The 56011-nt window shown below is 66.9% G+C and carries 50 protein-coding genes (2 of these 50 running past the window's edge); 25 read left to right on the forward strand and 25 right to left on the reverse strand.

Annotated features, from left to right (window positions below):
• The 4 genes from sufD to ACSYHF_RS05145 form a co-directional block, all read right to left on the reverse strand.
• Nucleotides 1–562: the 5' portion of a Fe-S cluster assembly protein SufD gene (gene sufD / locus ACSYHF_RS05130; protein WP_447576128.1), read on the reverse strand. 701 nt of this gene lie to the left of the window's left edge; 562 of the gene's 1263 nt are visible here — the first part of the coding sequence; it begins with the start codon at nt 560–562; the stop codon falls past the left edge of the window.
• Nucleotides 562–1326, reverse strand: a complete 765-nt coding sequence (sufC, locus tag ACSYHF_RS05135) for a Fe-S cluster assembly ATPase SufC (protein WP_447576129.1) — start codon at nt 1324–1326, stop codon at nt 562–564. Before sufC ends, sufD begins: the two co-directional genes overlap by 1 nt.
• A gap of 74 nt (nt 1327–1400) precedes the next feature.
• Nucleotides 1401–2876, reverse strand: coding sequence for a Fe-S cluster assembly protein SufB (sufB, locus tag ACSYHF_RS05140; protein ID WP_019659402.1), 1476 nt, complete (start codon nt 2874–2876; stop codon nt 1401–1403).
• A gap of 18 nt (nt 2877–2894) precedes the next feature.
• Complete coding sequence (locus tag ACSYHF_RS05145) at nt 2895–3350, reverse strand: SUF system Fe-S cluster assembly regulator (RefSeq protein WP_049414161.1); 456 nt, start codon at nt 3348–3350, stop codon at nt 2895–2897.
• A 211-nt stretch (nt 3351–3561) separates the two neighbouring features.
• On the opposite strand from ACSYHF_RS05145, the gene ACSYHF_RS05150 reads away from it, so the two are divergent.
• Nucleotides 3562–4029 carry an SET domain-containing protein gene (locus tag ACSYHF_RS05150; protein ID WP_005415601.1) on the forward strand — a complete coding sequence of 156 codons (468 nt, stop codon included), beginning with the start codon at nt 3562–3564 and terminating at the stop codon, nt 4027–4029.
• Between the two features lie 122 nt (nt 4030–4151).
• Nucleotides 4152–4694, forward strand: coding sequence for a type 1 glutamine amidotransferase domain-containing protein (locus tag ACSYHF_RS05155; RefSeq protein ID WP_447576130.1), 543 nt, complete (start codon nt 4152–4154; stop codon nt 4692–4694).
• Nucleotides 4695–4732: 38 nt separating this feature from the next.
• Here the strand turns inward: ACSYHF_RS05155 and ACSYHF_RS05160 are convergent, their stop codons facing one another.
• From ACSYHF_RS05160 to ACSYHF_RS05175, 4 genes are all read right to left on the reverse strand, one after another.
• Nucleotides 4733–5329, reverse strand: a complete 597-nt coding sequence (locus ACSYHF_RS05160) for a DUF1439 domain-containing protein (protein WP_005415603.1) — start codon at nt 5327–5329, stop codon at nt 4733–4735.
• A gap of 81 nt (nt 5330–5410) precedes the next feature.
• The gene (locus ACSYHF_RS05165) at nt 5411–5950 is read right to left on the reverse strand and encodes a hypothetical protein (protein ID WP_005415604.1); all 540 of its coding nucleotides are present in this window, start codon (nt 5948–5950) and stop codon (nt 5411–5413) included.
• Between the two features lie 56 nt (nt 5951–6006).
• Nucleotides 6007–6315 (reverse strand): DUF3861 family protein, encoded by a 309-nt coding sequence (locus tag ACSYHF_RS05170; RefSeq protein ID WP_005415605.1) that lies wholly within the window; start codon nt 6313–6315, stop codon nt 6007–6009.
• Nucleotides 6316–6608: 293 nt separating this feature from the next.
• On the reverse strand, nt 6609–7007 hold the full coding sequence (locus ACSYHF_RS05175) for an HU family DNA-binding protein (RefSeq protein ID WP_072168628.1): 399 nt from the start codon (nt 7005–7007) through the stop codon (nt 6609–6611).
• A 372-nt stretch (nt 7008–7379) separates the two neighbouring features.
• Here ACSYHF_RS05175 and ACSYHF_RS05180 point away from each other — a divergent pair, with 372 nt between their 5' ends.
• Nucleotides 7380–7811, forward strand: a complete 432-nt coding sequence (locus ACSYHF_RS05180) for an OsmC family protein (RefSeq protein ID WP_005415607.1) — start codon at nt 7380–7382, stop codon at nt 7809–7811.
• Between the two features lie 99 nt (nt 7812–7910).
• On the opposite strand, the gene ACSYHF_RS05185 is transcribed toward ACSYHF_RS05180, so the two are convergent.
• Both ACSYHF_RS05185 and ACSYHF_RS05190 read right to left on the reverse strand, forming a co-directional pair.
• Nucleotides 7911–8789 carry a PhzF family phenazine biosynthesis protein gene (locus ACSYHF_RS05185; RefSeq protein ID WP_053496865.1) on the reverse strand — a complete coding sequence of 293 codons (879 nt, stop codon included), beginning with the start codon at nt 8787–8789 and terminating at the stop codon, nt 7911–7913.
• Between the two features lie 113 nt (nt 8790–8902).
• Nucleotides 8903–9778, reverse strand: coding sequence for a PhzF family phenazine biosynthesis protein (locus ACSYHF_RS05190; protein WP_329889382.1), 876 nt, complete (start codon nt 9776–9778; stop codon nt 8903–8905).
• Nucleotides 9779–9853: 75 nt separating this feature from the next.
• On the opposite strand from ACSYHF_RS05190, the gene ACSYHF_RS05195 reads away from it, so the two are divergent.
• From ACSYHF_RS05195 to ACSYHF_RS05210, 4 genes are all read left to right on the forward strand, one after another.
• On the forward strand, nt 9854–12448 hold the full coding sequence (locus tag ACSYHF_RS05195; protein WP_072168632.1) for a bifunctional aspartate kinase/diaminopimelate decarboxylase: 2595 nt from the start codon (nt 9854–9856) through the stop codon (nt 12446–12448).
• Nucleotides 12449–12524: 76 nt separating this feature from the next.
• Nucleotides 12525–13877 carry a UDP-N-acetyl-alpha-D-muramoyl-L-alanyl-L-glutamate epimerase gene (gene murL / locus ACSYHF_RS05200; RefSeq protein WP_005415612.1) on the forward strand — a complete coding sequence of 451 codons (1353 nt, stop codon included), beginning with the start codon at nt 12525–12527 and terminating at the stop codon, nt 13875–13877.
• Complete coding sequence (murD, locus tag ACSYHF_RS05205) at nt 13858–15267, forward strand: UDP-N-acetylmuramoyl-L-alanine--D-glutamate ligase (protein ID WP_329915521.1); 1410 nt, start codon at nt 13858–13860, stop codon at nt 15265–15267. Before murL ends, murD begins: the two co-directional genes overlap by 20 nt.
• Before the next feature lie 142 nt (nt 15268–15409).
• On the forward strand, nt 15410–15661 hold the full coding sequence (locus ACSYHF_RS05210; RefSeq protein ID WP_447576131.1) for a hypothetical protein: 252 nt from the start codon (nt 15410–15412) through the stop codon (nt 15659–15661).
• Between the two features lie 53 nt (nt 15662–15714).
• Here ACSYHF_RS05210 and ACSYHF_RS05215 read toward each other — a convergent pair whose 3' ends face one another.
• Together ACSYHF_RS05215 and ACSYHF_RS05220 are read right to left on the reverse strand one after the other, a co-directional pair.
• Nucleotides 15715–16680, reverse strand: a complete 966-nt coding sequence (locus tag ACSYHF_RS05215; protein ID WP_253137552.1) for an IS110 family transposase — start codon at nt 16678–16680, stop codon at nt 15715–15717.
• Nucleotides 16681–16945: 265 nt separating this feature from the next.
• Nucleotides 16946–17542: an SMI1/KNR4 family protein gene (locus ACSYHF_RS05220; RefSeq protein ID WP_053496876.1), complete on the reverse strand. Its 597-nt coding sequence runs from the start codon at nt 17540–17542 to the stop codon at nt 16946–16948.
• A 134-nt stretch (nt 17543–17676) separates the two neighbouring features.
• Here ACSYHF_RS05220 and ACSYHF_RS05225 point away from each other — a divergent pair, with 134 nt between their 5' ends.
• On the forward strand, nt 17677–18468 hold the full coding sequence (locus tag ACSYHF_RS05225; protein ID WP_197598443.1) for a dienelactone hydrolase family protein: 792 nt from the start codon (nt 17677–17679) through the stop codon (nt 18466–18468).
• A 185-nt stretch (nt 18469–18653) separates the two neighbouring features.
• Here ACSYHF_RS05225 and ACSYHF_RS05230 read toward each other — a convergent pair whose 3' ends face one another.
• On the reverse strand, nt 18654–19652 hold the full coding sequence (locus ACSYHF_RS05230; protein ID WP_005415617.1) for a polyprenyl synthetase family protein: 999 nt from the start codon (nt 19650–19652) through the stop codon (nt 18654–18656).
• A 214-nt stretch (nt 19653–19866) separates the two neighbouring features.
• Here ACSYHF_RS05230 and ACSYHF_RS05235 point away from each other — a divergent pair, with 214 nt between their 5' ends.
• Entirely contained in the window at nt 19867–21480 is a 1614-nt protein-coding gene (locus ACSYHF_RS05235) for an alpha-glucosidase family protein (RefSeq protein ID WP_262221329.1), read from the forward strand.
• Nucleotides 21481–21760: 280 nt separating this feature from the next.
• Here ACSYHF_RS05235 and ACSYHF_RS05240 read toward each other — a convergent pair whose 3' ends face one another.
• Both ACSYHF_RS05240 and ACSYHF_RS05245 read right to left on the reverse strand, forming a co-directional pair.
• Nucleotides 21761–24517 carry a TonB-dependent receptor gene (locus tag ACSYHF_RS05240; protein ID WP_447576132.1) on the reverse strand — a complete coding sequence of 919 codons (2757 nt, stop codon included), beginning with the start codon at nt 24515–24517 and terminating at the stop codon, nt 21761–21763.
• Between the two features lie 251 nt (nt 24518–24768).
• Nucleotides 24769–26820 (reverse strand): glycoside hydrolase family 97 protein, encoded by a 2052-nt coding sequence (locus ACSYHF_RS05245; protein ID WP_447576133.1) that lies wholly within the window; start codon nt 26818–26820, stop codon nt 24769–24771.
• Between the two features lie 237 nt (nt 26821–27057).
• Here ACSYHF_RS05245 and ACSYHF_RS05250 point away from each other — a divergent pair, with 237 nt between their 5' ends.
• The 6 genes from ACSYHF_RS05250 (at nt 27058) to ACSYHF_RS05275 (ending at nt 33849) form a co-directional block, all read left to right on the forward strand.
• On the forward strand, nt 27058–29247 hold the full coding sequence (locus ACSYHF_RS05250) for a Six-hairpin glycosidase-like protein (protein WP_111127837.1): 2190 nt from the start codon (nt 27058–27060) through the stop codon (nt 29245–29247).
• A complete protein-coding gene (locus tag ACSYHF_RS05255) occupies nt 29244–30731 on the forward strand; it encodes an MFS transporter (protein ID WP_171957778.1) in 1488 nt (495 codons plus the stop codon). Before ACSYHF_RS05250 ends, ACSYHF_RS05255 begins: the two co-directional genes overlap by 4 nt.
• On the forward strand, nt 30731–32446 hold the full coding sequence (locus ACSYHF_RS05260) for an alpha-amylase family glycosyl hydrolase (protein WP_111127840.1): 1716 nt from the start codon (nt 30731–30733) through the stop codon (nt 32444–32446). Before ACSYHF_RS05255 ends, ACSYHF_RS05260 begins: the two co-directional genes overlap by 1 nt.
• Before the next feature lie 121 nt (nt 32447–32567).
• Complete coding sequence (locus ACSYHF_RS05265) at nt 32568–32954, forward strand: SseB family protein (RefSeq protein ID WP_005415624.1); 387 nt, start codon at nt 32568–32570, stop codon at nt 32952–32954.
• 140 nt (nt 32955–33094) lie between these two features.
• Nucleotides 33095–33559, forward strand: coding sequence for a GNAT family N-acetyltransferase (locus tag ACSYHF_RS05270; protein ID WP_032954000.1), 465 nt, complete (start codon nt 33095–33097; stop codon nt 33557–33559).
• Nucleotides 33556–33849, forward strand: coding sequence for a hypothetical protein (locus ACSYHF_RS05275; protein ID WP_065177907.1), 294 nt, complete (start codon nt 33556–33558; stop codon nt 33847–33849). The genes ACSYHF_RS05270 and ACSYHF_RS05275 overlap by 4 nt, the downstream gene beginning before the upstream one ends.
• A 115-nt stretch (nt 33850–33964) precedes the next feature.
• On the opposite strand, the gene ACSYHF_RS05280 is transcribed toward ACSYHF_RS05275, so the two are convergent.
• The 3 genes from ACSYHF_RS05280 to ACSYHF_RS05290 form a co-directional block, all read right to left on the reverse strand.
• A complete protein-coding gene (locus tag ACSYHF_RS05280) occupies nt 33965–37549 on the reverse strand; it encodes an ABC transporter permease/M1 family aminopeptidase (RefSeq protein ID WP_447576134.1) in 3585 nt (1194 codons plus the stop codon).
• 12 nt (nt 37550–37561) lie between these two features.
• Nucleotides 37562–38464: an ABC transporter ATP-binding protein gene (locus tag ACSYHF_RS05285; protein WP_005412555.1), complete on the reverse strand. Its 903-nt coding sequence runs from the start codon at nt 38462–38464 to the stop codon at nt 37562–37564.
• 129 nt (nt 38465–38593) lie between these two features.
• Complete coding sequence (locus ACSYHF_RS05290) at nt 38594–39625, reverse strand: LacI family DNA-binding transcriptional regulator (RefSeq protein WP_053496894.1); 1032 nt, start codon at nt 39623–39625, stop codon at nt 38594–38596.
• Nucleotides 39626–39916: 291 nt separating this feature from the next.
• Here ACSYHF_RS05290 and ACSYHF_RS05295 point away from each other — a divergent pair, with 291 nt between their 5' ends.
• From ACSYHF_RS05295 to ACSYHF_RS05315, 5 genes are all read left to right on the forward strand, one after another.
• Nucleotides 39917–40489 carry a single-stranded DNA-binding protein gene (locus tag ACSYHF_RS05295; RefSeq protein WP_043034165.1) on the forward strand — a complete coding sequence of 191 codons (573 nt, stop codon included), beginning with the start codon at nt 39917–39919 and terminating at the stop codon, nt 40487–40489.
• Between the two features lie 202 nt (nt 40490–40691).
• Nucleotides 40692–41597: a hydroxypyruvate isomerase family protein gene (locus ACSYHF_RS05300; RefSeq protein ID WP_111127844.1), complete on the forward strand. Its 906-nt coding sequence runs from the start codon at nt 40692–40694 to the stop codon at nt 41595–41597.
• 27 nt (nt 41598–41624) lie between these two features.
• Entirely contained in the window at nt 41625–43310 is a 1686-nt protein-coding gene (locus ACSYHF_RS05305; protein WP_447576135.1) for a GMC oxidoreductase, read from the forward strand.
• On the forward strand, nt 43310–43885 hold the full coding sequence (locus tag ACSYHF_RS05310) for a gluconate 2-dehydrogenase subunit 3 family protein (protein WP_005415638.1): 576 nt from the start codon (nt 43310–43312) through the stop codon (nt 43883–43885). The genes ACSYHF_RS05305 and ACSYHF_RS05310 overlap by 1 nt, the downstream gene beginning before the upstream one ends.
• Nucleotides 43885–44643, forward strand: a complete 759-nt coding sequence (locus ACSYHF_RS05315) for a 3-keto-disaccharide hydrolase (RefSeq protein ID WP_329846261.1) — start codon at nt 43885–43887, stop codon at nt 44641–44643. The genes ACSYHF_RS05310 and ACSYHF_RS05315 overlap by 1 nt, the downstream gene beginning before the upstream one ends.
• Before the next feature lie 10 nt (nt 44644–44653).
• Here the strand turns inward: ACSYHF_RS05315 and ACSYHF_RS05320 are convergent, their stop codons facing one another.
• The 5 genes from ACSYHF_RS05320 to ACSYHF_RS05340 are packed head-to-tail and all read right to left on the reverse strand — an operon-like array spanning nt 44654 to nt 49289.
• On the reverse strand, nt 44654–44950 hold the full coding sequence (locus ACSYHF_RS05320) for a c-type cytochrome (RefSeq protein ID WP_005415640.1): 297 nt from the start codon (nt 44948–44950) through the stop codon (nt 44654–44656).
• Between the two features lie 18 nt (nt 44951–44968).
• A complete protein-coding gene (locus ACSYHF_RS05325) occupies nt 44969–45835 on the reverse strand; it encodes a sugar phosphate isomerase/epimerase family protein (protein ID WP_447576136.1) in 867 nt (288 codons plus the stop codon).
• Between the two features lie 19 nt (nt 45836–45854).
• Nucleotides 45855–46979 (reverse strand): Gfo/Idh/MocA family protein, encoded by a 1125-nt coding sequence (locus ACSYHF_RS05330; RefSeq protein ID WP_447576137.1) that lies wholly within the window; start codon nt 46977–46979, stop codon nt 45855–45857.
• Nucleotides 46980–46991: 12 nt separating this feature from the next.
• A complete protein-coding gene (locus ACSYHF_RS05335; RefSeq protein ID WP_005415643.1) occupies nt 46992–48209 on the reverse strand; it encodes a nucleoside permease in 1218 nt (405 codons plus the stop codon).
• A gap of 27 nt (nt 48210–48236) precedes the next feature.
• Complete coding sequence (locus tag ACSYHF_RS05340) at nt 48237–49289, reverse strand: sugar phosphate isomerase/epimerase family protein (RefSeq protein WP_329845404.1); 1053 nt, start codon at nt 49287–49289, stop codon at nt 48237–48239.
• A gap of 95 nt (nt 49290–49384) precedes the next feature.
• Between ACSYHF_RS05340 and ACSYHF_RS05345 the strand changes: the two genes are divergently transcribed.
• The 4 genes from ACSYHF_RS05345 to ACSYHF_RS05360 all read left to right on the forward strand — a co-directional run bounded on the left by ACSYHF_RS05345 (nt 49385) and on the right by ACSYHF_RS05360 (nt 54639).
• Entirely contained in the window at nt 49385–50389 is a 1005-nt protein-coding gene (locus ACSYHF_RS05345; RefSeq protein WP_065178148.1) for a LacI family DNA-binding transcriptional regulator, read from the forward strand.
• Nucleotides 50390–50539: 150 nt separating this feature from the next.
• Nucleotides 50540–51592, forward strand: a complete 1053-nt coding sequence (locus ACSYHF_RS05350; RefSeq protein ID WP_111127856.1) for a sensor domain-containing diguanylate cyclase — start codon at nt 50540–50542, stop codon at nt 51590–51592.
• Nucleotides 51593–51708: 116 nt separating this feature from the next.
• Nucleotides 51709–52734: an AI-2E family transporter gene (locus ACSYHF_RS05355; RefSeq protein ID WP_095376960.1), complete on the forward strand. Its 1026-nt coding sequence runs from the start codon at nt 51709–51711 to the stop codon at nt 52732–52734.
• A gap of 162 nt (nt 52735–52896) precedes the next feature.
• Nucleotides 52897–54639, forward strand: a complete 1743-nt coding sequence (locus tag ACSYHF_RS05360) for a diguanylate cyclase (RefSeq protein ID WP_447576138.1) — start codon at nt 52897–52899, stop codon at nt 54637–54639.
• A 9-nt stretch (nt 54640–54648) separates the two neighbouring features.
• Here ACSYHF_RS05360 and ACSYHF_RS05365 read toward each other — a convergent pair whose 3' ends face one another.
• A complete protein-coding gene (locus ACSYHF_RS05365; RefSeq protein WP_005415649.1) occupies nt 54649–55155 on the reverse strand; it encodes a PaaI family thioesterase in 507 nt (168 codons plus the stop codon).
• Nucleotides 55156–55192: 37 nt separating this feature from the next.
• The gene (locus ACSYHF_RS05370) at nt 55193–55630 is read right to left on the reverse strand and encodes a hypothetical protein (protein ID WP_111127857.1); all 438 of its coding nucleotides are present in this window, start codon (nt 55628–55630) and stop codon (nt 55193–55195) included.
• Between the two features lie 285 nt (nt 55631–55915).
• Here ACSYHF_RS05370 and ACSYHF_RS05375 point away from each other — a divergent pair, with 285 nt between their 5' ends.
• A protein-coding gene (locus tag ACSYHF_RS05375) for a pyridoxamine 5'-phosphate oxidase family protein (RefSeq protein WP_032954005.1) crosses the window boundary here: on the forward strand, nt 55916–56011 show its beginning. It continues 336 nt past the right edge of the window; the window shows 96 of its 432 coding nt (coding positions 1–96); it begins with the start codon at nt 55916–55918; its stop codon lies off the right edge, out of view.

Here is a 56011-nt window from a genome sequence, read left to right on the forward strand (position 1 = left end):
TGAAGCGGTGCTCGACCACGCCGAGGCTGGCGCCGGCACGCAGTTCGATCAGGTGGCGGTGATGCCAGGCCAGGTCGGTCTCGCCGGCCACACTGGCGAACACCAGCTGCAGCGGCGCTTCGACCTGCACGCCTTCATCCACGCGCAGCACCACGCCTTCATCGGCCAGCGCGGCATTGAGGCGGGCGAAGATCTCCTCGCTGCGCTCGTAGCGGCGGCCAAGGAAACGCACGGCGTCTTCGCCGCAGGCCAGTGCGGCCGACAGCGGCTGCAGCTGCACGCCGGCCGACAGGGCCTGCACGTCGCTCAGCGTGGCATCGAGGCGGCCGTTGACGAACACCAGGCGCGGTGCCGGGATGTCGTCCAGCAGCGCGGCGTCCAGCGCCGGGCCCTGCAGCGGTGCCGCAGCAAACGCACGGCGTTCCAGCTGGCGCAGCGAGGTGTACTTCCAGGCTTCATTGCGGGCGGCCGGCAGGCCATCGCGCAGGGCCGCATCCAGCACTTCGCGGCGCGCATCGCTGCCGCAGAAGGCCTGGGCCATCGAGTCGAGCAGGGCGCTCATCAGACCGCCGCCTCGGGCACGACCCGGTCCTTCAGGAAATCATAGCCGTGCGCTTCCAGTTCCAGCGCCAGCTCGGGGCCGCCGCTCTTGACGATGCGGCCATCGGCCAGCACGTGCACCACGTCCGGCTTGATGTAGTCCAGCAGGCGCTGGTAATGGGTGATGACCAGGAACGAGCGGTCGGCGGCGCGCAGCGCATTGACGCCGTCGGCCACGCTCTTCAGCGCGTCGATGTCCAGGCCCGAGTCGGTCTCGTCGAGGATGGCCAGCTTCGGTTCCAGCACGGCCAGCTGGAAGATCTCGTTGCGCTTCTTCTCGCCGCCGGAGAAGCCTTCGTTGACGCCACGATGCAGCAGCTCGTCCTTCAGGTGCAGCACGGCAAGCTTCTGGCGCACCAGCTTGAGGAACTGCATGGAGTCGAGTTCGTCCTCGCCGCGTTCCTTGCGCTGGGCGTTCAGTGCCGCGCGCAGGAAGTAGGTGTTGTTCACGCCCGGGATCTCCACCGGGTACTGGAACGCCAGGAACAGGCCGGCAGCGGCACGCGCTTCCGGGTCCTGCTCCAGCAGGTCGACACCGTCGAACTGCACGCTGCCTTCGGTCACTTCGTAGCCGTCGCGGCCGGCCAGGACATTGCCCAGGGTGGACTTGCCTGCGCCGTTCGGGCCCATGATGGCGTGCACCTGGCCGGGCTTCACATCCAGCGACAGGCCCTTGAGGATTTCCTTGTCGCCGATGCGGGCGTGGAGATTGTCGATCTTCAGCATGGTGGGGGTTTCCGTGGGGCGGGCCTGGGCCCGCCGGTAAAGAGAATGCGTTTGCGAGGGGCAGGGGCGGGCGGTCAGCCCACCGAACCTTCCAGCGAGACTTCCAGCAGCTTCTTGGCTTCCACTGCGAACTCCATCGGCAGTTCGCGGAACACCTGCTTGCAGAAGCCGTCGACGATCATCGACACCGCGTCTTCCTGGCTGATGCCACGAGCGCGGCAGTAGAACAGCTGGTCGTCGGAAATCTTGGAGGTGGTGGCCTCGTGCTCGACGGTGGCGCCCGGGTTCTTCACCTCGATGTAGGGGAAGGTGTGGGCGCCGCACTGCTTGCCGATCAGCAGCGAATCGCACTGGGTGTAGTTGCGCGCGCCGTCGGCATTGCGGTCCACGCGCACCAGGCCGCGGTAGGTGTTCTGGCCGCGGCCGGCGCTGATGCCCTTGCTGACGATCTTGCTCTTGGTGCGCTTGCCGACGTGGATCATCTTGGTGCCGGTGTCGGCCTGCTGGCGGTGATGGGTCAGCGCGACCGAGTGGAACTCACCGACCGAATCGTCGCCCAGCAGCACGCACGAGGGGTACTTCCAGGTGATCGCCGAGCCGGTCTCGACCTGGGTCCAGGTGACCTTGCTGCGCGCGCCGCGGCATTCGGCACGCTTGGTGACGAAGTTGTAGATGCCGCCGACACCGTTCTCGTCGCCCGGGTACCAGTTCTGCACCGTGGAGTACTTGATCTCCGCATCTTCCAGTGCCACCAGTTCGACCACCGCAGCGTGCAGCTGGTTCTCATCGCGCATCGGTGCGGTGCAGCCTTCCAGGTAGGAGACGTAGGCCTTGTCCTCGCACACGATCAGGGTGCGCTCGAACTGGCCGGTGTGGCCGGCGTTGATGCGGAAGTAGGTGCTCAGTTCCATCGGGCAGCGCACGCCTTTGGGAATGAACACGAAGCTGCCATCGGAGAACACCGCCGAGTTGAGTGCGGCGAAGTAGTTGTCACCCACCGGCACCACGGTGCCCAGGTACTGGCGCACCAGCTCCGGGTGTTCCTTGATGGCCTCGGACATCGAGCAGAAGATGATGCCCTTCTCGGCCAGTTCCTTGCGGAAGGTGGTACCGACGGAGACCGAGTCGAACACCGCATCCACCGCCACGCCGGCCAGCTTGGCGCGCTCGTGCAGGGGCACGCCCAGCTTGTCGTAGGTGTCGAGCAGTTCCTTCGGCACGTCGTCCAGCGAGGCGTACTTCGGGCCCTTCGGCGCGGAGTAGTAGCTGAGCGCCTGCAGGTCGATCGGGGCGATCTCCAGCTTGGCCCAGTCCGGCATCGGCAGGGTCAGGAAGTGGCGATAGGCGTCCAGGCGCCACTGCGTCATCCACTCCGGCTCGTCCTTCTTGGCCGACAGGGCACGGATGGTGTCCTCGTCCAGGCCCGGCGGCAGGGAGTCCGACTCGATCTCGGTGATGAAGCCGGCCGAATACTTGCGGCCGAGCTGCTCGTGGATCTCGCGGTTGGGGGTGTCGTCGTGGGCGACGTTTTCGATGGTTTCGGTGGCCATGGGGGGGCTGCCTGTGGATCAGGAGACGACGTCGACAGCGATGGTGCGGCGCTGTTCGTCATCGGCAAGGGGAAGGGGGGGCAGGATCTGCGCAAGACTGACGTCGCGCAGGGCCTCGGAGACCACGTCGTTGATCAACCGCCAGCTGCTGCGCGCGCCGCACTTGGGTGCCATGCCGCACTGGTGGTGGTCGTGGCTGCATTCGGTCAGGGCAAGCGGCCCTTCCATCGCTTCGACCACTTCGAACAGCGAGATCTCGATGGCCGGGCGGGTCAGCCGGTAGCCGCCACGGACGCCGCGCAGGCCTTCGACCAGGCCGGCCTGGGCCAGCGGCTTGAGTACCTTGCTGACGGTGGGCGGCTCCAGGCCGGTGAATTCGGCCAGTTCGGTGGCACTGAGCACCTCGCCCGGACGGGCGGCGAGCACGGTCAGCACGACGGTGGCGTAATCGGTGAGCTTGGTGACGCGCAACATGGGGATGCGAGTGGTTCTTAAAGCGGACTGAAATTGTACGCTTTTATTCGCCACCATCCAACCCGGGCATTCAGCCGGCGCTGGGGCCGGGCCGGGAGGCTTTGCCAGCGGGCGCTGCCGGGGGCGCCATGCTGCGCCAACCGGGTGATTTTCGCAATCACCCGGAATGGGCGAGAATCCCTGTTCCATCCGCTGCAAACAGCCCGTGCCGATGCCGAAGAAGATCCAAGCCCGCAAGTCCGCCATCCATGGCAACGGCGTGTTCGCCGTCGCCCCGATCAAGCTGGGCGAGCGCGTGATCCAGTACAAGGGCCTGCTGCGCAGCCATGGCGACGTTGATGCCGATGACAGCGGCGACGTCGAAAGCGGCCATACCTTCCTGTTCACCCTCAATGACGACTGGGTGATCGATGCCAACTACAAGGGCAACGATGCGCGCTGGATCAACCACAGCTGCGACCCGAACTGCGAGGCGGTGATCGAGGAGGATGAGGATGGCGACAGCCGTGGCGACAAGGTGTTCATCGAGGCGCTGCGCGATATCAAGGCTGGCGAAGAGCTGACCTACAACTACGGCATCACGCTGGCCGAGCGCCACACCGCCAAGCTGAAGAAGATCTGGGAATGCCGCTGCGGCTCGCCCAAGTGCACCGGCACCATGCTGCAGCCCAAGCGCTGATCCTTCCGGTAGTGCCGGCCGCTGGCCGGCACGGGTCCTCTCCACCTGCCGTGCACGGCAGGGTCACCGCCGTGCAAGGGCCGTTCGTCCACGCTGTGCACTCCCCCAACTGGAGTGCACCCATGGCAGAGCGATTGAAGGGCAAACAGATCGCAATCCTCGCGACCCACGGCTTTGAACAGTCCGAATTGACCGAGCCCAAACGGCTGCTGGAAGCGGAAGGTGCGCAGGTCAGCGTGGTGTCGCCCGCAAAGGAGGCGACCATCAAGGGCTGGAAAGAGAAGAACTGGGGCGACGCCGTCGCGGTCGACATTCCGCTGGACGAGGCGGATCCGGCGGGCTTTGATGCCCTGGTGCTGCCAGGGGGCGTCATCAATCCGGACACACTGCGCACCGACGACGCGGTGCTCAGCTTCATCCGCTCAGTGGATGAAGCCGGCAAGCCCGTCGCGGCGATCTGCCATGGTCCGTGGCTGCTGATCAACAGCGGGCTGGCAGATGGCCGCGAGCTGACCTCCTGGCCCTCCCTTCAGCAGGACCTGGCCAACGCGGGCGCGAACTGGCGCGATGCCGAGGTCGTGGTCGACGGCAACGTGATCACCAGCCGCAAGCCGGATGACATTCCTGCTTTCAGCGAGGCGGTGGTCAAGGCACTCGCCGCGTGATGCCTTGCCGGTAGTGCCGGACGCCGGCCGGCACTACCTTATTTGCCCAGCAGGCCTGCCGGCACCAGGTTGCCCAGGTTCTGGTTGAAGGTGACCACCAGCTTGCCGTTCTTGACCTGTGCCGCCTGCACCTGCAGCGCGCCGAGCACCCCGGCCACGGCCGGGTCCAGCTTGTAGATCGGTTCGCGCTGGGCGTAGTCGCTCAGCCAGGCATTGAGCAGGCCGCGGGTGCGTGAGTCGAGGCGGCCGCCCTGGTTGGCCGGGGTGAAGTCGTCCACGCTGGGCTGCTGCAGGTGGAAGCCCTGGGTCTGCGCGTCGTAGCGCAGGCCGCTGCTGAGCTTCACCGTACCCAGTTTGGCCGGGTTGCCGCCGGCGGTGGCCAGTGCCACGTCCATGCCAAGGTTCAGGCGCTCGCCGGCAGGAAGGCTCAGCTGAGGGTGGCTCATGGTCAGGGAGATCAGGCCGCCAAGGGCGTCCTGGGTGCGCGGGAAGCTGCCATCGAGGTACTGCTGCACGTCGCTGGCACCCACCGACAGTTCGCGGCCGGAAATGGAGGGAGCCGCCTGCGCGCCGATCGCAGCGGCGATCAGTACGGTGGAGGCAGCGAGGCGGGTCATCAGGGAACGCAGGCGCATGGCGGTGACCGATGGCAGGGAATGGATGGATCAAAGAGTAGCCGTGCAGGCTGAATCGCACGTGCATGCGGCTGTAACGGTTCAGTCCAGCATCGGACGCAGTTGCGCCGACTGGATCTGCCAGGCGCTGCCATCGCTGCTGGGTTGCACGCGGTACCAGCCACCGAAGCGGAACGTACCGTTGGCGGTGACCGCGCGGATCTGCACCGGCACTTCAAGCAGCTGCGGTGGCTGCCGATCGTCGCGGGCGAGCGGGGGGGCGCTGTGCAGGCGCAGGGTGCGCAGGTCCTGCAGCTGCCGCAGCGCGGCGTCGTCCGCATGCCGCGGGTCGCTGGGCGGGATCGTCCAGGCGGCATCGCTGGCGGCGCGGTCGCGGTTGAGCAACGCCGCTACGTAGCGGTTGAGCATCGTCGATGGCGGCTCGGCACCGTCGGCGACAGCAGACAGCACCGGCATTTCACTTGCCTGCACTGCTGCGGGATCGGGGCCGGTGCGAGTGTCCGCGGCTGCGGTGGCAGCGACGGGAGCGGACGCTGCCGCGATGTCGCCGGTCGTCTGTGCTGCCGGGCGTGAACAGCCCAGCAGCACCAAGGGTGCGATCAGCAACAGGTTCCTGCGCATGTCTGCCTCCTCCGCGAGGCAACCTGGAGGGCGGCAGTGTAGCGATTGCGCCGGGATCAGCGGGAGGAGGGCAGCTGATCCAGAGCGTCCAGCGCTGGCAGGACCTGGCCGGCGATGGCCGCCAGTGCGTGGCCGCCGGTCTCGGCATGGCGCTGCACGATATCGCGCAGCAGCTGGGTGGCGATCACCAGGGTCGCACGCTCGTCGCCGCTGATACCGGCGGTACGCGGGGCCGCCTCCAGCAGGCGCATCAGGTCGCGGCTGGCGCGATGCTCCAGTTCGATGGTGCAGCGCCCTGTGCACTGCAGCCCGTCCTTTTCGATGGGGGTCACCGAGATCCGGTAGCGGGTGGAGGGGCTGGCCATGAGGGTGTGCTCGCCGTAGCTGTGGAGGATGTGCCCACCATAGGCAAGGCCACGGCCTGAGGCGACGGCCGGCGCTGCACGCAGTGTTCCACCCGGTACGTTCCAGCACCTGCCCAAGCCGCGCTCGGCCAGTGGCGACGGGCCTGTACGGGCATTGCCGGGGAGGCGGCAACGCTGTGTTGCGGATTGCCGCAGCGCGACGCATCCACGCATGGCGTGGATCTACCGCCGGGCACGCAAAAAAAACGGGACGGCCAGAGCCGTCCCGTCGGAATCCACGTTGGGGCGCGCGCTTACAGCGCGGCGTCCTTCAGCTTCTTCAGCGGACGCACCTTCAGCTTGGTGGTGGCCGGCTTGGCGGCGAACCACTGCTCTTCCTTGGTGAACGGGTTGATGCCCTTGCGCTTCGGCTTGGCCGGCACATTGACGGTGGTGATCTTCAGCAGGCCCGGCAGGGTGAAGGAGCCAGCGCCCTTCTTGTGCACCGAGGAGGCGACGGCGCTTTCCAGCGAGGCCAGCACAGCGCGGACGTCCTTGGCGACGACGCCGGAGGCTTCAGCGATGTGTGCAACCAGGCCGGACTTGGTCAGCACTTCCTTGATCGGCTTCGGAGCGGCCGGCTTGGCGGCTGCCTTCGTCGCGACTTTCTTCGCTGCCTTCTTCGGGGCAGCCTTCTTAGCGGTCTTTGCCATGGTTTCCTGTTCCGTGAACGGTTGGTTGTTTGGTCGGCGCCGAACCCCGTCGGCAAGCGCAATGTAGGGCAACTCTTGGGCGCCGCCAATAGCCCGAAGCGCGGAAAGTGCATGTTTTTTCATATCCAGGCCGATTCAGTACATGGTCGGCGGTGGGGGATGGGGGCACGCCAGCGTGTTCGATCGCCGGCGCCCGCCGATCGGTGGGGTGCGCGAAACCACTGAAAACAAGAGGAAAATGCGTTCCGGGCTGGCGAGGAAGTGTCCACGCGCCGGGCTCGGGGACGACGTCCGGCGTGCGGCGGAGCGACGCAGGGCTAACGCGTGGCGTGCGAGGGTAGCCGTTCATCACCGCCACGCAGGAGCAGCACAATGGGAATCTCGCGACACGCCACCGCGCACTGGGAAGGCGATCTGAAGACGGGCAAGGGCCAGTTGAGCACGCCGCAGAGTGGGCTGCTGGAGAAGACCCGCTACGGTTTCAACAGCCGTTTCGGCGACGAAAAGGGCACCAATCCGGAAGAGCTGATCGCCGCCGCGCACGCGGGTTGTTTCACCATGGCGCTGTCGGCCAAGCTCGGCGAAGCAGGCTTCACCCCGACCTCGCTGGACACCGAAGCCAAGGTCGACCTGTCGCTGGAAGGCGGTCCGCAGCTGTCGCAGATCCGCCTGAAGGTCAGGGCGGTGGTGCCCGGCATCGATGCGACGCAGTTCCGTGCCATTGCCGATGACGCCAAGCAGAACTGCCCGGTATCCAAGGCGCTGAGCGCGGTGCCGATCAGCCTGGAAGCCGAACTGGGCTGAGCCGGCGCATCTGTAGAGCCGAGCCCATGCTCGGCTTCTGCAGGTCCCGTGATCTGGCCGGGAAGCAGCCGAGCGTGGGCTCGGCTCTACAGTATCCCTTTACCAATCAAGGGTGCCGGTGATCACCGTCTGCACCTGGCCGCCCGACCAGACCTCGCCGTCCTCGTCGACCCGCAGGGTCAGGCGCGCATCGTGGCCGACTTCGCGGCCCTGGCTGACTTCGAACGGCGCGCGGCCACGTGGCAGCGCGTCGCGCAGGTCCAGCCACGCGGCCAGCACTGCATTGGCGGCCCCCGAGGCGGCGTCCTCGAAGCGCCGACCATTGCCGACGAAAGCGCGCACGGCCAGATCGAATCCCTCACTGCCATCGCTGAAGGCATAGGCGAACACGCCCATGCTGTCGGTGGACTCGGCCAGCGCAGCCACCGCGTCCCAGTCAGGGCGCAGCGCGCGTAGTGCTGCTTCATCGGCCACCTGCACCACCCACCAGCTGCGTCCGCCCTGCATGCGCGCCGGCGGCAGCGAGCCCAGTGGCCAGTCCTTCAGTGCTGCCCGCAGGCGCGGATCGGTGGCTTCAGCGGTCTCCGCCAACTGCGCGCGCGGGGTGCGGATGGCGATGCGCTGCTGCGCGCCCTCACCGCTGACGCGCAGCGGCAGGGCGCCGGCAATGCCGTCCTGCACCAGCACGCCATCGATCGGTGTGGCCAGGCCTGCCTGCAGTACTGCATGCGCCGTGCCGACGCTGGGGTGGCCGGCGAACGGCACTTCCTTCTGCGGGCTGAACATGCGCAGCCGGTAGCTGGCACCGGCGGCCTGGGGCGGGAACACGAAGGTGGTCTCGGGCAGGCGCGTCCAGCGTGCGATGGCCTGCATGCTGGCGTCGTCCAGGCCTTCGGCATCGAGTACCACGGCCAGCGGGTTGCCAGCGCCGGCGCGCGGGGAGAACACATCCAGCTGCAGGAAACGGCGGGTGGTCATCGGGGCGAAACTCCAGGATCGGGTGGCGCGCAGCTTAACGCGCGGTTGTAGAGCCGAGCCCATGCTCGGTTGTGTCGGGGTGTGAGAAGAAGCAGCCGAGCGTGGGCTCGGCTCTACAGCCAACGGATCTGGCCGTCGATGACCGGCTGCACCTGGCCGCCGATCCACACCGTGCCCTGCGCATCGACCTGTACCTGCACGCGACCATCGCGACCGACTTCGCGGCCCTGGCTGGCCACGTAGCGGCCCTCGCGGCCGGGCAGGGCATTGCGCTGCCGCAGCCAGGCGCCGATCAGTGCATTGGCACTGCCGGTCACGGGATCCTCGGGCACGGCGGGCGCATCAGCGGGGCAGAAGGCACGCACCACGCGGGTGTGGCCGGTGCCGGCTTCATCGGCGAAGACGGCCAGGCCTGTAGCGTCGGTGGCGAGGCTCCAGTCGGCCAGCGCGGCCATGTCCGGCAGCAGGCTGCGCACGGCGTTGGCATCGCGCAGTGGCAGCAGCCACCAGCGTGCGCCGTTGTCCCAGAGTTCGGGCACCTGCCCGTCGGCAGCGAGCGCCAACAGCGCGGCGGGCGCTCCGCCTGCCTCCGTGTCCAGTTGCCGTGCCGGCGGGCTGGCCAGCTGGATCTCCAGTGCCTCGGCCGGGCCGCTCACCCGTACTGGGAGCAACCCTGCCGCGCATTGCTGCAGCAGGGCGCCGTCGCGCGGTTGGGCCAGGCCGCAGGTCACCGCCGCCCAGGCGGCGCCGACGCTGGGGTGGCCGGCGAAGGCCAGCTCACGGGTCGGGGTGAAGATGCGGATGTGGTAATCGGCGCCGGGCGCGGTGGGGCGCAGGAAGAACACCGTCTCGGACAGATTCAGCCAGGCAGCCAGGGCCTGCATCTGGCTGCTGGAGAGCGCGTCGGCGTCCAGGATGACGCCCAGTGGATTGCCGGTTCCGGGGCGGGGGGCGAAGACATCGAGCTGCAGGTAACGGAGGACGGCCATCTACGGGGACATTGCGCTTAGAATCAAAGGTTCCGCCCCCGAGGGCGGCTTCCCCACATTCTACATAGCCAATCCATGTCAGCTTCCCCCCTTGTCGATCGTTGGATCGTACTGAAGTTCGGCGGCACTTCGGTGTCGCGTCGTCACCGCTGGGACACGATCGGGAAGCTGGCGAAAAAACGCGCGGAAGAGACCGGATCGCGCGTGCTGGTGGTGGTATCGGCGCTGTCCGGGGTCACCAACGAACTGACCGCGATTGCCGACGGCGCGCCGGACAGCGGTGATCGTGTGGCAGCGCTTGTCGAGCGCCATGAGGGCTTCCTGGCCGAACTCGGCCTGGGCCGCGAGGTGCTGGCCGAACGGCTGGCGGCGCTGCAGGGCCTGCTCGACGATGCGCGGGCGGCCACCCGTCCGCTGGATTGGCAGGCCGAAGTGCTGGGCCAGGGCGAGCTGCTGTCCTCCACCCTGGGCGCGGCCTATCTGCGCGCCTCGGGCCTGGACATGGGCTGGATGGACGCCCGCCAGTGGCTGGACGCGATGCCGCCGCAGCCGAACCAGAGCGACTGGTCGCAGCGCCTGTCGGTGAACTGCCAGTGGCGCGCAGACGCGGAGTGGATGCAGCGCTTCCGCGCGCAGCCGACCCGCCTGCTGATCACCCAGGGCTTCATTTCGCGGCATGCCGATGGCGGTACCGCCATCCTTGGCCGTGGTGGCTCGGATACCTCGGCGGCGTACTTCGGTGCGCTGCTCGGCGCCAGCCGGGTGGAGATCTGGACCGATGTGCCGGGCATGTTCAGCGCCAATCCGAAGGACGTGCCGGACGCGCGCCTGCTGACCCGCCTGGACTATTACGAGGCGCAGGAAATCGCCACCACCGGCGCCAAGGTGCTGCACCCGCGCTCGATCAAGCCGTGCCGCGATGCCGGCGTGCCGATGGCCATCCTCGATACCGAGCGCCCGGAACTGCCGGGCACCAGCATCGATGGCAGCGCCGCACCGGTGCCGGGGGTGAAGGCGATCAGCCGCCGCAATGGCATCGTGCTGGTGTCGATGGAAGGCATCGGCATGTGGCAGCAGGTCGGCTTCCTGGCCGATGTGTTCAACCTGTTCAAGAAGCACGGCCTGTCGGTGGACCTGATCGGTTCGGCCGAGACCAACGTCACCGTGTCGCTGGACCCGTCCGAGAACCTGGTCAACACCGATGTGCTGGCCGCGCTGTCGGCCGACCTGTCGCAGATCTGCAAGGTGAAGGTGATCGTGCCGTGCGCGGCGATCACCCTGGTGGGCCGCGGCATGCGGTCGCTGCTGCACAAGCTGTCGGACGTGTGGGCCACCTTCGGCCGCGAGCGCGTACACATGATCTCGCAGTCGTCCAACGACCTGAACCTGACCTTCGTCATCGACGAGGCCGATGCCGATGGCCTGCTGCCGATCCTGCACGCAGAGCTGATCGACAGCGGCGCGATGCCGGTGGAGGAGACCGAAGTGTTCGGCCCGCGCTGGCGCGAGATTGCCGGCACCGTGCGCCCGCGCGGCACGCCGTGGTGGCGCGGCCAGCGTGCGCACCTGCTGCAGCTGGCCGATGCCGGTACGCCGCGCTACGTCTACCACCTGCCGACGGTGCGCGCCCGCGCCCGTGCACTGGCCGCAATCAAGCCGATCGACCAGCGCTACTACGCGATCAAGGCCAACAGCCACCCGGCCATCCTGCAGCTGCTGGAAGCCGAAGGCTTCGGCCTGGAGTGCGTGTCGCACGGCGAGCTGAAGCATGTGTTCCAGCACCTGCCGGAACTGTCGCCCAAGCGCGTGCTGTTCACCCCCAGCTTCTGCCCGCGCAGCGAGTACGAGGCGGCGTTTGCGCTGGGCGTGACCGTGACCGTCGACAACGTGGAAGCGCTGCAGCGCTGGCCGGACCTGTTCCGTAACCGCGAGCTGTGGCTGCGCGTCGATCTGGGCCGGGGTGAGGGCCACCACGCCAAGGTCCGTACCGGTGGCAAGGAGTCCAAGTTCGGCCTGCCGATCGCCCGCGTCGACGAGTTCGTGCGCGCGGCCACCGAACTGGGCAGCCGCGTGGTGGGCCTGCATGCGCACCTGGGCAGCGGCGTGGAAACCGCGCAGCACTGGCGGCTGATGTGCGATGAGCTGGCCGGTTTCGCCCGCCGCATCGGCAGCGTGCAGACCATCGATATCGGTGGCGGCCTGCCGATTCCGTACAGCGATGAAGACGAACCCTTCGACCTGGACGCCTGGGCCGAGGGCCTGGCCGAGGTCAAGGCGCTGCACCCGGCATTCCGCCTGGCGATCGAGCCGGGCCGCTACCTGGTGGCCGAATCGGGCGTGCTGCTGACCCATGCCACCCAGGTGGTGGAAAAGGACGGCGTGCGCCGTGTCGGCCTGGACGCCGGCATGAACGCACTGATGCGCCCGGCGCTGTACGACGCCTGGCATGACATCGAGAATCTCAGCCGCCAGGGCGGTTATGCCGAAGCGGCGTTCGATGTGGTCGGGCCGATCTGTGAATCCAGCGATGTGTTCGGCAAGCGCCGCAAGCTGCCGGTGTCCACTGCGCCGGACGACGTGATGCTGATCGCCGATGCCGGTGCCTACGGCTATGTGATGGCCAACACCTACAACCAGCGGAAGCTGCCGCGCGAAGACGTGATCGAATGACCACCGCGCGCGCCCTGCACCCGCCCACCGACACGCCCCGCGCCCTCGCGCGGGCCCGTGCCTGACCGGATACACCATGACTGCTTTCGACAAACACCAGGTTTCCCGCTTCCGCTTCGTCCACTGCGACTTCGCAGCGGATACCGGCGTGGCCCGGCTGGTCTATGCCTTCGACGACGGCCCGGAGATGGTGGAGACCATCACTGTGCCGGGTGCCCCGTTCGTGCTGGACGAGGCGCGCGCCGCTGCCGTGAAGCGTGCGCTGCAGCTGCTGCACCTGATTGCCGGCGTCAGCTACTACAAGGCCGGCGTACCGGATACGGTCAGCATCGACAGTTACAGCATCGATGCCGATACCGCCGCACTGGTTGAGACCATTTACCTCAATGGCCTGGGCGAATTCGCCTACCGTAACGGCCTGAACCTGCGCGGCCGCTTCCGGTTGCCGGTGCAGGGCGAGGCCGTGCAGGCGCCGGCGCTGGGCCTGCAGCCGCACGCACTGGTGGCCATCGGCGGCGGCAAGGATTCGCTGGTCAGCATCGAAGCGCTGCGCCGTGCCGGCGTGGACGAGACGGTGACCTGGATCGGTGGCTCGCAACTGATCCGCGCCTGCGCCGAGCGCACCGGCCTGCCGACATTGAACCTGGGCCGCACGCTGGCACCGGAACTGTTCGAGTTGAACCGCCAGGGTGCCTGGAACGGCCATATCCCGGTGACGGTGGTGAACTCGGCAATCATGGTGCTGGCCGCCCTGCTGCACGGCGTGGACCAGGTCGTGTTCTCCAACGAGCGTTCGGCCAGCTACGGCAGCCAGATTCCGGGCACCGGTGAAGTGAACCACCAGTGGTCCAAGGGCTGGGCCTGCGAGCAGGCGTTCGGCAGCCATGTGCGGAAGTACGTGGCGGCGGATCTGCAGTACTACTCGCTGCTGCGACCGATGTCCGAGCTGGCGGTGGCCCGCCAGTTCGCCAAGACCGATTTCTACGACGCGCACTTCTCCAGCTGCAACCGCAATTTCCACATTCTTGGCGAGCGCCCGGTGAACCGCTGGTGCGGCGTCTGCCCGAAGTGCCATTTCGTGTTCCTGGCGCTGGCTCCGTTCATGCCCAAGACGCGCCTGGTGCGCATCTTCGGCCGCAATCTGCTGGACGATGCCGAGCAGGCCGCTGGCTTCGACGCGCTGCTGGAGTTCCAGGACCACAAGCCGTTCGAGTGCGTGGGCGAAGGCCGCGAATCGCGTGCGGCGATGGCGACCCTGGCCCAGCGCCCGGAATGGAAGGAAGACGTGTTGGTGAAGCGCTTCTGCAATGAAATCCAGCCGCAGCTGGATGCCGCCGAACTGGAACTGGCACCGCTGCTGCAACTGCAGGGCGAGCACCGCGTTCCGGCTGCGCTGTGGGAACGGGTGCGTGAAGATTTCGAAGCTTGAAGGAAAGCGCGTCGCGCTGTGGGGCTGGGGCCGCGAGGGCCGCGCCGCGTTTGCGGTGCTGCGTGAGCGCCTGCCCACGCTGCCGCTGAGCCTGTTCTGCCCGGCGGCCGAAGTCGGGGCCGCACGCGTGGAAACACAGGGCGCGCTGGACGTGCGTGGCGAGCCTTCTGCCGAAGCGCTGGCCGCGTTCGACGTGGTGATCAAATCGCCCGGGATCAGTCCCTATCAGCCGATCGCGCTGGCGGCGGCAGCACAGGGCACCACCTTCATCGGCGGCACCGCGCTGTGGTTCGCCGAACACGCGGCCGACGATGGCATCGTGCACGACACCGTGTGCGTGACCGGCACCAAGGGCAAGAGCACCACCACCGCGCTGGTCGCGCACCTGTTGCGCGCGGCCGGGCATCGCACCGGACTGGTCGGCAACATCGGCCTGCCGCTGCTGGAGGTGCTGGACCCGCAGCCGGCGCCCGAGTACTGGGCCGTCGAGCTGTCCAGCTACCAGACCGGTGAAGTGGCGCGCAGTGGCGCCCACCCGCAGGTGGCAGTGGTGCTGAACCTGTTCCCGGAACACCTGGACTGGCACGGCAGCGAACAACGTTACATCGAGGACAAGCTGCGGCTGGTGACGGAAGCCGCGCCGCGCATTGCCGTGCTCAATGCCGCCGATCCGCACTTGGCGGCACTGTCGCTGCCCGATAGTGAGGTGGTCTGGTTCAACCAGCCGCAGGGCTGGCATATGCGGAGCGACATCGTGCATCGCAGCGAACAGGCGGTGTTCGATACCCGCAACACGCCGCTGCCGGGCCGCCACAACCGCGGCAACCTGTGCGCGGTGCTGGCCGCGCTGGAGGCACTGGGCCTGGACGCGGTGGCGCTGGCACCGGCGGTGCAGGATTTCCGCCCGCTGCCGAACCGCCTGCAGCGCATCGGCGTGGCCGATGGCCTGACCTACGTCAACGATTCGATCAGCACCACGCCGCACGCCAGCCTGGCCGCGCTGGAGTGCTTCGCCGGGCAGCGCATCGCGCTGCTGGTGGGCGGGCACGACCGTGGCCTGGACTGGACCGACTTCGTGCAGCACATGGCGCACGACGTGCCGCCGGTGGAGATCGTGACCATGGGCAGCAACGGCCCGCGCATCCACGCGATGCTGCAGCCGCTGGCCGATGCTGGCCGCTTTGGCCTGCACGCTGCGGGCGATCTCGCCGAGGCGATGGCGTTGGCGCGCACGGCGCTGGGCGCACAGGGCGGGGTGGTGCTGCTGTCGCCAGGTGCGCCGAGCTTCGGGGCCTACCGCGATTACGTGGCGCGCGGACGCCATTTCGCCGAACTGGCCGGGTTCGATCCGGACAGCATCAGCGCGATTCCGGGGTTGGGCATCGCCTGATCCGCCGGATCGGGGTCGGATCCCTTTCCTCAGGAAAGGGCTCTGACCCCGGCGAGTTACCATGGGGCGCATCCCCGGACGGACCCGGATAGCCGCATGTGCACGTTCATTACCCTGTTCCTGCCCGCATCCTTATCGCACGTTGAAGCCGCCGCGATATCAGCAGGCACGCCGCGATGAAGCCCTGGACGATGCCGGCCAGTGGTTGCAGCGTATCGACGCGCTGTTGCAGGCTGGGGCCGCGCGCATCGGCCTGCTGGTGCGTGACTACGACGGTGCGGTGAGTGACCGGCAGCCGAAGCCGCCGGAACGTCACTGGCCGCGGGGCCAGCTGGCCGCAGCGGATCTGCTGGCGTTCGAGCCGGGCACGTTGCATTGGATCGAGCGTGGGTGAGGTCGTCATCCACGCATGGCGTGAATCTACTGTAGATACCGTGTTGCCCTTGCCTAGGCAAGGGCGCCGTCAGGCTCAAATGGGCGGCCGCTTTTCAGTACGCCCCAAACCAGATGGATGAGCTTGCGCATCACCGCACACATGACGACCTTGAAGGGCTTCCCTTTCGCGCTGAGCCGGTCTGCAAAGGACTTCAGCCTGGGGTTGTAGGTCTTCCCGGTCAACGCCGGCATGTACAGCTTTTTGCGGAAATTGGCGTCGCCCACGCGTGATATGTGGGATTTGCCTTCGTAGTTTCCTGATTGACGCTGGGCCGGATTCAGGCCTGCGTGGGCAACCACCTGGCGCACGTCGCTGTATTTGCTTAGATCCCCCAGCATGGCCAGCAGCTGGGCACTGCTGGTGTTGCCTACACCGGGAATGCTGGTAAGCAGGTGATGACGCTGGCGCAGGTCCGGATCGTTATCGATATGGTCCTCAATCGCCTTCTGGACCTGCTTGATCTGCTCCTCCAGCGTCTGGATCACATCCTTGATCCCTTGCTGGACCGAGATGTCGGCAACGTCCAGGCGATTGCGCTCCATCTGCAGCATTTCCTGGAGGTCATCTCGACGCCGTACCAAGGCACGCAGTTTCACCTCCGAGGGGGTCGGCGGAACGTAGGGATGCAACTTCTCCGAGCGCTGCGCCTCAAAGAACCGGGCAATCAGCTTGGCATCGCTGCGGTCCGTCTTGGTCCGGATGCCCTCCGCCTGTCCAAACGCCTTTACCCGGGCGGGATTGGCCACATGAACCACCACCCCTGCTTCCACCAAGGTTCGCGCCAAAGCTTCGTGGTAGATACCGGTGGCCTCCATGCCTACCGCCGCGTTCGGCGCATGCTTGGCGCGCCAAGCAAGAAGCTCATTAAAGCCCTTGGCTGAATTGGGGAGTTTGGCCTTGGTTCGATATTTGCCATCAGGCAGCGGCAAGGCGATATCAAAGGTCGCCTTGGCAGCGTCGATGCCGATAAATTGCATGATTTCGCTCCAGCTTGAACTTACGATCGTGATCGGAAGCCGCCAGACTTGCCCTTGTGAGTACAGGCTCTCACCCAAGGGTGGGCCTAAGATACCGTTCAAGTTCCAAGGCGGTGTCAGGCCGCCGACGCGCTGAATCTACTTTGCAAGCTCAAAGGCTTAAGAGCCGAGGCAGCGTCATCGGAGCCTCCCGGGTCACCGGGGAATTGTGCCTGATCAGGGCACCATCCGAGACACAAGAGCCGAGCCCATGCTCGGCTGGGTTTCAATCCTCGTCCTGGTCGATGAACGCATAATCGCGATCAATCATCTGTTGCAGGTACGCGTCGAAGCTGGGGGCGATCACTGCGTAGCTGTCCGGATCGTGCAGGTAGCGCACCACCTGGCCGACCGTACCACCCGGTGCCGGATCGAAATCCAGGTACAGCATCGAGGTGCCGCCGTTGTTCATGCAGTGCGAGAAGCACAGGCGCCTGCTCATCGGCAGATCACCGTCGATGCCTTCACCGAGGATCTCCGGCTCCTCATCCAGCCACTCTTCGTAGATGGAACGGATGCTGTCGTCCCACTGCTGCTGGTCCTCGAAGATCTGCGCGACCGAGCGCAGGTAGTACGGGTAGCCACCGTCCTCCACGTCCGAGCCCAGCATCAGTACGCAGACCTTGCCGCCGGGGTACTCCCGGTAGTGGGTGCCATCCACGCGCGATAGGAGTTCCACCAGGCTGCCCGGCACCTGCGGCCACTGCACACGCAGGCGCTGCAGGTCCTCGGCGCTGGCGCCCTGGACATGTGCCCACTGCGGGGCATCCTCGGCAGGCAAACGCGGGATCAGGCCAGACAGAAAGCGATCAACAAGATTCATGCGAAAAAAAGGGGACGGAGGGGATTAAGTCGTATCCAACCACACCTGCGTCACGCCGCCAATGCAGAATGCGACGCGGGAGGGGCGAATACGGCTTAATCCCCTCCGTCCCCTTTTTCTTGCGGAGCAGGCGCATGAATCGTTGGCGATGCGGTGTGGCGATGATGCTGGGGCTGGCGGCGATGCCGGCGTGGGCGGCGATGAAGACGCAGCCGGTGGAGTGGAGGCACCAGGGCACGACCTTCAGTGGCGTGCTGGTCTATGACGATGGTGGGCACGACAAGCGCCCGGGCCTGGTGATGGTGCCGAACTGGAAGGGTGTGAACGAGTCGGCCATCGAGAAGGCCAAGCAGCTGGCCGGTGATGACTACGTGGTGCTGGTGGCCGATGTCTATGGCAAGGACGTGCGGCCGAAGAGTGATGCGGAGGCGGGGCCGGTGGCCAGCAAGCTGCGCAATGACCGGCCGCTGCTTCGTGCGCGTGCACTGGAAGCGGTGAACGTGCTCAAGGCGCAGGCCGGCAAGGTGCCGCTGGATGCCAGCCGGATCGGCGCGGTCGGTTTCTGTTTCGGTGGCACCACGGTGCTGGAGCTGGCCCGCGCCGGTGCGCCGCTGGCCGCTGTGGTCAGCCTGCACGGTGGGTTGGGTTCGCCCTTGCCGGCGCAGGCCGGTGGCACCCATCCGTCCGTGCTGGTGCTCAATGGGGCCGATGACAAGAGCGTGACCGCCGAGGACATCGCCGCTTTCCAGAAGGAAATGGACGCGGCGAAGGTCGATTGGGAGTTCACCAACTACAGCGGTGCGGTGCACTGCTTCGCCGAGCGCGACGCCAACAGCCCGCCGGGCTGCCAGTACAACGAGCGGGCGGCAAAGCGCGCGTGGAAGGCGCTGGATGAGTTCTTCGAGGAGCGCTTCGAGAAACGTTGATTCGTGCAGTGGTAGTGCCGGCCGCTGGCCGGCAACCTCATGATGCTGCGGATGTCATCGGGAATGCCGGCCAGCGGCCGGCACTACCAGATGCGGTCAATGCGACCGTTTCAGTGCCGACCAACGGTCGGCATCCACCCACAGCCGCGGTAGGTGCCGACCGTTGGTCGGCACACCTCAACCGATCAATGCGAGCGCTGCACCGCGTAGCGGGCCAGGCCGCGCAGGGCAGCCACGGCGTCATTGTCGCCCAGGCCGTCGAGCGCACGCTCGGCGGCTTCGGCGTATTCTTCGGCACGGCGGCGGCTGTACTCCAGGCCGCCGGTGACGCGGATCGCGGCCAGCACTTCCGGCATCGCCGAGGCGTCGCCGTCCTGCACGATGGTGCGCAGGCGCTCGCGGGTAGCGTCATCGGAGTGGGCCATCGCGTGGATCAGCGGCAACGTGGCCTTGCCCTCGGCGAGGTCGTCGCCCAGGTTCTTGCCCAGCTCCTCGGCGTTGGCCGAGTAGTCCAGCACGTCGTCGGCGATCTGGAACGCGTAGCCCAGGTGCATGCCGTAGTCGAACAGGGCCTGCTGGGTGGCTTCGTCCACGCCGCTGGCCAGTGCGCCCAGGCGGGTACCGGCGGCGAACAGCACCGCGGTCTTGCGCTCGATCACGCGCAGGTAGGCGGCTTCATCGGTGTCCGGGTTGTGCACGTGCAGCAGCTGCAGCACTTCACCCTCGGCGATGCGGTTGGTGGCATCGGCCAGGATCTGCATCACCGGCATGCGCTCCAGCTCGACCATCAGCTGGAAGCTGCGCGAGTACAGGAAGTCGCCCACCAGCACGCTGGGCGCGTTGCCCCACAGCGCGTTGGCGGTGCTGCGGCCACGCCGCAGGCTGGACTCGTCCACCACGTCGTCGTGCAGCAGGGTAGAGGTGTGGATGAACTCGATGATCGCCGCCAGCTGGTGGTGCTCCGGGCCGGCCTGGCCGACCGCGTGGCCGGCCAGCATCACCAGCATCGGGCGCAGGCGCTTGCCGCCGGCGGAAATGATGTGGTCGGCGATCTGGTTGATCAGCACGACGTCCGAGGACAGCCGGCGCCGGATCAGGGCGTCGACGGCGGCCATGTCGGCCGCGGCAAGCGACTGGATCTGGGGCAGGCCCAGGGCGGGACGGGTGTCTTCGGTGATGGTCATGCGATCAGGCTTTCAGGCTCACCATCGATTATAGGCGCTGGCCGTGAATTCGGGCGCAAACCGGCCCGAGCGGCAATTCCAGCCCGGCCTGCGCGGCCCTTCGCGTGAATACGTATGCAGGTTGCGCCATGCCCGCGAGGCCACCGCTAAGCTTGCCGGATCAGGATTTCGGCCCGCTGCCGGCGGGTCCCGCATGCCCGGAGGGGGGCTGTCGATGTCGCACTATCCATGGTGGCGCGGAGCCGTCATCTACCAGATCTACCCGCGCAGTTTCCTCGATGCCAACGGCGATGGGGTGGGCGACCTGCCGGGCATCATCGAGCGCCTGGACCACATTGCCGCGCTGGGCGTGGATGCGATCTGGATCTCGCCGTTCTTCAAGTCCCCCATGGCCGACTTCGGCTACGACATCGCCGACTACCGCGACGTCGACCCGCTGTTCGGCAGCCTGGACGACTTCGACCGCCTGCTGGCCAAGGCCCACGGCCTGGGCCTGAAGGTGATGATCGACCAGGTGCTGAGCCATACCTCGATCGAGCATGCCTGGTTCCGCGAGAGCCGTCAGGACCGCAGCAATCCGAAGGCGGACTGGTACGTCTGGGCCGACCCGCGCGAGGACGGCACCCCGCCCAACAACTGGCTGTCACTGTTCGGCGGCTGTGCCTGGCAATGGGAGCCGCGCCGCGAGCAGTACTACCTGCACAACTTCCTGGTCGACCAGCCGGACCTGAACTTCCACCACCCGGACGTGCAGCAGGCCACCCTGGACAATGTACGTTTCTGGCTCGATCGCGGCGTGGATGGCTTCCGCCTGGATGCGATCAACTTCTGCTTCCACGACGCGCAGCTGCGTGACAACCCGCCCAAGCCGGCGGAGAAGCGGGTGGGGCGCGGCTTCAGCCCGGACAACCCGTACGCCTACCAGTACCACTACTACAACAACACCCAGCCGGAGAACCTGCCGTTCCTGGAGCGCCTGCGCGCGCTGCTGGATCAGTATCCGGGCGCGGTCAGCCTGGGCGAGATCTCCTCGGAGGACTCGCTGGCGACCACCGCCGAGTACACCCGCGAAGGCCGCCTGCACATGGGCTACAGCTTCGAGCTGCTGGTGGATGACTACAGCGCGGCCTACATCCGCGACACGGTCTCGCGGCTGGAAGCGGCGATGACCGAAGGCTGGCCGTGCTGGGCGGTTTCCAATCACGACGTGGAGCGGGCGGTCAGCCGCTGGGGCGGCCACCCGGCTGACCCGCGCCTGGCGCGGATGCTGGTGGCGATGCTGTGCTCGCTGCGCGGTTCGGTCTGCCTGTACCAGGGCGAGGAGCTCGGCCTGGCCGAGGCCGAGGTGCCATTCGAGGCCCTGCAGGACCCCTACGGCATCACCTTCTGGCCGAACTTCAAGGGCCGTGATGGCTGCCGCACCCCGCTGCCGTGGACCGATACACCGCTGGCCGGCTTCACCAGCGGCCAGCCCTGGCTGCCGATTCCGGCCGAGCACCGGGCGGCGGCGGTGGCCGTGCAGGAACGCGACCCGCATTCGGTGCTGGCGGCGTTCCGGGCGTTCCTGGCCTGGCGGCATACCCAGCCGGCGCTTCTGCATGGCAGCATCAGATTCCTTGAAAGCGCCGAGCCAGTGCTGCTGTTCGAGCGTATGCTTGCAGATGAAACCCTCCTGCTGGCCTTCAACCTGTCGGCCGAGGCAGTGACCCATCCGCTGCCGCCGGGCAACTGGCAGCAGGTGGCGGTACCGGGCCCGGATGCGGGCACGGTGCAGGGCAACGAACTCCAGCTGCCGCCGCGCGCGGTGTATTGCGCCCGACGCAGCTGACCGTTTTCTCCGGTGGCGGTACTTGCGGGGACGGGGCCGAAGCGCCCCGTCCCTTTTTTGTGGGTGGAGTTCCAGAGAACGGCATCCACGCATGGCGTGGATCTACCGACCCGTTGACATCGTGCCGTGCGAAGGTCGCCTCGCTCGTTCAGTAGATCCACGCCATGCGTGGATGGTCCTTGCCGACCAACGGCCGGCATCCGCGCAAAAGAAGGCCCGCTACCTGCGCAGCGGGCATTCCATGGGGTGCCAGCCAGCGGCCGGCACGACCCGGCCGTGATCAGAACTTGTAGTTCACGCCCAGCATATAGGTGCGGCCCCACTCGATGTACTCCAGCGGGCGGTCCTTGCTGCCGGCGTAGGTGCGGTACGGCTCGTTGGTCAGGTTGCTGCCCTGCAGAAGCAGGGTCAGGCCACGCAGGGCACTGCTGTCGCTGAAGGTGTAGCTGATCTGCGCATCGGTCACGTTCTCGCCGACCACGTAGCGCAGGCTGCGGTTGCCGTTGAAGTTACCGATCTCGCCGATGAAGTCCGAACGCCGGCGCTGGCTGACGCGTGCTTCGAAGCCGCTGCGCTCGTAGTAGGCGGTGAAGTTGTACACGCGCTTGGACAGGCCCGGCAGGCTGATCGGATCACTGCCCACGCTGGAGGCGCTCTCCGGGTCCAGGATGGTGATGTCGCTCTTGTTGAAGGTCGCGCTGGCCTGCACACCGAAGCCACGCAGGCTGTCGGTCAGCATCTCCAGCGGGAACGATGCGGTCAGTTCCAGGCCCTTCAGCGTGCCGCCCTTGCCGTTCTGCGGGGCGGAGAAGGTGCCGGTGGTCAGCACCGGTGCCGTCATGCCCGGCGGCGGCACGTAGCTGCCCAGCAGCGCGGTGAAGTCGTAGTTGTCGACCGACTGGGTGTAGACGTAGCTCTTCAGGTCCTTGTAGAAGATCGCGGCAGCCACGTAGGCCTTCTCGCCGAAGTACTTCTCGTAGGACAGGTCCAGCGCGGTGGCACGCCACGGGTCCAGCAGCGGATTGCCGCCGCTGCCGCCGGGGCGCCCGGTGCCGGTGTCCACGCCGAACTCCAGGCCGGCACGCATCTGGTCCACGCGCGGCCGCGCAACCTGCTTGGCGGCGGCAAAACGCAGCGTCTGCTGATGCGGGAACAGGAAGGCCAGGTTCAGGCTCGGCAGCCAATCGTTGTAGGTGCGGCCGTTCGAGTACGGCTGCACGTTGTTGCCGGCCGACTGCGAGCTGTCCCAGTAGCGCGAATCCGAACTCTGGTCGGTGTGCTGCATCTGCACGCCGATGTTGCCGCGCACGCCGACTTCGCCGATGTCGGCGTTGATGTTCAGGCGCGCCCAGGCGGTGGTGATCTTCTCCCGTACCGTCCACGACTTGGGAATCAGGTAGTCCAGGTTGTCGACCGGGTTGAAGGTCATGTAGCGGCCCACCGCAGCGGGCACGTTCCAGGCCGGGATGGTGCCGAGGCCGGCGAAGCCCAGGTTGACCGGGCGGTACTGCAGGTCCGAGGCGATGTTGGCGTCGCCCTGCGCACCCAGCAGGATGTTGCCTTCGGACTGGGTCTTCACCTTGCGGCGGTCGGCGTAGTTCACGCCGATGTCGATGTCCGGCGCCCACGATGCGACGGCATCGGGCAGGGCAATGGTGGCGGCCAGCTTGCCACCCTTCAGGCGGTCTTCCACCTTCGGCACCTTGCCGTAGCCGGAACCGTAGATGGTGTTGGTCAGGAACAACGCATCCGGGTTGGAGTAGTTCAGGCCCGGGCTGATCTGCGAGAAGCCGTCCTGGCGGATCGACACGCCGACCGTATCCAGCTGCGGCATCGGGGTCAGCTGCAGGTTGTTTTCCAGGTTCAGCTCGTCGCGCGTGGCCTTGGAGTAGTTCAGGTCGGCGACCAGCTTGACGCCACTGAAATTGAACTCGTTGTTCCAGCCGAACGCGTCGATCTTGTCCTTGCGCTTGTTGTACATGCCGCGTACCAGCGGGTACACGCCGCTGGCGGTGCCGCCAGTGAACGAACCATTGGCGTTGACCTGCGGGTTGCTGACCAGCAGGCCCGGGGTGTAGTTGCCGTTGTAGTTGCTCAGGTTGAGCTCGAACTGGTTGGCGGTGTCGATCTGCTCGGCTTCGGTGTGGAATGCATCGAAGGTGCTGGTCCAGCTGTTGTTCGGCCGGAACTGGATCGTGGCCATCACGCCGTCGCGCTTGTTGTTGCCGGTGCGGCGCAGCGCCTTGATGCCATCGGAGAAGTAGGTGCCGGCACCCACGCCCGGACGGTCGCCCTTGTCGGTGTGCTCGGTGGTCCACGGTTCGTACAGGCCGACCTGATTCTCCTGGATCGGCATGTCGCTGTGCGCATAGCCGATGGCGATGCCCAGGGTCTTGTCCAGGAACTGGTCGATGTAGCTGGCGCTGAAGCGGTTGCCGTACGGATCGGTGTTGGCGGCGCGGCCCAGCGAGCTCTTCTGGTAGCGGCCACTGACCGCGATCACGCGCTCGCCGAAGCTGAGCGGGCGCGCGGTCTGCATGTCGATGGTGCCCGACAGGCCCTGTCCGACCAGCGCCGCGTCCGGGGTCTTGTACACGGTCACGCCGTTGACCAGTTCGGACGGATACTGGTCGAACTCGACGCCACGGTTGTCGCCGGTGCTGACCACTTCGCGGCCATTGAGCAGGGTGGTGGCGAAGTCCGGCGACAGGCCGCGCACGCTGATCACCTGCGCACGGCCGGCAACGCGCTGGGCGGCCAGGCCGGGCAGGCGCGAAATGGACTCGGCGATGCTGACGTCGGGCAGCTTGCCGATGTCTTCGGCGGAGATCGCTTCGACCACCGAGGTGGCGTCCTGCTTGACCGCGATCGCGCTCTCGATGCCGCGGCGGATGCCGGTGACCTGCACCGTATCGAGGTTGGTGGCGGCGGTGCCGGCCGGCGTGGTGGTGCTCTGCGTGGACTGTGCCGACGCCAGCGTCGGCGCCAGGACAACGGCCAGCGCGATGCTCAGCGCGCTGCGCTTGTGGTTCAACATTTTCCCCTCCCAGGCAATGTTGCAGATCGATTTGTGAGCGTTCCGGCGGGGCCGTGAACGTGCGACGCGGTGGCCGCTGTCGTCGCCGCTATGGTAGGCAGCGCGTTCTTCGCGGGAATCACCCTGCATACGTATTCAATGGCGTCTGCAGGGATGTAATCGCTTTCAAGCAGTGCTTCCGGTAGTGCCGGCCGCTGGCAGGCAATCGCGTTCGCCGGGTTGCCGGCCAGCGGCCGGCACTACCCGGGCATTCACAGCGGCGTGAAGCGAATGGCCTGGCCACCGCCGGGTGCCAGCACCAGCGTCAGTGCATCGGCGCTGGTCACTTCGCGGGTTTCGCGCGCGAAGGCGAATGGATTGCTGCGGAAATCCGCGCCTTCACCATCGCGGTAGATCTCGGCGCGATAGCGCACGCCAGGCTCCAGGAAGCCCAGCGATACCGGCAGCACGCGGCCGTGCTCGTCGGTGATGCTGCCGAGGAACCAGTCGCGGCTGTTGCGGTCGCGGCGCACGATCGTCACGTAGTCACCCACTTCGCCATCGAGCACGCGGCTCTGCTCCCAGTCCACCGCCACGTCCTCGATGAAACGGAACGCCTCGCGATGCTGCAGGTAGTGTTCGGGCAGGTCGGCGGCCATCTGGATCGGGCTGTACAGCACCACGTACAGCGCCAGTTGGCGGGCCAACGTACTGGGGATGGCCTGGCCGTGGCGGCCCTTCAGGCTGAGGATGCCGGGGGTGTAATCCATCGGCCCGGCCAGCATGCGGGTGAACACCAGGTTGACCTCGTGCTCCGGCGGGTTCGGTGGCTGGCCCCAGGCGTTGTACTCCATGCCGCGTGCGCCTTCGCGCGAGATCCAGTTGGGATAGGTGCGGCGCAGGCCGGTATCCTTGATCGGCTCATGCGGGTTCACCGACAGATGGCGGCGCGCCGCTTCCTGCACCACCTTCAGATGGTGGCGGGCCATGAACTGCCCGTCATGCCACTCGCGCCACAGTGGGCCCCCCGTGGGATTGCGGCGGTCGACCTGGCCGTCGTCGCAGACGTAGCCGGTCTTGAACTGGTCCACGCCCAGTCGTGCGTAGAGGTCCAGCGCGGCGCCCAGCTGGGCCTCGTAATGTTCGATGGCGCAGCCGGTTTCGTGGTGACCGATCAGGTGCACGCCCTTGTTCAGGCCATACGCCGACAGCGCTTCGATGTCGAAATCGGGCGTGGCACGGGTGAAATCGAAGTCGTAGCCATTGCCGACCCAGTTGCCGTCCCAGCCCGGATTCCAGCCTTCCACCAGCACGCCGCGGAAGCCGTGTGCAGCGGCGAAATCGATCACCTTCTTCGTCTTGGCGGTGGTGGCGGCGTGCTTCGGCCCGGTCGCCCAGCTCTCGTTGTCCAGGTGCATCGACCACCACACGCCCAGGTATTTGGCCGGTTTCACCCAGCTCACATCGCCCAGCGCATTGGGTTCGTTGAGGTTGAGGATCAGGTCCGATTCGACCAGGCCACCGGCACGGTCGGCGATCTGCAGCGTGCGCCACGGCGTGGCGAAGGGCAGGGTGCGGCGCACCTTCCAGCCTTCGGCCGAGGGCGACAGCTGCGCGCGCAGGCGCTGCCCCTCGCTGCGGCGCAGCCACATGCCGGCGTAGTCCACCAGCGCGGCCTCGTGAATGGCCACATGCAGGCCATCGCGGCTGCGCAGGGTCATCGGCGTATGCACCAGCGGTACTTCGCGCAGCGGGGTGCGCTGGTACAGGTACTCGTAGTGGATCGGCTCGCCGGCGGGGATCCACCAGGCGGTGGAGTCCTGTGCGATGGCGAACTCGGTCAGCTCGTCATCGATGATCGCCTCGCGCAGATTCGGCTGCTCGGGGAATATGTAGCGGAAGCCGAGGCCATCGTCGTAGACGCGGAACACTACATCCAGCCGGCGCTTGCTGCCGGTGGTTTCGGCCAGCTGGACGGTCAGCTCGTTGAAATGGTTGCGGGTGAGCCGGCGCTCGCCCCACGGCTGCTCCCAGGTGTCATCGACGCTGCGCCGCTGCTGGCCCAGCAGGGTGAAATCGCGGTCCAGACGACCGTCGCGCAGGGTGAAGCCGAGCTTCGAATCCTCCACAACAGTGTCGCCCAGGCGCTCGACCCGGTAGCGGGCCGTGCCGCCGTCCAGCACCAGGCTGACCTTCAACATCTTGCCCGGCGATTCGACGCTGGCCACCTGGGGCGCGGCCTGTACCAGCGTGGCCCAGCCGATCAGGGCCAGGCCCAGCATGTGCGCGAACACCGCGCGTACAGCAGTGGGTGACATCGGCAATTCCCCTCCCAAGGCGCCGTTGGCAGACCCGGACCATAAGCCAGCGCGGCGGGTGCGCTACCGCGCGATGCCATGAATACGTATGCAACTGGACGCAGCCGACAGCCCCGCGTCTACCATGGGGCCAGGGCACCTTGAGGGAGGGGCCGCGCCCGCCCGCCGGCAACGACGGTGCGGACCTACAACGCGTGCAGAGAGGGAGGGAGGCCGACGGGCGCGAGCCGGTCCGCCGCTTCGATGCTGAAGATCATTTGCCTGACCGCTGCCCTGGGGGCAGCGCTGGGGACGACCGCGCAGGCGGCCGACCTGCAATTCGACGGCCGCCATGCGCGCGCCGAAGCCGCTGCCAACGGCAGCTTCGTGCTGCATGCGCCGAAGGGCGATGTGCGTATCGCGCCGATGCCGATGCGCAGCCAGACCGGCAGCGTGATGTTCGATGCCCTGTTCGCGCTGGCCCAGCAGGAGATGGACCAGGACCGCGTGGACGCGATTCGCGATCCCGCGTTCGACGAAGGCCGACCGGTGCCGTGCGAGTGCTTCCAGACCGGCGCGCGCTGGCCCTATGTGTGGACGCGCGATGTCAGCTTTGCCGCCGATCTGGCGCTCGCACGCCTGGACCCGAAGCGCACCCGGCAGTCGCTGCAGTTCAAACTGTCGGCGGCGCGCGACGGGCACACGCCCGGCCTGTTTGTGGCGCAGGACACCGGTTCCGGTGGCAGCTGGCCGATCAGCAGCGACCGCGTGGTGTGGTTCCTGGCGGCTCGCCAGCTTCTGGAGGATCGCGCATTTGCCGACCAGGTCTGGCAGGCGCTGCAGGGCACGCTGGCGCAGGACCGCGCGATGGTGTTCGACGCGCAGATGGGCCTGTACCGTGGCGAGACTTCGTTCCTGGACTGGCGCGAGCAGACCTATCCGGACTGGACCCGCGAGGACGTGCGCTTTATCGGTGATTCCTATGCACTGTCCACCAACGTGCTGCACTATCAGGCACTGCGCCTGGCCGAACGCCTGGCCGGGCAGCACGGCGATGCCCGCGCGGCCGATTACAAGGCCTGGGCCGACGCATTGGCGCAGCAGATCGATGCGCGCTTCTGGCGCGAGGATATCGGCCAGTACATGAGCTACATCGGCGAAGCGGCGCACCCGGTGCCGTACGCCAAGGTCGATCTGCTGGGCCTGTCGCTGGGCATCCTTGCCGAGGTGCTGCCGCCCGAGCGCGCGCGGCGTGCGCTGGCGGCGTATCCGATGGGCCCGGCTGGCAGCCCGGTGGTCTGGCCGCAGGAAGCACAACAGCCGATCTATCACAACCGGGCGATCTGGCCGTTCGTCAGTGCCTACTCGCTGCGTGCGGCGCGGCAGCTGGACGATGCGCCGCGCATCGCCGCCGAGATCCGCTCGCTGATGCAGGGTGCCGCGCTGGCCGGTTCCAACATGGAGAATTACGAGCTGGTCAGCCAGGCCGTGCATGTCGATGAAGGCGCGCTCAGCGGGCCGGTGGTCAATTCGGAGCGCCAGCTGTGGTCGGTGGCCGGGTATCTGTCGATGGTGCTCGAAGGCGTATTCGGCGTACAGGCTGACGGCCGCGTGCAGCCCAAGCTGCCAGCCGCGCTGGTCCCCGAACTGTTCGGCAAGCAGCGCCGCATCTCCCTGGAGGCCGATGGCAAGCGCTATGTGCTGGAGCGGCCGAAGCAGGTGGGTGATGGCCTGCTGGTGGCGGGCCAGGTAAAGACGCGTGGTGCCACCACCACCGTGCAGCTGGTGGCCACCGCAGCGGCACCGCGCAGCGTGGCGACGACGGCCGACGCCAATGCGCGCGCACCGGCCACGCCGGCCGCACCGCAGGCGCGACGCAAGGGCAGGGGCTGGAACATCGAGGTCGCTGCCGGCCAGGTGCTGTGGCAGGACGGTCGCGCGCTCACCGCCAGCAATGGCCTGGCACGCATCGGTGACGATGGCCTGCAGCATTGCCTGAGCCTGACCCGGCGCGACGGCGCATTGGAATCGCTGCACAGTCCGATGGTCTGCGTCGGTCCGCAGCAGCGACTGAAGGGTGCCGAGCGCTGGCAGTTCACCTCGGCCAAGGCGGGGCAGGTGCGCCTGCGCCTGCAGTACAGCAACGCGAATGGGCCGATCAACACGGGCGTGACCGCCGCGGTGAAGCAGCTGGCGCTGCAGTGCCCTGGCCAGCCGTTGCAGCGGCACGCCGTCACCCTGCCGCACAGCGTGGCCGTGCAGGACTCGACCTCGGCGACGTTCCCGGTGCCGAAGGGCCGATGCACGGTCACGCTTGAAGAGGGCTTCAACATGAGCACACTGCAGCATTTCGCGCACTACACCGGGGGCAAGGGCGGGCGCGACGGCGTGCTCAACCAGGCGCAGGTGCAGGCGCTGACGGTGGCGCCCGTGGCTGTAGAGGACGCACGATGAATCGCCCCGCCAAACCCCAGCTGTCGTTCTGGCAGATCTGGAACATGTGTTTCGGTTTTCTCGGCATCCAGTTCGGCTTCGCCCTGCAGAATGCCAACGCCAGCCGCATTTTCGAGACGCTGGGCGCGGACATCGACGCGGTACCGGGGCTGTGGATCGCCGCGCCGCTGACCGGCCTGCTGGTGCAGCCGGTGATCGGTTACCTGTCCGATCGCACCTGGACGCGCTGGGGGCGGCGCCGTCCGTTCTTCATGATCGGTGCGGTGCTGACCACGCTGGCCCTGCTGGTGATGCCGAATTCACCGACGCTGTGGATCGCGGCCGGCACGCTGTGGGTGCTCGATGCCTCGATCAACGTATCGATGGAGCCGTTCCGAGCCTTCGTCGGCGACCAGCTGGCGCCACGCCAGCGTCCGGCCGGCTATGCGATGCAGAGCTTCTTCATCGGTGTGGGCGCCATCGTCGCCAGCTTCCTGCCGTTCATCCTGGCCCACTTCGGCGTTGCCAATACGGCCGCCGCCGGTGAGGTGCCGGACACCGTGCGCTATGCGTTCTACTTCGGCGCGGCGGTGCTGCTGGCGGCGATCACCTGGACGGTGGTCAGCACCCGCGAATATTCACCAGCAGAACTGGCTGCCTTCGATGATGCCGAGCCGCCGGCGCATCATGCGGGAGCGGTGATCAACGGCCCGGCGCCATGGACGCGGGTGGCCCTGTGGCTAGGGCTGGGTGTGCTGTTGGCGCTGCTGATCACCTGGCGGCAAGGCGACAGGATGCTGTACGTGCTGGCAGGCCTGTGCGCCGGCTATGGCCTGCTGCTGGCGGCCGCGCGCGCGTTGCCGGCCACGCATATGCTGGCCGCCATCGTCGGCGACCTGCGCGCGATGCCGGTGACCATGCGCCGCCTGGCGTGGGTGCAGTTCTTCTCATGGTTCGCGCTTTTCGCCATGTGGATCTACACCACTGCTGCGGTGGCCGGTACCCACTTCGGTTCGACCGATCCACAGTCGGTGGCCTACAACGAAGGTGCCAACTGGGTGGGCGTGCTGTTTGGCGCCTACAACGGCTTCGCTGCGCTGGCGGCGGTGCTGATTCCGCCGATGGTGCGTGCGATCGGCCTGCGCTGGAGCCACCTGGTCAACCTGTGGCTGGGCGCTGCCGGCCTGGTCTCGCTGATGTTCATCCGCGACCCGCACTGGCTGCTGCTGTCGATGGTGGGTGTGGGCTTTGCCTGGGCATCAATCCTGTCGTTGCCGTATGCACTGCTGTCCGACAGCGTGCCTGCGTCGAAGATGGGCGTGTACATGGGCATCTTCAATTTCTTCATCGTGATCCCGCAGCTGGTCGCGGCCAGTGCGCTCGGCTTTGCCCTGCGCGCATGGCTGGGTGGCCAGCCGATGCATGTGCTGGTGCTGGGCGGCTGCAGCCTGTTCATCGCCGGCCTGTGCGTGCTGCGGGTTCCGTCCCGTCCGGAGGTGGTGTGATGCGTGGTGTCCTGGCTGTTGCCGTTTCCCTTGCCCTGTTCGCCGGCCAGGCCGTGGCCACGCCGCGCCCGGACTACGTCGGCACCACCGAACCGTTCGCCAGCGATGCGGTGTATTTCGTGGTCACCGACCGCTTCGTCAACGGTGATCCATCCAATGACCATCGCGACCAGGGTGGCGCGCACCGCACCTTCGACATCCCGGTGCCATGCCCGGACAAGGTGGACGGCAACATCGGCTATCTCGGCGGTGATTTCCGTGGCGTACTCGACAACGCGGAGTACATCCGCAATCTGGGCTTCGGCGCGGTGTGGATCACGCCCATCGTCGACAACCCGGACGAGGCCTTTACCGGCAGCAAGCCGATCAGTTGTACCAGCACGCTGACCGACCGCGGCAAGACCGGCTACCACGGCTACTGGGGCATCAACTTCTACAGACTCGATGAGCACCTGCCCAGCAGGGACCTGGACTTCGCCGGACTGACCAAGGGCCTGCACGGTGCCGGCTTGAAGGTGGTGCTGGACATCGTCGGCAACCACGGTTCGCCGGCCTGGACCATGCCGATACGGCAACCGCAGTTCGGCCAGATCTTCGACAAGGACGGAACGCTGATTGCCGACCACCAGAACCTGCCACCGCAGAAGCTGGACCCGAAGCACAACCCGCTGCACGCGTTCTACAACAACATCGGCCCGGTCGACAGCAAGGACGGCTCGATCTTCGACGGCAACCTCGCCGAACTGTCCGACTTCAACCAGGACAATCCGGCGGTGATGGACTATCTGGTCGGCGCTTACCTGCAGTGGACCGCGCAGGGCGTGGACGCGCTGCGCATCGATACCATCGGCTGGCTGCCGCACCCGTGGTGGCATGAATTCGTCAAGCGCATCCGCGCCGAGCACCCGGGCATGTTCATGTTCGGCGAAGCCTTCGACTACAACGCGGCGACCATTGCCGAGCACACCTGGCCGGCCAACGCCAATGTCAGCGTGCTCGACTTCCCGTTGCGCGGTGCTCTGGAGCAGACCTTCGGCACCGCCGGCAAGGGCTTTGAGACGCTGGCCGAGCCGCTGCACCTGAGCGGTGGCCCGTATGCCAATCCGTACGAGCTGATGAGCTTCTACGACAACCACGACATGCCGCGCCTGCAGGCCAGCGACAATGGCTTCATCGACGCGCACAACTGGCTGTTCACCGCGCGCGGCATTCCGGTGGTCTATTACGGCTCGGAGACCGGCTTCATGCGTGGCCGCGCCGAGCACGCAGGCAACCGTGCCTACTTCGGCCAGCCGCGTGTGGACGCTGCGCCGCAGAGCCCGATCTTCGCGCCGCTGCAGCGTATCGCCAAACTGCGTGAAGCGACCCCGGCACTGCAGCGTGGCTTGCAGGTGAACGAGCGGCTGCAGGGCGATGAGGCCGTGTTCTTCCGCGTGCTGCAGCACGGTGACGTGACGCAGACCGCGCTGGTGCTGCTGAACAAGGGTGATGCGGCGCGCACCTTCGAGGTGGACCGCTACCTGCAGGCTGGCACGTGGCGTGATGCGCTGGATGGCGGCACGGTGAAGGTCGAGCAGCAGCTGAAGACTGACGTGCCGGCGCATGGGGTAAAGGTCTATGTGCTGGACGCCACCGTGCAGCAGCCGGCACTGCAGGCCGAACTGGACAAGGCGATGGCCGACCAGAAGGCGCGGGACCAGCGCCTGGGGCGGTAGTGCCGGTCGCTGGCCGGCAACTCATGAATCCATGGTCCCTTCAGGTGCCGGCCAGCGGCCGGCACTACCGGGGGGACCACATCCGGCACAATAGGCACCCCTCACGCCCTGCCGTACCGCCATGACCGACCTCGTCCCGCAGACCCCGATCGAAACCCTGCTGAAGGCGGCGATGGACGGGGCGGTGCCGATCCGCGCCTTCATGGAAGCCTTCGTCGCCTCCGAGGTGGTGCTGCAGACCGGCAGCCTGGTGACCCCCGATGGCAGCGGTTTCGACCCGCTGCTGTTCGACAAGCAGGGCACGCTGCACGTGGCCGTGTTCACCGATCCATCGCGGGTGGGCATCTACAGCCAGCAGGCCGAACACCAGATCCGCTGGCTGATGCTGGACGTGCTGCGCCGCGTGCCGGGTGGCTACGGCGTGGTGATCAATCCGGGCACCCCGCTGGGCTTCGAGATCTCGCCCAGCGGCATCGGCGAGATCCTGAAGGACTTCGCCCAGGGCTGATTGTCCTGTACAGCCGAGCCCATGCTCGGCTGCCGTTCGCGCAATGCCCGCTCAGTCGTGCAAGGCTCGACGCTACAGAAGGCTTCCCTTCGAACGCCGTCCGTGATCCCCTTGGGCGACATCGGGATCGAGGCCTGGTCATGGAGTTCAGGGTATTGCCTGCAGACGCAGCGGAACGACAGCAATTGGCGCAGTGGTACCACGCGCAATGGGGCCGGGACGCCGGCCTGACGCTGGAACAGGAACTGCAACGGCTCGACCCGCCGCAGGATGCTGAAGGTTTCCCGCACCTGATCGCCGCTTTCGAAGATGGGCAGGTGGTCGGTGCAGTCCAGCTCAAGCGCCGCGAGATGCAGGCCTTTCCACAGTACGAGTACTGGTTGGGCAGCGTATTCGTGGCCGACAGCCATCGCGGCCGCGGATTGGCCAGTGGTCTGGTCGAACAGGCTGCGGCACAGGCCGCGCGGATGGGCGTTTCCGACCTGTACCTGCAGACCGAGGCCCTGGATGGTGGTCTGTATGCGCGGCTGGGCTGGAAGCCGGTGCAGGAAGCCGACAACCGCAGCTATCGCGTGCTGGTGATGGTGCGCAGGTTGGCCGCATGAGCGCATCCACGGTACGCCATTCCCGCTCGGCCCTGATCTTCCTGATCGTGGCCATCGTTGCGGCGCTGGTGGCCATGCCCCTGCTGCGCGCGGTAGGCATGGTGCAGTGGCCGGTGTTTGTCATCGCCTGGCTGATCAACCTGGGCGCGGCTTGGCATCTGGCCCAGTGGGCGCGCCAGCAGGGGCGCTCGGGCTGGGCGTTCGGGGTACCGGCAGCGCTAGGTACGGTCGCCTCGATCGTGGTCTATGTGCTGTTGGCGTTGCTGGGGCCGAAGTCCCCGGTGCGCTGAACCTTCGCCGGCTGTCCTGGACAAGGTGCCGAGCAGGGCTCGGCACCACAGCAAGGCCGAGCCAAGCCCGCACGCGTTGCGTGGAGCGCCGGCGCACAGGCCGGCGCCCCCTCCCTCACATCGTCACCTTGCGCCGGTTGTCATCGCTCACCCGGTCGATCAGCTTGTTGTAGGGATCGAAGCCCGCTTCATCCGGCTTCTCGTCCACCGTCACCGTGATCTTCGGCGCGGCGCTGGTGATGTGGTGGCGCTGCAGGTACAGCACCTTCTGGTCGCGCTCCTTGCCCGACGGGCCGTTGGCGAACACGCCGATCTCGACCCAGTCATCCATCTTCGCGTCGCTCTCCTTGCCCTTGCCATCGGCGTACTGCTTGGCGGCGTGCAGGTCCAGGGTCACGTCGTAGCGCCCGTCATCGCGCTTGCGGGCGCTGGCGGCCATCACCCGGTTGTCGTAGAAGCTGATCTTCTCGAACAGATCGGTGACCAGCTGCTGGCGGTCAGCCGGGGTCTCGGCGCGGATGTAGCCCAGCAGCTCGCGTGAGGTGGTGTACGGCGGCTGCTGGTAGCCCTTGTCCTGCAGGAAGCGCTTCAAAGCCCGGTTCAGGGCCTGCTCGCCGATTTCCTCGCGCAGCCGATAGAACACCAGCGAACCCTTCTGGTAGTGGATGTACTGCTGGTTCTCCACGCGCTCCAGCGGCTGTTCCTCGATGGCCTCGCCGCCGCGGCCGGACAGGTAACCGTCCAGCTCGCGCTTGAGGAACTGGCGCATATGCTGGCGGCCGTACTCCTGCTCCATCACCATCAGCGCCGAGTACTGCGACAACGATTCGGACAGCACCGTTGCGCCCTGCACGTTGGCACCAATCACCTGGTGCGCCCACCACTGGTGTGCGATCTCGTGCGCGGTCACGTAGAACACGTAGTCCACCTTGTCCGGGTCACGCAGGTCAGCGATGAAACCGATGGCCTCGGAGTAGGGGATGGTGTTGGCGAACGACTGCGCGAAGCGGGCATAGCCCGGGAACTCGATGATGCGTACCTGGCGGTGCTGGTACGGCGTGAAGTTCGCCTCGTAGTAGGCCAGTGATTTCTGCACCGCCTCGATCATCCGGTCCACGTTGTAGCCGTGCGCCGGGTCGAAGTAGACCTCGATCGGGATGTCCTTGTACTTCGCCTTGCGCACCTCCCAGCGCGCCGACAGATAGGCGTAGAAGTTCAGCATCGGCCGGTCCATGGCATAGCTGAAGCAGCGCCGGCCATTGACCGTGCTCTCATGCTGCAGATAGCCCGGGGCCAGCGCCACCTGGTCTGGTGCCGTGCAGATCGTGGTGCGGAAGTCGAGCCAGTCGGCATCGTTGGAGATGTAGGTGTTGGCCCGCGCGGCTTCGTCTTCCAGCTTGGGCATGCGCCGCGGCTCACCCAGGTCGCGCTTGCGCCGCTCGTTGCGGTCGGTGATCTCCGCGCCCTCGTTGTAGCCGAACGACGGCAGTACGCGGCTGTTGAAGAAGGTGCCGTTGTCGGCGATGTTACTTGGTGCCTGGCCGGCGGTGATGCCGTTGGGCTTCTGCACCACCCGGAAATGCACGCTGCGGGTTTCGCCCGGTTGAAGCGGCCTGTCCAGCCGGTAGATGCGGTAGCCGAGATCCTTGTCGTGGAAGGTCAACTTCTGCCCGCCGAGGTCGGCGGCCAGCAGCTGCTTGTCGTCGCCCATTGAGACATGCAGGTCCTGGATGGGCTGCGCGTGCAGGTTGCGGATGGTCCAGTTCGCGTCGATCACCATCGACTGCGATTCCGGGAACAGGTCCACGCGGTTGTCCACGGCGACAATGCGTGGCTGTGGCAGGTTACGGTACTTCGACAGCTCGCGCTCGTAGCGGGCCTGCAGGTCCAGCTGCTGGTCGGGCGGGATGAACTCGTTGCGGATGTTGGTGCTCCAGTACAGCCAGCCGCCCACGCCGACGAACGCCACTGCTGCCAGCGCCGCAAAGGCGCCGGTAGGGCCGCGCAGGCGACGGCCAGCCAGCGCCAGGCGCTGGCGCAGCCCCTGGCTGATACCGCGTACCCAGAAGGCTGACGCCAGACACATCAGCGTCAGCAGGAACAGCGCCCAGTAGCCCTGGAAGGCCAGCTGCCCCGGCAGGAAGTGGCCGTAGCCGTTCATGTCCGAATAGGGCGCGTTGGGCCAGCTGCCGAAGTTGTACAGGTGCTGCGTGTAGTCGAGCAGGCCGAGCACGCCCTGGCCGATCATCACCACGATCAGCAGCGCGTAACCGACGAACTTGTTGTTGGTGAGTACCTGCAGCACCAGCGCCAGGCCCCCCATCAGGATGTAGACCACCGAATCCAGCGCCAGGCTGCGCAGGTACAGCAGCGGCTCCAGATTGGTGTAGCCCTTGGCCAGCTGCACGCCCATCGCGGCCAGCGCACCGGCGGCCTGGAAGAAGACGATCACCGCCAGCAGCGCAGTGAACTTGGCCAGCAGTGGCACCCAGTTCGGCACCGGCATGGCATCGGTCACTTCGTTGATACGCGCGCTGCGTTCCTTCCAGACCAGTTCACCGGCGAAGAACAGCACGATGATCACCAGCAGCCAGCTGAAGGCGCCCTGCAGGGCCATGATCATCTGCGAGGTGACCGGCCAGATCGAGGTGCCGTACAGGGTCTGCCGGAACAGCGCGCTGGGCAGGAAGTTGGCCAGGCCCAGCACCAGCAGCACGATGAACGGTACGCTGCGCAGCACGCCGCGTGTATCGAAGCGCACCTGGCGCAGGAACTGCCGCCACGCCGTGGTGGCGGTGAACGCCGGCACCACGCGCGGCAGTGCTGCGCGGGTGGGGCGGACACTGGCGGCATCGGCAACCGGTTGCGCCTGCCTGCGGCCCCAGCGCCGACGACCACTGCCGCTGCGTTCGGTACGGAACAGCGCGAAGGTGGCGGCGAACAGCGCGGCAGCCACACCCAACCACAGAGCACGGTTGGCCAGCAGGTAACCGGCCAGCTCGGGAATCCCGTTGTTGCGTTCGGCGGTGGACCAGTAGCGGATCGTGCGGCCGAGGGCGCGCATGCCCAGCGGTTCGCTCAGCACCGCGATCCACGTATTGTCGATGTCACGCAGCAGGGCCGCGCTGGCACCGTACAGCACCAGGTAGGCCACCAGGCCGATGTAGACCCACAGGATCGAACGGGTCAGTGCCGCCAGCAGTGACAGCAGCGCGGTGGTGAACAACAGGTTCGGAATGACGATGACCGCGAACGTCCACGCATAGCCCTGCCAGCTGATCGGGCCCATGCGCTCGGGATCGACCCACGGCATGAACGGTGCCAGCCACAGCCCGAACGCGATCACCACGTAAACCAGCAGCCCGGCGGCGAGGGCAGCGGCGATGCGCCCCGCCAGGTAGTCGCGGCGTTTCACCGGGCTGGCGAAGATCAGTTCGGCGGTGCCCAGTTCGAAGTCACGCAGCAGCGCATTGCTGACGAACAGTGCAGTGACCAGCATGCCGAGCAGGGTGAAGATGCCCAGCATCTGCGCGATCACGGTGGGCGCGTTGCTGTGCACGTTGCCGCTACCGCCACCGATCTGCACCGCATCGCTGGAGGCGGCGGCGAAGGCGAGCAGGGCGAACAGCCCGGCCAGCAGCCACAGCAGCGGGGAGCGCAGCTGCTCGCGCAGCTCGAAACGGAAGAAATCGAGGATCATGGTGTGCTCCGCTCAGGCTGCCGCGCGGGCACGGGCCTGCAGGCGCAGGCGCTGGAAGTACACATCCTCAAGGTCGGGAGCCACGGCCGCGAAGCCATCGCCGGGGTCGTTGGCGCTGTGCACGTGGATCACTGGGCGGCCCCCGACCAGGCGGGTCGAGAGCACCACGTAGCGTGCTTCATGGTCGGCCAGTTCCGAAGGATCGACCTGCTTGCGCCAGACCTGCTGCTGCAGGGCATCGATGGCATCGGCCGGTCGCCCGGTCAGCAGCACCTGGCCCTTGTTCATGATCGCCATCGTCGGGCACAGGTCGGTCACGTCCTCGACGATGTGGGTGGACAGGATCACCGCCACGTTCTCGCCAATCGCCGCCAGCAGGTTGAGGAAGCGGTTGCGTTCCTCCGGATCGAGGCCGGCGGTGGGTTCGTCGACGATTACCAAGCGTGGGTCACCCAACAGCGCCTGAGCGATGCCGAAGCGCTGGCGCATGCCGCCGGAGTAGGTGCCCAGCTTGCGCTTGCGCGCGTCCCAGAGGTTCACCTGCTGCAGCAGTCCATCGACCACCTCGCGACGCTGGGCGCGCTGGGTCAGGCCCTTGAGCACCGCGAAATGTTCCAGCAGGTCCAGCGCGCTGACTTTCGGGTACACGCCGAAATCCTGCGGCAGGTAGCCCAGCCGGCGGCGCACCGCATCCTTGTCGCGCAGTACGTCGATCGGCGCCTCGCCCGGAATGCTGAGCGTCGCCGTGCCGCTGTCGGCCTCCTGCAGGGTGGACAGCGTGCGCATCAGCGACGACTTGCCAGCGCCGTTCGGGCCGAGCAGGCCGAACATGCCGCGCGGGATGTCCAGGGTGACGTTGTTGAGGGCATGCACGCCGTTGGCGTACGTCTTGGAAAGCGAATCGATCTTCAGCATGCGACGTACACCTTTCCATGGGCAATGTCTGCGCGTTATCCGCGCAACCGCGTCCGTGCGCATCCGCCGTTGGTCATGGGGGGAGAACCCCGCCATCGTGCGTTGGCCGGAGCGCCGGCCCAGCGGCGCCTACCCGCGCAGGGATGATTCGCGCACGACCAGCTTCACCGGGATGCTCTGGCTGTCCACCGGCTGCCGCCCGATCAGCGCCAGCAGGCGTTCCACCAGCAGCTGCCCGGCCTGCTTGGTGTCCTGCTGCACGGTGGTCAGCGCCGGGGATACCGAAGCGGCCAGCGGGATGTCGTCGAAGCCGGTCACCGCCACGTCCTGCGGTACCCGCAGCCCGGCCTCGCGCAGGGCGCGCATCGCACCGATGGCGATCAGGTCGCTGGCCGCGCAGATCGCATCGATCGGCTCGCCGCGCGCCAGCAGGGCCTGGCAGGCCTCCTGGCCGGAGGCCTCGGTGGTGATCGCATCGTGCTGCAGCGCCGGTTCGGCGGCCAGGCCGTGGTCCTGCAGCGCCGCGACATGGCCGCGGTAGCGCTCCTGGAATTCGGGGTAATGGCTGGAGGCATGGCCGAGGAAGGCGATGCGGCGGCAGCCCTGCAGCAGCAGATGGGTGGTGATGTCATGCCCGCCCTGGAAGTTGTCGCTGCCGATCGAGACACCGGGCTGGCCAGGCAGGGCGGCGCCCCAGCGCACGAAGTGCGTGCCCTGTTCGACCAGCCGCTGCAGGCGGTCGCGCGATTCGTGGTAGTCGCCGTAGCCGAGCAGGATGATGCCGTCGGCCTTGTTGCTGTCTTCGTAATCGGCCTGCCAGTCGGTGGACAGCTGCTGGAACGACACCAGCAGGTCCTGCCCGTGCAGGGCGCAGGCGCGGGTGATCGAGCCCAGCATCGAATGGAAGAACGGGTTGATCAGCGAATCGTCGTTGGTCGGATCCTCGAAGAACAGCAGGGCCAGCGTGCCGGCATTGCGCAGGCGCAGACTGGAGGCGTTCTTGTCGACCTTGTAATTCAGCTCGCGGGCGATGCGCAGGATGCGCTCGCGGGTCTCGGCGTTGACCATCGGGCTGCCACGCAGGGCCCGCGACACGGTCGGCTGGGAGACCCCGGCCAGGTGGGCGATGTCCAGGGAGGTGGCTTTGCCTTTGATCGTCATGGGCGGGCGGAGCGGGCAGGTGGAAGGTGCCCGGGCATGATGCCATGCGCAGACGCGAATGCCTCTCTGGACGTCGGTCGGGGCGCAGGTAAGTCATTGCCGGACAAGGAAATCAGCCTGGTCCTTCGGTGCGGTCGGGGTCTCCTGACCGGGCGGACGGCGGCGGCAATGGTAAGATGCGTCGTTCTCGCATTCCCCAAAATTTCACCAGGGGCGGCCCAGCGTACTGCACCCCGCCCGGGGCTGTGCTATCACTGGCGGTCTGCCCCTGGACAACGGACGAAGGTACCTATGGCGCGCGGCATCAACAAAGTCATCCTGGTCGGCAATCTTGGCAACGACCCGGACGTGAAGTACACCCAGGGCGGCATGGCGATCACCCGCATCAGCCTGGCCACCACCAGCGTCCGCAAGGACAAGGATGGCAACCAGCAGGAGCGCACCGAATGGCACCGCGTGGTGTTCTTCGGCAAGCTCGGCGAGATCGCCGGCGAGTACCTGCGCAAGGGCAGCTCGGTCTACGTCGAAGGCAGCCTGCGTTACGACAAGTACACCGGCCAGGACGGCGTGGAGAAGTACTCCACCGATATCATCGCCGATGAAATGCAGATGCTGGGCGGCCGCGGTGAAGGCGGCGGCGGTGGTGGCGGCAACTACGGCGGCGATCGTCCGCAGCGCCAGCAGGCGCCGCGCCAGGAGTACGGCGGCGGTGGCGGCGGCCAGCGTGGTGGCCAGGGCGGTGGCTATGGCAACCAGGGCGGCAACCAGGGCGGCGGCTACGGCAACCAGGGTGGCAACCAGCGTCCGCAGCCGCAGCAGGCGCCGCCGATGGACGACTTCGCTGACGACGATATTCCGTTCTGATCGACCGCTTGCGCGCAGCAGAAAAGAAAGCCCCGCTCATGCGGGGCTTTTCTTTGTCCGCGATTCCTGCGGAGTTGTGCCCCGCAGCATTGAATTTTCGTGCACCGCAACTTGCAAGCATGCAATTTCCTCCCCTATGGTGCAATCGATTGCATTGCTGTGAATCGTTGCGTTTGATACCGGTTGGGAGGCCGGCAGATGGATGTCCATCCATTCGATCAGACCGGCCCCGGCGACGGGGCTCACGCGGCGCGATGCGCTGCGCCTCGCAGTTGCCGGCAGCATTGGCCTGGGGGCCGTGACGACCGCGGGGGCGTTGCCCGCATTCGCCGCCACTGCACCGCTGAAGGGCAACCTGAAGCACGCCGTGGCCCGCTGGACCTTCCCGCAGCTGTCAGTTGCCCAGCTCTGCGCAACGGTGAAGGACATCGGCTTTGCCGCGATCGACCTGGTCGGCCCCGAAGACTGGCCCACGCTGAAGGCCCATGGCGTCTACAGCTCGATGTGCAACGGCGCGGAGCTGGGCCTTACCAAGGGCTTTGCCGGCCGTGAGTTCCACGACCAGCTGGTAGAGCGCTACACGCGGCACATCGATCTGGTGGCCGATGCCGGTTACCGGAATCTCATCTGCTTCTCCGGCAACCGCAACGGTATGGACCCGCATGACGGCATGGCCAATGCCGAGGCTGGCCTCAAGCGCATCCTCGGGCATGCCGAGAAGCGCGGTGTGGTGCTGGTGATGGAGCTGCTCAACTCCAAGGTCGATCACCGCGACTACCTGTGCGACCACTCGGCCTGGGGTGTGGAGCTGTGCCAGCGGCTCGGCTCGGACAATTTCGGCCTGCTCTACGACATCTACCACATGCAGATCATGGAGGGCGACATCATCGCCACCATCGGCAAGCACCACGCCTGCTTCAAGCATTACCACACCGCAGGCGTGCCCGGCCGGAACGAGATCGGAGACCAGCAGGAGCTCAACTATCCGGCCATCTGCCGCGCGATCCGCGATACCGGTTTCAAGGGGTATCTGGCGCAGGAGTTCATGCCTGCCGCGCCCGATGCCGTTGCTTCATTGCGCGAGGCGATCCGCCTCTGCGACGTCTGAAACGATATCCACCCAGGTGAGAGACCCATGGCAGATAATCACTACGACGCCATTGTTGTTGGCTCGGGAATCAGTGGCGGTTGGGCGGCAAAAGAGCTGACCGAGAAGGGCCTGAAGGTCCTGATGCTGGAACGAGGACGCAACATCGAGCACGTCAAGGACTACGTCAATGCGATGAAGGAAGCGTGGGACTTCCCGCATCGCAACCGTCCGACGCAGGCGATGAAGGTCGCTTTTCCGGTGCTGATGCGCGACTACGGCCTCGCCGAGAACCTGGAAGGAATGTGGGCCAACGAGCAGGACTCACCCTACATCGAAACCAAGCGTTTCGACTGGTTCCGTGGCTACCACGTCGGTGGCCGCTCATTGTTGTGGGGCCGGCAGAGCTATCGCTTCTCCGACCTGGACTTCGAGGCGAACCTCAAGGAGGGCATCGCCATCGATTGGCCGATCCGCTATGCCGACATCGCGCCGTGGTACGACCATGTGGAAAAGTTCGCCGGCATCGCCGGCACGCGCGAGGGACTGGACGTGCTGCCGGATGGTGAGTTCCTGCCGCCGATCCCGTTGAACATCGTCGAGAAGGACGTGGCCGCGCGGATCAAGAAGGCCTTTGGCGGCACCCGGCACATGATCCACTCGCGCACTGCCAACATCACCCAGCCGATGCCCGAGCAGGGGCGCGTAAACTGCCAGTATCGCAACAAGTGCATCCTGGGCTGCCCCTTCGGAGCCTACTTCTCCACCCAGTCGGCGACGCTGCCGGCGGCGATGAAGACCGGCAACCTGACCCTGCGGCCGTTCTCGATCGTCAAGGAAGTGCTCTACGACAAGGATCGCAAGCGCGCGCGTGGCGTGGAGGTGATCGACGCCGAAACCGGGCAGACCTACCAGTACACGGCCAAGGTCATCTTCCTCAACGCATCGTCCTTCAACTCGACCTGGCTGCTGATGAATTCGGCGACCGACGTCTGGGACGGCGGGCTGGGCTCTTCGTCGGGCGAGCTGGGGCACAACGTGATGGACCATCATTTCGGTGCGGGTGCCTCGGGCCGGGTCGAGGGCTACGAAGACAAGTACTACTTCGGCCGCCGTCCGTGCGGCTTCTACATTCCGCGGTTCCGCAATGTCGCCGCCGACAAGCGTGGCTACCTGCGCGGATTCGGCTACCAGGGCGGTGCCAGCCGCACCGGCTGGTCGCGCGAGATCGCCGAGCTGAACATCGGTGCCGACCTGAAGGAAGCGCTGACCGTGCCGGGTGACTGGCGCATCGGCATGACCGGGTTCGGTGAGATGCTGCCGCACCACGACAACACGATCCGCCTGGACCGCGACCGTAAGGACAAGTGGGGGCTGCCGGTGCTGGCGATGGACGTGTCCATGCGCGCCAACGAACTGGCGATGCGCAAGGACATGGCCGCCGATGCCGCCGAGATGCTGGAGGCGGCCGGGGTCAAGGACGTGAAGATGCACGACAACGACTACGCTCCGGGCAAGGGCATCCATGAGATGGGGACTGCGCGTATGGGACGGGACCGGAAGAGCTCGGTATTGAACGCGCACAACCAGGTGTGGGATGCGCCCAATGTGTACGTCACCGACGGTGCCTGCATGACCTCCAGCGCCTGCGTGAATCCGTCGCTGACCTACATGGCGCTGACCGCGCGCGCGGCCGACCACGCGGTACGCGAACTGAAAGCGGGGAACCTGTGATGGATCGCCGCGAACTGCTGAAGATGATCGTCGCCGCCACCGGTGCGGCGATGGTTGGCCTGCCAGCGCTGGTGCATGGCAAAGCACCAGCGGCCGGGATGATGGCCGCGTTCTCCGATGCCGAAATCGGCACGCTGGACGAGATTGCCGAAACCATCCTGCCGCGGACCCGGACACCCGGGGCGAAGGACGCGGGCGCCGGTGCGTTCATGGCGACGTTCGTCAGCGACTGCTACACCGCCAGGCAGCAGGCGGTGTTCCGCGCCGGGCTGGCGGACATCGACAAGCGCGCCGGTGGCCGCTTCGTGTCGCTCACGCCGGAGGCGCGCACCGGGTTGCTGCGTACACTGGATGCCGAAGCCAAGGCGCGCAATGCAGACGTGACCGAGACCGGAACGCCCGAAGAGGGCGAAGCCATGCCGCATTACTTCACGATGATCAAGCAGCTGGCCATCTTCGGCTTCTTCACCTCCAAGGTCGGTGCGACCGGGGTGCTGCAGTACGTCGCCGTGCCGGGGCGCTACGACGGTGACCTCGCCTATGTCCCCGGCACACCTGCCTGGGGGACCAGCTGATGGACACCAACCTGATGATCCGCCCTGCGTTGATCACCGCCGGCCTGCTGGCCGCTGCATCTGCGTTCGCACAGGATAATGCCGACGCTGTGCGTGACCCGAAGAAGACCGAAGTGTGGAGTCCTGTGCCCGCGACCGTGGCAACGCCACCTGGCAAGGCACCGTCCGATGCGATCGTGCTGTTCGATGGCAAGGATGTCTCCGCGTGGGAGGCGGAGCAGGGTGGCCGCGTGCCCTGGAAGGTGGCCGATGGCGCCTTGACTGTCGTTCCGGGCAGCAAGGGCATCCGCACCCGGCAACGCTTCTGCGATGTCCAGCTGCATGTCGAGTGGCGCACGCCCACCGAAACGAAGGGCTTCGACGGCCAGAACCGGGGCAACAGCGGGATCTTCCTGCAGGAACTGTATGAACTGCAGGTGCTCGACAGTTACCACAACCCGACCTATGCCAATGGCCAGGCGGGTTCCATCTACAAGCAGGCCATGCCACGGGTGAACGCCTCGCGCGCACCGGGCCAGTGGCAGGTCTACGACATCATCTGGAAGGCCCCGCGCTTCTCGCCGGGCGGCGGCCTGACGTCGCCCGCACGGATCACCGTGCTGCACAACGGCGTGCTCGTGCAGGACGACACCGTGCTGGCGGGCAGGACCGAATACATCGGTGCGCCTTCGTACGCACCGCATGGGTGCGCGCCGCTGTATCTGCAGGAACATGACTCCAAGGTCAGCTACCGCAACATCTGGGTGCGCGAGCTGTAGCGCTCACCGGCTACTTCGCCAGGTAGCTGGCGATGTCATCGATCTCCTGCTGTGACAGCTGCGGGAAGGGTGGCATCAGGCCGCCGCCCTTCCTGATCCTGTCCTTGACCTGGGCGGGCTGCAGCCGCTTGCCGACATCGGTGAGCGCCGGGAACGTCGGTGGTACACCGGTGCGTTCAGCACCGTGGCAGGCGGTGCAGTGCTGGGCGTAGAGTTTCGCGCCGGCGGCCGGGTCGTCCTTGGCCCACGCTGCCGTCGCAACGTTCATGCCGCCCAGGGCCACGGCCACTGCCAGGATCATTTTCATGTGGGGCTCCTTGATGCGTCAGCGGTGGGCACGGGTGGGCGGGTTGGTAGTCAGGTGTTCACGCAGGTAGTCCGCGCCGGCCTGGATGACCTTGGCAGGGTCGCGTGGCTGGTCGTGTTCCACGATGTACCACTGCACGCCAGCGTTGGCGGAGGCTGGCAGGATCGCGTTCCAGTCCAGCACGCCCTGGCCGACCGCAGCGAATCCACCTTCGTCTTCGGCCTGGCCCTTGGGCGCATTGTCCTTGGCGTGTACCGCAAATACGTGGCCGCGGAACTTGCCAAGCATCACGGCCGGGTCCAGGCCCGCGCGCGCGACCCAGGCCAGGTCCAGTTCGGTCTGCAGCTCGGGGCCGGCGGCGTCGAACAGCAGCTCCAGTCCGGTTCTGCCATTGAAGTCGACCAGCTCGAAGTCGTGGTTGTGGTAGGCCAGCTGCATCCCCTTGCCGCGCACCTGCCTGGCAATCCGGCCCAGCTCCCGTCCCAATGCGGTCCAGCCGGCGGCATCGTGCGGGCGGTCCTTCTGGTCCAGGTAGGGCACCACCAGCGTGCTGTTGCCAATCGAGCGGTTGAAGGCCACCACGGCATCCAGGTTGTCGCGCAGCTCGGCCAGCTGAACGTGCGACGAAACCGCTTTGATCGAGTAACGGTCCAGCAATTGTTTCAGTTCCGCAGCGCTTGCATTCTGCGTACCGACGGTCTCCACCGCACGCACGCCCGCGTCGTGGACGATCTTCAGCTGCTGGTCGAGCGGCCCGGCATTGCGCAGCGTGTACATCTGCACGGCGATGGGCTTCTGCGCACCGGCTGTGTTTCCTGCGAAGGCGGGCAGGACTGCGAGCAGCAGCAGGACGAGGGTTGCAGTTCTACGGACAGGGATGTTCATCAACAGATCCTCCCGGGATTCAACCGATGGCGGTCCAGGTGCGTGACCTGGCCGATGCAATGACACGATCAACGATCCGTGCCGAGCGCAGGCCGTCTTCGAAGGTGGGCAGGCCCTGCGGCCGCTCGCCTTCAATGGCGCGATAGGTGTCGGCCACGAACGCTTCGAAGCACTGCCCGTAGCCCTGCGCGTGCCCCGCTGGCAGCGGCGACAACCGGCGTTGTTCGGCGCTGCCGGCGCCCGGGCCGCGCACGAAGATTTCCTCGCGCTGTTCGGGCAGGCCGATCCACAGCCGCTCGGCATCCTCCTGGTTGAACGCCACGCTGGCGTTGGCGCCGTCGATCTCGAACCAGAGCCGGTTGTGGCGTCCGGCCGAGACCTGGCTGACCGTCAATGACGCCAGCGTGCCCGCGCCGGTCCTGAACATCGCTGCGGCCACGTCCTCGCTCTCGACCGCTTGCTTTGCGCCGTCTGTCGCCGGCGTGCTGAAGCTCTGGGAGGTGGTTGCGCTGCGTTCGGCGATCACCGTGGCAAACGCCGCGTTCACTTCGGCGAAGCACTCGCCGCTGACCCATTCAACCAGGTCGCACCAATGCGACCCGATGTCAGCGAACACGCGCGATGTACCACCCAGTGCCGGGTCAACCCGCCAGTTGTTGCTGGCCGGGTCCAGCAGCCAGTCCTGCAGGTAGCTGCCATGGATCAGGTGCAGTGGCCCCAGATCGCCCTGCGTGATGCGTGCACGTGCCTCGCGGACCACCGGGTGGTAGCGGTAGACGAAGGGGACGGTGGCGACCAATCCGGTCGAGGCGGCCAGCGCCGCCAGCGCCTGCGCATCGTCCAGCGTCGTCGCCAACGGTTTCTCGCAGATCACGTGCTTGCCGGCTTCCAGTGCGGCCTGCGCCATCGCGCGGTGCAGGTGGTTGGGCGTGCAGATGTGCACGACCTGTACCAGGGGATCAGCGACGACGTCCTCGATATCGCGATAGGCGCGCGGGACATTCCACGCGTGCGCCACTTCGCGCGCGCGCTGCGGCGACGAGGCGGCCACGCCGCGCACCTCGGCGCCAGCCAGCAGTGCCGCGCGGCGATGCACCGCACCGATCATGCCGGTACCAATGATGGCGATTCCAAGCGGGGGCATCGGCCGGTCTCCTCAGGGGGTGGACGACGCGGCCGCAGCTACCGGGCGGTCGCGGAACAGCAGCAGGAAGGCGATCAACACCACCAGTGCGACGCCGGCCGGGAACAACCAGATCTGCTGCCAGTCCGGGCCCGCTGCAGTGGTGAAGTGCTCCACTACCGCGCCGGACAGGAAGGTGCCGATCAGCATGCCCACGCCATAGGTGGCCAGGGTGATGAAGCCCTGCGCGCTGCTGCGCGCGGCGGGGCCGGCGTGGGCATCGGTGTAGATCTGGCCGGTGACGAAGAAGAAGTCGTAGCAGATGCCATGCAGTACGATGCCGATCACAAGCAGGGAGAAGCCACTGCCCGCATCGCCGAAGGCGAACAGCGCGTAGCGCACGACCCAGGCCGCCATGCCGACCGCCAGCATGGTCTTCACCCCCAGCCGCACGAACAGGAACGGCATGGCCAGCATCAGCAGCACTTCGGAGACCTGGCCCAGCGACTGCAGTCCGGCGGCGCCGTGCACACCGAGGTCGTTGAGATACGGATTGGTGAAGTTGTAGTAGAACGACAGCGGGATGCAGATGGCGATGGAAGCCAGGAAGAACACCAGGTAGGCGCGCGACTTCAGCAACCGCAATGAATCCAGCCCCAGGATCTGTCCCAGCCCGGCATCGCGCTGCTGCGCCAGCGGCGGCGTGTGCGGCAGGGTGAACGCATACAGGCCCAGCACCAGCGATGCCAATGCGGCCATGCGGAAGGTCAGTTCAAGCCGGTGCGCCTGTTCCCAGCCCAGCCAGCCGATCAGCACCCCGGCGATGATCCAGCCGATGCTGCCGGCCACGCGTACCAGCGGGAACTGCTTCTCCGGCGATTGCATGTGCCGCATGGCGACGCTGTTGGCCAGTGCCAGCGTCGGCATGAACAGCAGCATGTAGCCCATCACGCAGGCGGAGAACATGCTGAAGCTGGTGGCGGTGGACGCCAGCCACATCAGCACCGCGCCGGCCAGGTGCAGTATCGCCAGGATGCGCTGCGCCGCGAAGTAGCGGTCTGCGATCAGGCCGACCAGGAACGGCGCCACGATGGCGCCGATGGACTGGCTGAGGAACGCCGTTGCCACCTGGCTTGCGCTGGCCTGCAGCGGGCCCTGTACCAGGTAGGTACCCAGGGTGACGAACCACGCCCCCCAGATGAAGAACTGCAGAAACATCATCGCGCCCAGGCGCGACATGGCGTGCGTCATGGCTTGCCCTCCCGGGGCGGTCGTGGCTCAGATTCCCAGCATGCGGCGCAGTGATCCAGCGTCCGTGTCGCTCCCGGCAAAGTCGTCGAAGGCGCGTTCGGTCACATGGATGATGTGATCGCGGATGAAGGCGGCACCCTCGCGCGCGCCGTCCTCCGGGTGTTTCAGGCAGCACTCCCATTCCAGCACCGCCCAGCCGGGGAAGTCGTACTGGGCGAACTTCGAGAAGATCGCCTTGAAGTCGATCTGGCCGTCACCGGGTGAGCGGAACCGGCCCGGACGATCGATCCAGTCCTGGTAGCCGCCATACACGCCGCTGCGCGCGCTGGGGCGATACTCCGCGTCCTTGACGTGGAAGATGCCGATGCGGGCGTGGTAGCGGTCGATGAAGCCGAGGTAGTCCATCTGCTGTAGCAGCAGGTGGCTGGGGTCGTACAGGATCTTCGCGCGGGGATGATGGTCGACCTCATCGAGGAAGCGCTCGAAGGTCGCACCGTCGTGCAGGTCCTCGCCGGGATGGAGTTCGAAGCACAGGTCCACGCCGCAGGCGTCGAACACATCCAGGATCGGGCGCCAGCGGCGGCCCAGTTCGGCGAAGGCTTCTTCCACCAGGCCCGGCGGGCGCTGCGGCCACGGATAGAAGTAGGGCCAGGCCAGCGCACCGGAAAAGGTGGCGTGCGCGGTCAGCCCCAGGCGCTGGCTGGCCTGCGCGGCGAGCCGCAGCTGCTCCACGGCCCAGGCCTGGCGCGCGGGCGGGTTGCCGCGCACATCGGCGGGTGCGAATCCGTCGAACAGGCTGTCGTAGGCGGGATGGACCGCGACCAGCTGCCCCTGCAGGTGGGTCGACAGTTCGGTGATCTGCAGGCCGTGCCCGGACAGCATGCCGGCAACATCGTCGCAGTACGCCTGGCTGCGTGCCGCCGCGGCCAGATCGAACAGGTGGGGCGCGGAGGTGGGAACTTGTACGCCAGAATAGCCCAGACCCGCGGCCCATCCGGCCAGCGTGTCCAGCCGATCAAAAGGAGCTGTGTCGCCGATGAACTGCGCCAGGAACAGCGCTGGACCCTTGAGCGTCTTCAACGTGATTCGCCCTCGATGCAATCGATTGCATTATCCTAGCAGGGGCGCACGCAGGACCTGTTGTGCACTGCACAGCGGACAGGAGAACTAACGCCATGGCCACCATCTACGACATCGCCAGGCACGTCGGCGTCTCCGCAGGCACGGTGTCACGGGCGCTTTCCCGGCCGGACAAGGTGCTGCCGGCCACCCGTGCGCGCATCGAGCAGGCCGCCGTCGCATTGGGCTATGTGCCCAACACGGTGGCCCGCACGCTCAAGACCCAGCGCAGCGGCAAGATCCTGGTCACCGTCCCGGACATCGCCAATCCGTTCTTCGCACAGATCCTGCAGGGTGCGGAGGAGGCCGCGCAGGCGGTCGGCTACGCGGTTCTGCTGGGCGATACCCAGCATCAACCCGATCGTGAGGAGCGCTACGCGCAGATGCTACGGCGCAACGAGGCAGACGGCATGATCGTGCTGGGCCATCGCCTGCCACCGACCGCGCGCGAGATCGTCGAGCAGCGCGGCGCAGCTGCGCCGGTGGTCAATGGATGCGAGTTCGACCCCGCACTGGGCATCCCCAGCGTCCATATCGACAACGCGGCCGCCGCACGCGCGGTGATGGAGCACCTGTACGGCCTGGGGCACGAACGGATCGCCGTGGTCGGCGGGCCACCTGACAACCCCCTGCACCAGCAGCGGCTGGAAGGGGTCCGGGCCGCCGGCAAGGCGCGGGGTCGCCTGCGCCAGCTGAGCATCGTGCCCGGGGACTTTTCCGTTGAGTCCGGGCATGCGGCGGTGATGGCGCTGCTGGACGGCACGCCCGTGCCGACCGCGGTGTTCTGCTTCAGCGACCAGATGGCACTGGGGGCACTGGCGGCCTGTCGCGACCGGGGCATCCGCGTTCCGGAAGCGCTCTCCATCGTCGGCTTCGACGACCTGGCCTCGTCGCGTTACCTCACCCCGCCGCTGACGACCATCCAGCAGCCGATGCGTGAAATCGGCGAGCGCGCGGTCAACCTGCTGCTCGCCATCATTGAACAGGTCGATGTACCGCTTCAGCAGACGCTGGAGTTCAGCTTCATGCTGCGCGGTTCGACAGCGGCGCCTCGGCGGTAGCGGAGGCGAGGCAGGGCAGCCGGAGCGGGGCGGCCGGCCCGCGCGTCGTCCCGCGACCTTGATCCCGAATTGACGCAAAGCTGTCAGACTCATCGCAGGCAGCCCGGCAAGGGCCGTAGCAGCGGGTGTGATCGCGCAGGGGGGGGGGCAATGCCATTCTTTACCGATTCGGCGGAAGGCGCGGTCGAAGGCATTGGCGCGGCACGTCGCATCGGCTGGATGCGTTTCGTCGGCAATGGGCTGGGGGCGATCCCCATCGCTTCGATCATCCTCGAGCGCCACGATGGGCCGCTGGCATGGGCCTTGCTGCTGCTCAACGCGCTGGCGTGGCCTGCGCTGGCATTGAAGCTGACCCAGCGCTCCGGCCAGCCCGCGCTCGTCCAGTTCCGCTGCATGGTGGCCGACTCCTTGTTCGGCGGTGGCTGGATCGCCTTCATGGCATTGAGCGCGGTGCCCAGTGCACTGTTCGCCGCACTGCTGGTGGCCGACAAGATCGCTGCCGGTGGCGTTCGCCTGGCGATGCGCGCCACGCTGGCCCTGCTGGTGGGCTTTGCGCTCACCTGGTGGGCGCTCGGCTTCCCTTACCAGCCGGTCACCTCGCAGCGCACGATCATGCTGAGTGTCCCGTTCCTGTTCGTGTATGGCATCGGCCTGAGCATTCTCAGCTGGCAGCTGGCGCGCCGGGTCAAATCGCAGAACCGCCAGCTGCAGCGTCTCAGCCGGATGGACCCGCTGGTCGAGCTGGCCAACCGCGGCTTCCTGATCCTGCGTGCGCAGCAGGCGCTGGACCGGGCACAGGGCCAGGGCGGCTTTGCCTGCCTGCTGATGCTCGATGTGGACGACTTCAAGCGCATCAATGACTCGCACGGCCACCGCGCCGGTGACGAGGTGCTGCGGCATATCGCGGCGACATTGCGCACCGTTGCCCGCCCAGGTGATACGCCCGCGCGGCTGGGGGGCGATGAGTTCGTCGTGCTGCTGCGCGACTGCGCGCCCGTCGATGCGATGCACGTGGCCGAGCGGGTGCGCCTGCACCTGCTCGAGGCTGCGCGGCAGGCCACGCCGGGGGTGGAATTCAGCGTCAGTATCGGCATTGCGGCCACGCCGCGTGGCGGCAGTGTCGAGGACTGGTTGGCACTGGCCGACCGCGCGCTGTACCACGCCAAGCGCCAGGGCAAGAACACCGCCAGCTACGGCGAGTGAGCGCGCGTGGGGACGGCACGGCTGCCGCCGAACGCGGATGAAATGCCCATTCATCCTGCACGCGGAATCAGCACGCCAATCCTCTACCATGGGCCACCCCGCCCGGACGCGCTCCCATGCAAGACGCTCTCGTTGCCCAGCCCAAGCCCCCCATCCCAAGGATCGCGGCATGGCTGATGATGCTGCTGGGCATGTGGCTGGCGCTGAAACTGGGCCTGGTGGTCACCCTGCTGTCCGGCCTGCTGGTGTTCCAGCTGACCCACCTGCTGGCCTCCACCGTGGAAGGCAGGCTGCCGCCGGGACGCGCACGGGCGATCGCCGTGATCGTGCTGTCGGCGATCATCATCAGCGCGCTGGTGCTGGCCGGGATCGGCGTGGCCTCGTTCTTCCGCAACGAGACCGGTGGCCCGGACGCTTTGCTGGCGCGCCTGATGGAGATCCTCAACACCTCGCGGCACCAGGTGCCGGCGCTGCTGCAACCCTACATTCCCGAAGACATGCCAGCGCTGCGCGCGGCGCTGAACGACTGGGCCGCCGAGCATCAGCGCCAGCTGGGCGTGGCCGGTACCTCGGTGGTCCAGGTGGGTGTGCGCGTACTGATCGGCATGGTGCTGGGTGCGATGATCGCACTGTATGACGAACTGCCGCTGCCGAAGCTGGGTCCGCTGGCGCAGGAGCTGGTCGGGCGCACCAGCCGCCTGGCCACCGCGTTCCGTCAGGTGGTGTTCGCGCAGGTGAAGATCTCGCTGCTCAACACCGTGTTCACCGCGATCTTCCTGCTGGGCGTGCTGCCGTTGTTCGGCGTGCACCTGCCGCTGTCCAAGACCCTGGTGCTGATCACCTTCCTGGCCGGCCTGTTGCCGGTGGTGGGCAACATCATCTCCAACACGATCATCACCATCGTCGCACTGTCGGTCTCGTTCTATGTGGCGGTGGCGGCGCTGCTGTACCTGATCGTGATCCACAAGCTGGAGTACTTCCTCAACGCGCGCATTGTGGGTGGCGAAATCCAGGCGCGGGCCTGGGAGCTGCTGCTGGCCATGCTGGTGATGGAGGCGGCCTTCGGCCTGCCGGGCCTGGTCGCCGCGCCGGTGTTCTATGCCTACGTGAAGCGCGAACTGGTCGACCAGCGCTGGATCTGACGCGGCGGGGCATGACGTATTTGTCCCGATTCGAGCGTCCGCGCGGCCTTGTCGGTGCGTTCGCGGCGCGCACGGTGTACCCACGGCCACGGTTGGCCCGTTAGCGGCTTGGCGCCTGTGCAGGCGGCCGCTACAGTGTTCCGCACGACAGGGGAAATGTGCATGGCCCGCAAGGCGTCGCCCATCGGATTGCGGACCTGGGTCTGGATCCTGGCCGGGCTGTTCGTAGTCTGTACGCTGCCGCTGATGGCCATCGCACTGGTGCAGGGCACGCTGCGCTTCACCGCCGCCGAGGACAACCTGGTCAGCCTGCGCCGGCTGCAGCAGACCTTCGACCTGGCCAACCGGGTGTCGGCCGAGCGCGGCCCCGCCAACAGCCTGCTGGGAGCCAATACGGCCGATGCGGCCGAACAGGCCCGGCTGACCGCGCAGCTGGCGGTTGCGCGCAAGCGGGTCGACACCGCCCTGCTGCAACTGGACACCGTGTTCAAGGCCGATCCGGGCGTGGTCGGCGAACATGGGCTGCTGGCCGACGTGCAACGTCGCCTGCAGTCGGCGCGGGCCGCAGTGGACCAGGTGGCGGCACAGCCGCACGACGCGCGCCGGGTGGAAGACGTGGAGCGCGCGATCAGCAGCATGTTCGCCGTGGTCGATCGCCTGCACGTGTTGACCTCGACGCAGATCGGCGTGCTGGTCAGTGCCGACCGCGAAGCGGCGATCCCGGCAATGCAGGGCCAGGTGCTGATCGACCTGCGCGAGCATGGCGGCCGCCTGGCCTCGAACGTGATGGCGCCAGTGGCGGTACCGGGGGCCTGGCGTGACGAACAGGTGCGGGCGGCATTGCAGACCGAAGGCCGCCTGCTGGAGCTGTGGCGGCTGGCAGGCAGCCATGAAGCCGTGTTCCGCAGCGATCCGACGCTGTCCTGGCATTGGGACATGGCACGCCGCCAGTTCTTCGGCGAATCGCTGCCGATGATCGAACAGCTGATCGAAGATGGCCGGCGGGGCGTGCCGCCGCCGTGGACCGCCGCCGAGTTCACCACGCGCTACGTGCCGACCCTGCGGTCGCTGGAAGCGCTGCGTGATGGTTACCTGAGCGTGTCCATCGCCCGTTTCGAGCGCACCCGCAACCGCGAAGCGACGCGCCTGGTGGTGCTGGTGGCGACGGTGCTGGGCACGCTGGTGGTGCTGGGCGTGGCGCTGCGCATCGCCCATCTGCAGATCCTGCGGCCGCTGCTGCAGGCGCAGAAGCAGGTCATCCAGATCGCCTCGGAAGCCCCCGGCCCGGAGCAGCATGTGACCCACCCGCTGGCCGAGATGCAGCGCCTGTTCGATGCCATCGAAGTGCTGCGCGAGAAGTCGCGCGAGCGCTCGGCATTGACCAGCGAGCTGCGCCAGCTGGCCGGCACCGATGAGCTGACCGGGCTGTTGAACCGGCGCGCGCTGGACGAGTTGGTGCAGCAGCGTCATGCCGACGGCGGCAACAGCGCGGTGGTGATCCTGCTGGACGTGGACCGCTTCAAGGCGATCAACGATGGCCACGGGCATGACGCCGGTGACGAGGTGCTGGTGCAGGTGGCGCAGCTGCTGCAGCGCCACCTGCGCCGCAGCGACCGCATTGCCCGCTACGGTGGCGAGGAATTCCTGGTGCTGCTGGCCGACGGCGACCTGGCCGGTGGCCGCCAGTTGGCTGAATCGCTGCGCGTTGCGCTGCAGCGGCTGGACATCGCCCTGGTCGGTGGCAAGGTGCTGCGGGTCACTGCAAGCTTCGGCGTGGCCGAGGGGGGCACCGATGCGCTGGGCTGGCGCACCCTGCTGCGTGCCGCCGACGCGGCCATGTACCAGGCCAAGGCGCAGGGCCGCGACCGCGTGCGGGTGTCCGGCGGCGGCCGCAACGCACGTTGAGGACACGCATCAGCCGATCCGCGCATGCACGCGGCGCAGCGTGCGCGCGATCATCCGTCGCGCGATGGGACGCGGCACCGAGAACCCGCGCCAGCGCAGCGCACCCACCCGGAAGGTGGCGCTGGCGGTGGCCAGTACCTTGCCGGCCGGGTCAGTCAGCCAGCCACGGGTGAAGGCGATGCTGCCCTTGCTGTGCTCGACTTCGCCCCAGCCGATGATCCGCCCCGGCCGCGCCGGGTTGACGAAACTGGTCTTGGATTCCACCGTGACCGCGATGCGGTTGGCTGGCAGGGTGGCGTAGATCGCCGGTCCCATGCAGTCGTCCAGCATCGCTGACAGGAATCCGCCCTGCACGTTGCCCATTGGGTTGGTGAGCACCGTCCCGGCGTCGAACTCGACCTGGATGCGACGCAGTGCATCGTCATAGCCGACGAAGCGCCAGCCGAGCAGGGTGCCGGCCTGGGAACGTGGAAGATCACCGTTGACCACGCTGTAGAAGATCGATTCGGGATTCATCGTGGAGCCTCGTGGGGGGAGGGGAGAGAAAGGGAACTCACCGCGGTAGCGACAACAGGGCCAGTACGAATCCAATGACGGACAGCAGCACCACTGCGGCGCCAGCGGGCACCGGTGTACGTGCACCGGTGCGTCTTCGCACACCCGAAGCGACCAGGACCGGCGGCAGCGTGGCGACCAGGCAGAACAGTTGGAACGCCAGCAGCTGCGGCAGTGCGAAGTGACCGCCGAAGAAGATCAGCCAGGCCAGCATCACGCCGGCGCCGGCCAATGCGATCCAACCGGCGCCGACCACGCGGATGAGTGCCATCAGCAGCACCTGCATGCGCGGTTCGATCTCTGCCCACGGCACACCCACCGCCTGCCCGTGGTAGGGCATGAAGTCGGAACGTTTCAGATAGGCCGCAGCAAACAGCGAGACAATGAAGAACGCCAACAGGTAGCAGCCGAACGCGAGCCAGGCGAACAGATCCATGTGGAGGCCATGCGGTTGCGAAGGAGTCGCCGCGCGCATGCCGGCTGCCATGCCGGTCGTGCCACGGGGTTGCGCGATTCTCCGGCAGCCCCCTGTTAGCCGGCTGTGGTGCTTCGCAGGGGCGTTCCTCCATCTGCTTTTAACGTGGGTATGGTGGTGTGGAGTGCGTCACGCACGGACCATGCGCCGTATCTCGTTTCCCGTGAAGAGGCCGCAAGTGCTCATCCACTTTCCGGTCACCGCTCTGCGCAGACGCTGGGCGTCCCTCCGATCAAGGACCGCGCCGTGACCCAGCTCACCCTCCCAGAACTTGCCAAGAAAATGGCCGGCATCGATTTCACGATGCTGCAGACCCACGCCGGTGGAGAAATTGCCGGTCGC

This window comes from Stenotrophomonas maltophilia group sp. P373 (assembly GCF_053295075.1).

Bases quoted from the DNA above. Each gene is read 5' to 3' on its own strand.
- ACSYHF_RS05305 (WP_447576135.1), top strand. From the start codon at position 41,625: ATGGCAGATAATCACTACGACGCCATTGTTGTTGGCTCGGGAATCAGT.
- ACSYHF_RS05175 (WP_072168628.1), bottom strand. From the start codon at position 7,007: ATGGCAAAGACCGCTAAGAAGGCTGCCCCGAAGAAGGCAGCGAAGAAA.
- ACSYHF_RS05145 (WP_049414161.1), bottom strand. From the start codon at position 3,350: ATGTTGCGCGTCACCAAGCTCACCGATTACGCCACCGTCGTGCTGACC.
- ACSYHF_RS05160 (WP_005415603.1), bottom strand. From the start codon at position 5,329: ATGCGCCTGCGTTCCCTGATGACCCGCCTCGCTGCCTCCACCGTACTG.
- ACSYHF_RS05225 (WP_197598443.1), top strand. From the start codon at position 17,677: ATGAATCGTTGGCGATGCGGTGTGGCGATGATGCTGGGGCTGGCGGCG.
- ACSYHF_RS05260 (WP_111127840.1), top strand. From the start codon at position 30,731: ATGCGTGGTGTCCTGGCTGTTGCCGTTTCCCTTGCCCTGTTCGCCGGC.
- ACSYHF_RS05220 (WP_053496876.1), bottom strand. From the start codon at position 17,542: ATGAATCTTGTTGATCGCTTTCTGTCTGGCCTGATCCCGCGTTTGCCT.
- ACSYHF_RS05295 (WP_043034165.1), top strand. From the start codon at position 39,917: ATGGCGCGCGGCATCAACAAAGTCATCCTGGTCGGCAATCTTGGCAAC.
- ACSYHF_RS05290 (WP_053496894.1), bottom strand. From the start codon at position 39,625: ATGACGATCAAAGGCAAAGCCACCTCCCTGGACATCGCCCACCTGGCC.
- murL (WP_005415612.1), top strand. From the start codon at position 12,525: ATGACTGCTTTCGACAAACACCAGGTTTCCCGCTTCCGCTTCGTCCAC.
- ACSYHF_RS05285 (WP_005412555.1), bottom strand. From the start codon at position 38,464: ATGCTGAAGATCGATTCGCTTTCCAAGACGTACGCCAACGGCGTGCAT.
- ACSYHF_RS05320 (WP_005415640.1), bottom strand. From the start codon at position 44,950: ATGAAAATGATCCTGGCAGTGGCCGTGGCCCTGGGCGGCATGAACGTT.
- ACSYHF_RS05325 (WP_447576136.1), bottom strand. From the start codon at position 45,835: ATGAACATCCCTGTCCGTAGAACTGCAACCCTCGTCCTGCTGCTGCTC.
- ACSYHF_RS05345 (WP_065178148.1), top strand. From the start codon at position 49,385: ATGGCCACCATCTACGACATCGCCAGGCACGTCGGCGTCTCCGCAGGC.
- ACSYHF_RS05190 (WP_329889382.1), bottom strand. From the start codon at position 9,778: ATGGCCGTCCTCCGTTACCTGCAGCTCGATGTCTTCGCCCCCCGCCCC.
- ACSYHF_RS05315 (WP_329846261.1), top strand. From the start codon at position 43,885: ATGGACACCAACCTGATGATCCGCCCTGCGTTGATCACCGCCGGCCTG.
- ACSYHF_RS05335 (WP_005415643.1), bottom strand. From the start codon at position 48,209: ATGACGCACGCCATGTCGCGCCTGGGCGCGATGATGTTTCTGCAGTTC.
- ACSYHF_RS05360 (WP_447576138.1), top strand. From the start codon at position 52,897: ATGGCCCGCAAGGCGTCGCCCATCGGATTGCGGACCTGGGTCTGGATC.
- ACSYHF_RS05330 (WP_447576137.1), bottom strand. From the start codon at position 46,979: ATGCCCCCGCTTGGAATCGCCATCATTGGTACCGGCATGATCGGTGCG.
- ACSYHF_RS05240 (WP_447576132.1), bottom strand. From the start codon at position 24,517: ATGTTGAACCACAAGCGCAGCGCGCTGAGCATCGCGCTGGCCGTTGTC.
- ACSYHF_RS05215 (WP_253137552.1), bottom strand. From the start codon at position 16,680: ATGCAATTTATCGGCATCGACGCTGCCAAGGCGACCTTTGATATCGCC.
- ACSYHF_RS05265 (WP_005415624.1), top strand. From the start codon at position 32,568: ATGACCGACCTCGTCCCGCAGACCCCGATCGAAACCCTGCTGAAGGCG.
- ACSYHF_RS05250 (WP_111127837.1), top strand. From the start codon at position 27,058: ATGCTGAAGATCATTTGCCTGACCGCTGCCCTGGGGGCAGCGCTGGGG.
- ACSYHF_RS05185 (WP_053496865.1), bottom strand. From the start codon at position 8,789: ATGACCACCCGCCGTTTCCTGCAGCTGGATGTGTTCTCCCCGCGCGCC.
- ACSYHF_RS05165 (WP_005415604.1), bottom strand. From the start codon at position 5,950: ATGCGCAGGAACCTGTTGCTGATCGCACCCTTGGTGCTGCTGGGCTGT.
- ACSYHF_RS05255 (WP_171957778.1), top strand. From the start codon at position 29,244: ATGAATCGCCCCGCCAAACCCCAGCTGTCGTTCTGGCAGATCTGGAAC.
- ACSYHF_RS05195 (WP_072168632.1), top strand. From the start codon at position 9,854: ATGTCAGCTTCCCCCCTTGTCGATCGTTGGATCGTACTGAAGTTCGGC.
- ACSYHF_RS05270 (WP_032954000.1), top strand. From the start codon at position 33,095: ATGGAGTTCAGGGTATTGCCTGCAGACGCAGCGGAACGACAGCAATTG.
- ACSYHF_RS05180 (WP_005415607.1), top strand. From the start codon at position 7,380: ATGGGAATCTCGCGACACGCCACCGCGCACTGGGAAGGCGATCTGAAG.
- ACSYHF_RS05280 (WP_447576134.1), bottom strand. From the start codon at position 37,549: ATGATCCTCGATTTCTTCCGTTTCGAGCTGCGCGAGCAGCTGCGCTCC.
- ACSYHF_RS05350 (WP_111127856.1), top strand. From the start codon at position 50,540: ATGCCATTCTTTACCGATTCGGCGGAAGGCGCGGTCGAAGGCATTGGC.
- ACSYHF_RS05170 (WP_005415605.1), bottom strand. From the start codon at position 6,315: ATGGCCAGCCCCTCCACCCGCTACCGGATCTCGGTGACCCCCATCGAA.
- ACSYHF_RS05355 (WP_095376960.1), top strand. From the start codon at position 51,709: ATGCAAGACGCTCTCGTTGCCCAGCCCAAGCCCCCCATCCCAAGGATC.
- ACSYHF_RS05275 (WP_065177907.1), top strand. From the start codon at position 33,556: ATGAGCGCATCCACGGTACGCCATTCCCGCTCGGCCCTGATCTTCCTG.
- sufB (WP_019659402.1), bottom strand. From the start codon at position 2,876: ATGGCCACCGAAACCATCGAAAACGTCGCCCACGACGACACCCCCAAC.
- sufC (WP_447576129.1), bottom strand. From the start codon at position 1,326: ATGCTGAAGATCGACAATCTCCACGCCCGCATCGGCGACAAGGAAATC.
- ACSYHF_RS05300 (WP_111127844.1), top strand. From the start codon at position 40,692: ATGTCCATCCATTCGATCAGACCGGCCCCGGCGACGGGGCTCACGCGG.
- ACSYHF_RS05365 (WP_005415649.1), bottom strand. From the start codon at position 55,155: ATGAATCCCGAATCGATCTTCTACAGCGTGGTCAACGGTGATCTTCCA.
- ACSYHF_RS05235 (WP_262221329.1), top strand. From the start codon at position 19,867: ATGTCGCACTATCCATGGTGGCGCGGAGCCGTCATCTACCAGATCTAC.
- ACSYHF_RS05155 (WP_447576130.1), top strand. From the start codon at position 4,152: ATGGCAGAGCGATTGAAGGGCAAACAGATCGCAATCCTCGCGACCCAC.
- ACSYHF_RS05370 (WP_111127857.1), bottom strand. From the start codon at position 55,630: ATGGATCTGTTCGCCTGGCTCGCGTTCGGCTGCTACCTGTTGGCGTTC.
- ACSYHF_RS05230 (WP_005415617.1), bottom strand. From the start codon at position 19,652: ATGACCATCACCGAAGACACCCGTCCCGCCCTGGGCCTGCCCCAGATC.
- ACSYHF_RS05150 (WP_005415601.1), top strand. From the start codon at position 3,562: ATGCCGAAGAAGATCCAAGCCCGCAAGTCCGCCATCCATGGCAACGGC.
- ACSYHF_RS05310 (WP_005415638.1), top strand. From the start codon at position 43,310: ATGGATCGCCGCGAACTGCTGAAGATGATCGTCGCCGCCACCGGTGCG.